Genomic DNA, 55,383 nt, shown 5'->3' with positions numbered 1-55,383 from the left:
GCATCACTTGAGGTTTCGTGATAAGTAACGGTTAATCCTGGTGCTCCTCCTGTAATTTCGGCTGTTGCATCACTTAATGTGAATATTCCAAATCCATCACTATCTGGATCACAATACTCTAAAGCTGTTGGTGTAAAAGCTATTGGTGCTTGTACTACGTCTAACTGTAACGTCGTGGTTGTAAAACATCCTGTAGTCACATCTTCTACTCTTACATAAACTATTTGTGGATTAGCGATGTTTGTATAGGGTATAGCTAATGGGTTAGTCTCTGTTTCAGCATCTAATTGGGTTAAATAATAACTTACCGCATAGTCTGGGTTACCTCCACTAATCTCATTGTTTTTAAGACTTAAATCTATACTTGTAAATCCGTCTGGTGTACCATCATCACAAACTTCTAGTGGTGTTGGTGTTACTGCTGATGGTAATGGATTTACTATAAGATTAAAAGTTGTAGACCCATAACATGTTGGATTAGCATTATCATTTACTCTAACATAAATTGTTTGCTCTGGAGAATCAATATTTTGATATGCTGTTGGATTTAGAATTGGGTTGGTTTCCGCCTCTAAATCTGGTATATTTTCATAAAAAGTAACAGTATAGTTTGCAGGATCTTGACCTCCAAGAATTGTAGTTTCTTGTATTGTTAAATCAAAAATCTCAAATCCATCTTCAGAAGCATCATCACACACTACCATATTAGCAGGTTGTACAGCTGTAGCATTAGGATTAACAATTAATGTAAATCCTCCGTTTGGTAAAGTAGTAGCAGTATAACAGTCTGAATTTATTAAACTTTCAATACGAACAAAGATATATTCGCCATTACTTCCATTATAAGGGCTAGTTAAGGCGTTAACACCTGAATCAGCATCTGCAAATGAGTTATGATAAGTTACTGCATATTCTGAAGCTAATTGTGTACCTAAAACTGTTGCTGTTTGTAATTCTAAATTAAACATTTCAACACCATCATTGGATAAATCATCACATACTTCCATATCTGGCACTTGATTAAGAACAGATATTATTACATCTAAATTGAAAGTATCAACATCTGAACAAGTTCCTGATGCCACATCTTCAATTCTTACGTGTATTACTTCAGGATAAGTCTCATTTCCAACATAGTTAGCTGGATCTGTAATAGGGTTAAGTCCCAATTGCGCGTCTGACAAACTAGTATGATAACTAACACTTACGTCTGAAGCTACTTGACTTCCTATAGCTTCGGAATCATTAATTGTTAAATCAAATATTTCAGTTCCTGAAGGATTATTACACACTATCACATCCAATGTGTTTTCAACCAATGGACTTTCAATAAATTCTATTAAAACAGAATCTGAAGCTTGACAAGTTGCAGAAAACACAATATCAACAGAATAAACACCTGGTTCTGAAACATTAATTACAGAACCCGTTTCGCCTGGTATAACAACTCCGTCTAAATACCAAGTATGAGTTGCTGTTGGCAAGTTAGTATCTAAAGGTATAGTACCTCCAGAACATATTGCTGTACCTGCATCAATCGTGACGTCATCACCCAAGTCTCCACCTAAATCAAAACTACCAGCTCCTAGAAATACTGCAGCATTATATTGTATATCACCATCATCTGCAATAACTAATTTTATTTTGTATGGATTACTAGGTACAACATTAGCGAATGCTGTCATAGATCTAGTGTAACCTCTAAAATCTATAGGGTCGTTAACCAAAGGTAAACCTCCTGTTCCGTAATAAGAATCAAAATAACCTGGATTTACAGATGGACAACTAGCATTATATGCATCATCCCTAACCGTAAAAACAGAAACCACATCTGTAGTTCCCGGAACCACAGCTAAATTAGAAATAACTCCAGTGGTTAAGTCTGTTAATAAAAAAGCAAAAGCATCTGTAAAACCACACTGAAATCCTCCATATTCTTCTGAAGCAAATAAAAAATCAAAACTTACACTGTTAGTTATAGGAACAAAATCAAACTCAATAAAAGTGGCATCGTTAGAATCTCCCGGATTTAGAGCCGGAATAGCATCTTCCAAATCTGTGTCTCCTGGCCATCCTCCACTACTTTGAGTTCCGGTTTCTGGACCTTCAGCCTCCATAGCATCACCAGTATTTAATATAATTCCAGCTTGAAAAGGAAATGCACCTGGAAGTGCTGTAAAATAACCAATCCCATTTTCTTGTCCAAAATTAGTACCAGTACTCCAATTTATGTTAGATACAGTTGCACATGGACTATCAATTAATACATCTTCTACTAATTCTGGAACAGTATAAGTTGCTTGATCTACACTGATATATGGACTTAAAACTTCAACTTCAATAGTTGTTGATGCCGAACACCCTGTAGGATTAGTATCAGTTACTGTAAAGGTAACAGTAAAAGTGCCTAAATTATTAAACGTATGACTTGATGAAGTTCCTGCAGCTGCAGATCCATCTCCAAAATTCCAATTATAAGTTGCTCCTGTTCCGTCTTCTTCAAAAATTGCACTACCATCAAAACTAACAGTACCACCTAAAGGGATTTGAATAACACCTAATCCGTTAGCTATTGGGTCTGTAGTATCTATTGTAGGTGTAATTGTTTGACAAGATTGTAAACAAGAAATATTAGCTGCCCAACCTGAGGCGTTTAACGCTGCATTACTTACAAACTCAATTGTAATGCAACCTGTCGCACTAGTTGTTGATGCAGAAATTGTACCTGGATTATTTGATGCTCCACCACCAGAATAAGTACCTATTACTGCTGCGCTAGTGTCATCACCATCATATATAGTCATTACGTCAGAACCTAATTGCGTACTAAATGCAGTAAATTGTATTTGAATAAATTGATCTGGTCCATCTGGACATAGTGTTAGAACAAAATTCTCGTTATCAGCATAATTAGCCGATGCACCTCCTGAATCATAAAGGACTCCTGAACATTGAGAAAACGTTCCGTTTTGCATCAAAATATCTTGAGAATGAGCAGTGAATAAAGCACCTAGAAAAGTAACAATAAGTAGAAATTTTTTCATTTCTTATTTAGTAAAAGGGTTTAATAATTGGTTAATTTACAATTATACTAAAATACTGCCTAATAATTTGATTAATTTCATCTTAAAAAATGACTAGAATAGATCTTAAACAGATTAATTTACACCTATTTTTTATAATAAAAACAGACATGATTGAATAGTATACATATTAAACAACTGCAACTCAAAAACTCCTACCTAACATTAGAGTTTGTCAATTATATTTATATTTGTTCTAACTTATAAAATCACACAATGGAATTACAAAAATGGATAGACAAAGGGTCTGAAATTATTATTGAGTACACCCCTAAAATGTTAGCTGCAATAGCTATTTGGATTATTGGGGCTTTTGTTATTAAACAAGTTTTAAGAGCTTTAAAAAAGCTAATGCTAGTTAGAAATTATGATGAAAGCTTACAAAAGTTTTTATTAAACCTATTACGTTGGGTTTTAAAAATTGTACTAATAATTGTGGTCTTAGGCACCTTAGGTATTGAAACTACATCTTTTGCTGCTATATTAGCTGCAGCAGGCTTAGCAATTGGTTTAGCTTTACAAGGATCTTTAGCAAATTTTGCTGGAGGTGTTTTAATTATGTTATTTAAACCTTTTAAGATTGGAGACTTGATAGAAGCTCAAGGTCAAGTGGGAGTTGTAAAAGAAATACAGATATTTACAACCAAACTAACAGGTTTATCAAACAGAGAAATTATTATTCCTAATGGCTCATTGTCCAACGGAAATATTATTAATTTTTCTACTGAAGGGACACGACGTGTAGATTTGGTTTTTGGAGTTGGGTATGAATCTGACATAAAAAAAACTAAAGCTGTTTTAATGTCTGTTTTAACCGCTAACCCTAAAGTATTACAAACCCCTGAACCAACTGTAAATGTCCTTGAATTAGCTGATAGCTCGATTAATTTTGCTGTAAGACCTTGGTGTAAAGCTGAAGATTATTGGGCAGTTTACTTTGAAACAACCGAACAAACTAAAGAAGCACTAGATGCTGCAGGTATTGATATACCTTATCCACATAGTGTTGAAATACAAAAACAGGCTTAATTATTTTTTAGACTTTATAGCTACAAAATCTTTTAAATAATAGGGTTCAAAATAAGCGACATCTTCGGTGTCGCTTTTTTTATACTTATCAAAACTTAAGGCACTCATTTGATCTGCTGAAGGCAACTTGTTTTCAATAAAAACTGCATTATTATTATCTATTAATGCTTTAGTTTTACTCACACCATCACCTACAAAGTACACTTTCCCTTTTGATAAGAATGACTCAAATGATTTTTCATCAAGTATTTGCGCTTCGATTGCTCTAACCTCGTTAAATTTAGTATCAAAAATAGCAGAATATACTTCTAAACGTCTAGCATCTAGCATTGGTACAATTACTCCAGAGTCTGCTTTTACTTGATGCGCTAAGGCTTCTAAAGTAGATACTGATATTAATGGTATGTTTAAAGCAAATGCTAAACCCTTAGCTGCAGACACACCTATACGTAATCCTGTATATGATCCTGGTCCTTTACTTACTGCTATTGCATCTAATTGCAAAGTTGAAATCTTTGCTTCTTTTAATACCTGCTCAACGTATACATGAAGTTTTTCTGCATGAGAATAGCCATTTCCGTAATCTTCTTTTAATACCAAAGTCTCTCCTTTAGAAGAAAGAGAGACTGAGCAGTTTGTTGTAGACGTTTCAATATTTAATATATATGCCACTGTTATTCTGTTATTGGTTTGTCTAGATAAAAATCTAACACTTTAGTTTTAAATACATAATTATATTTTGCATTTAAAAATGACGATTGTGCGTTTATTAATCTGTTACGTACCTGTTCTAATTGAAACGACGTACTAACTCCTAAATCATATTTATCTTGTTCATTTTTAAAAGCTAACTCTTGAGACTCTAAGGATATTTTAGACGCTTCATATTGTATTAAAGACGCTTTAGCATCTGCAAAAGCCTGCTCTACGTTAGCTGTTAAGGTTTGCTTTTCTTGCTCTAAAGCTAAAACGATACGCTCCTTACTAATTTCAGCTCTTTTTACGTTAGCATCTGTTCTTAATCCATTAAAAATTGGCACGTTTAAACTAAAACCAACATTGTATCCAAGGTTGTTTTCAATTTGCTCTGCAAATCCATTTTTTTGTAATTCAATGATAGCTTCTCCTGACGTTGCATCAAATCCAGTAACAATTGGTAAAACATCGTCTTGTCCTTGTAAATGTTGGTAAGATGTACTTGCTCCAACACCAAAACTTAAAGAAGGTAAATAGGCACTTCTAGCAATTTGATAGTTTAACTCAGCATTATCAATATTTAATTGTGCACCTTTAATTTCTGGACGATTATCTAACGCGTAGGATAAAATTTCGTTTGAATTGTTGTAAGCTAAGACTGCTTCAGTTAAATCAATATCTACATTTTGAATGTCAAACCCTTGCGATGGTATTTGTAATAACTGTGATAAATTTAATAGTGATAATACCACATTGTTTTCCGCATTAACTAAGCGCTCATTATCTGAAGCTAATTGAGATTTAGAGACTAACAAATCTGCACTTGCTCTGGCTCCTGCATCAACAAGTTCTTGCACTTGCTCTAAACTTTTTTGGCTAATTGCCACTTGCTCTTCAGCTTGCTTTACAGCTTCGCGATTAAACAATATATTTAAATACGCATTTACTACATTTAATGAGATATTATTTTTTAAAATATCTAATTGAATCTTACTACTTTCAATACCTAATTCTGCTTGCTTTTGAAGATTTGTATTTCTAAAACCATTAAATAAGGTAACACCTGCATTTAAACCAAATCCATTACCTCTAGAATCTCTTGAAATCCTACTTCCATTTTGATCTATAAACGAACCAAAATTCCAATTTTGAGAAGCACTTGCATTTACTGTAGGTAAAAAGTTTCCTTTTGCAGATTTTAAATCTTGTTCTGCAATTTGCTGATCTAATTGTGACTGTCTAACAGTTATGTTGTTTTGCAATGCATAATCAACACTCTCTTTTAATGACCACTTTTTTTCTTGAGCAAAAGCTGTAAAACCTACTAAGAATACTAAAGTGAATTGTATTATTTTTTTAGTTTTCATCTTCGTTATCTTCTTTTGATGCTTTATTCCACACTTTAATTTTATCTCCTTCTTTAACACCATCTGTGATTTCGACGTTAATTCCATCAGACAATCCTAATTCAACATCTCTTTTTTCAAATTTTCCTGGAGCAGTTTCAATGTCTACAAATGGTTTTTCAGTAATTCTGTTAAACTGTAATAAAGATTCTTTAATTACTAAAATACTGTCCTTGCTTTCCATTTCAATTTCGGCATTAGCACTATAACCAGCTCTAATTTTTGTTGAAGGCTCTACCGTTACATCTGCTTTAATAGTAAACTGTACTGCTCCATTTTCTTCCATCCCTTTAGGTGCCACAAATGTAAGCTTAGCAGGAAAAACTTTTTCGTTAATCGCACCTAAAATTACTTTAATATCTTTTCCTTCTTCTAGTTTACCAACTTCAGCTTCATCCACTTTTCCTTCAAATATCATTTTGCTCATGTCTGCAATAGTAGCAATTGTAGTTCCAGCATTAAAGTTATTACTTTCAATAACCTGATCACCTTCTCTAACCGGAATTTCTAGAATTGTTCCAGGAATTAAAGCCACAATATTTGTATTTGCAGATCCACCACCAGACAATGATCCTCTTTTAATAATCTGATAATTATTTTGAGCTTGGTTTAAAGTTTCTTGTGCTTGGTTTAAAGACAATTGACTGTTTTCAAAATCTTGTCTAGAAATAACTCCTTTTTCAAATAAAGCTTTATTACGATCGTATAATGTTTTAGCATTGTTAAACGATAGTTTTGCTGTAGATATTTGTCCACTTGCACCAACCAAACTTTGCTCGTTTGGTACGACTCTAATTTTAGCAATCACATCTCCTTTTTTTACGATGTCACCTTCTTCGACTAAGATTTTATCGATAATACCAGAAATTTGAGGTTTTAGCTCTACTTCTTCCTCTGGATTTAATTTACCTGTAGCTACTGTTTTAGTATTTATTGAGGTATAAAAAGGCTCAGCTGTTTTAAACTCTTCCACTGATTTAGAACTTGAGTCTTTAAAGTATTTTAACACCATTAAAAGTGCTATTACCAAAGCAACAATTACAATTATTTTTATTACTTTTTTCATTTTTATATAGTTTACTCGGTTGATTTTAAAAGTTTTTTAGACTTTATTTTAATTATATTTAATTGATAAAATTATTCTTCTCTTAATGCCTCGATAGGCTTAATACTTGTTGCTTTAAAAGCTGGTATTAGCCCTATTAAAGTACCTAATACTACTAAAATTATTAAGGCAATAAACACTACTGCTATAGATACTGATGCGTTAACAATAACAGCTTCTGCACCTTGACCAAAAGCACTATCTAACGCTATAAGTATCCAGCCACCACTAATTATACCTAATAGACCTGCGACTAAGGTTATTGATACAGCTTCCACAACAATTTGTCTTTTAATCTCATAAGGTGTTGCGCCTAAAGCACGTCTTACACCTATTTCTTTAGTTCTTTCTTTAACTGTAATAAGCAATATATTACCAATTGCAAATACACCTGCAATTAAGGTTGCTATTCCAACAAACCAAGTTAAAAATTGCATTCCTGTTAAAAACCCAGTGATTTTTGCAAACTCTTTACCTAAATTAAAACTACCAAATGCACGATTATCTTCTGGATGCACTTTATTTAAGTTTCTTAAAATTAGTTTTGAATCTGCTTCAATTTGCGAAATATCGTATTCTGGTTTACCAGTAATCATCATCCAACCAATATTTTCACCCATGTTATAGATTTGCTGAAAAGTGGTGAAAGGAATATGAATATCACTGGTTGGTCCCATATTAGCTTTACCTGTTTCGAACATACCAATGACTTTAAAATTCATTCCGTTTAATTGAATGTATTCGCCTATCATTTCTTCGTCCTTCTCAAAAATTTGTTTGTAGATTTCTTCTGAAATAACGACAACTTTCCTGTTTTCATCAATATCAGTTTGATTGATAAAACGTCCACGAATCATTTTCTTTTTTTGAACTTGATCTAATAAAGGATAATCTCCATTTACTCCAAAATTACCAGACAGAAAATTACGTACTACCAAAGCAGAACTTTGATTTCTTGGTACGACAAACTCAATACCTTCTACATTTTCTTCAATTTTTTTAGCGTCACTTATTTTAAGTTGTACCTGTCTACCTTCCTGAAACCCTTTAAAAGGCTTGCTTGTACTTTGTGCCCAAACAAACACACTATTTGTAGCAAAGTCACCAAATAATCTATTAAAAGAATTTTCTAATCCTTTTGCTGAGCCAAGTAATCCGATAAGCAATAAAATTCCCCACCAAACACCAACCATAGTTAATGCCGAACGTAGTTTGTTTTTACTTAAACTATCGTAAACTTCTTGCCATGTATCTCTTTCGAATAAAAACATTATAATTTAATCATTTCTAAGTGCGACAATTGGTTTAATCTTGGATGCCTTTTTAGCTGGTAAATAGCCTGCAATACCACCAGCTACAATAAGTGTAATAGTTGCTGCAACAACAACATTTAAACTTACCGATGGGTCTTTTATAAAATATTTTTCTAGCATTGGTCCTGCAAACTCTACAACTGTCATCCCAATGAGCAAGCCTACAAATCCAGCAATAACTGTAACTAAAATAGATTCTAATAATATGATTAAAACTATAGATTTTGGTGAAGCGCCAAGTGCTTTTCTAATTCCAATCTCTTTAGTACGCTCTTTAACAATAAAAATCATCATGTTACTTATACCAACAATTCCTGCTATTAATGTTCCAAATCCAATAACTAATACCATGACACCTAAACCTCCTGTCATTTGGTTAATAGCTTTAGACTCATTAGCCAAGTTTCTAACCCTTATAGCACGTTGGTCATTTTGAGAGACTGAAAAACGATCTTTAAGTTTTCTGGTTAATGCTGTACTAAACCCAATTGCCTGGTCAAAATTCATGCTTGGGTTATAGGTTAAATTGATTTGATCGATATAGTCATTGTTACCATAAATTTGTTGTGCTGTAGATACAGGCATATAGATTAATCGTTCTTCATTATCTCCACCATCATCACTAAACACACCAACCACTTTATATTGGATCCCATTTAAATTGATGTATTTACCTATAGCAGTTGTTTTTAAAAATAAATCCTCTTCTACTAATCGTCCAATAACTACAACTTTAGTTTTATTGTCAACGTCTAATTGATTGATGTATCTACCGTATTCTACTTTAGTGTTTTCAAGATATTGATGGTCAGGATGAACTGCTCTAACACTGTAGCTACTTTTTTCGTTTCTAAACGAAGCATTTACATTTCTGTATATTCTTGCGGTTATGAATTGTACTTTGTCACCAAACTCGTCTTTAATATACTCATAATCCTCATTAGTAAACTGTATTTGTCTACCAGCTTGTAATCCTTTATGTGCCTTAGAGGTTTGTCCAGAATTTATAAAAATAGAATTAGCAGCATCATCCACAAACGCGGTATCAAATGTATTGACTAATCCATTGACTACTCCAAAAAGAATGGCGAATAACGATATGGCAAAAGCTACGGTAAAACCAGATAATACACTTCTGGTTCTATTCATGTTTATACTCTGAAATATTTCGCGCCAAAGGTCTCTATCAAACATGTGCAGAAGCTCTTTCTTGATTAATAAACACATCCTCCATAATAACACCATCTTTTAAACGCACAATACGCTTACACATATTGGCAATATCCTCTTCGTGTGTTACCATTAAAATGGTTTTACCCTCGTCGTTTAGAGATTGGATAAAGTCCATAATCTCATAAGAAGTTTTGGTATCCAATGCACCTGTTGGCTCATCGGCTAATAATAATTTTGGATTTGCAGCTAAAGCACGTGCAATTGCTACACGCTGTTTTTGTCCACCTGACAACTCGTTTGGTAAGTGAGTAGCCCAATTAGCTAAACCCACTTTTTTAAGGTGAAACATTGCTTTTTCAATACGTTCTTTTCGTTTTAAGCCTTGATAATACAATGGTAATGCAACATTTTCTACTGCATTTTTGTAATTTATTAAGTTAAACGATTGGAATATAAATCCTAAAAATTTGTTTCGATAAATCGCTGCTTTCTTTTCGGTAAGATTTTTAATAGGGACACCATCAAGTATATACTCGCCTTCATCAGCTTCATCTAACATTCCAATAATATTAAGTAACGTCGATTTTCCAGAACCTGAAGAACCCATAATAGCAACCATTTCGCCTTCTTCAACAGATAAATCAATACCTTTTAAAACATGAAGACTAGAATCGCCAATTGGATAAGACTTATGTAACTTATTTATTTTGAGCATAATTGATGGTTTTTTTGATTGATGATTAACTCAATAACAATTAGACTACAAAGGATACAATTTGTTACAACATTTATTGAAAAATTTTGTTAAATATTGATTTTAAAGTGCTTCTATTTCTTTTTTACTTTAAAATATTTCCAATAAATAAAGAAGCCTAAACTAAAAACTATGATGTATGGTATGGACATTAGATAGACAATACCATCGTTAATACCTTTTGCTGCAGCTTGACCTTCTTCGTTTTCTAGTACAGCTCTACACATAGCACATTGTGCATTTGTCTGTAAAAACGAAACGATTAAAAATAGAAATAAAAAAACTTTAGTTTTCATAATTTTAAGATGCTTAGCAAAGCTTTAAATAGCTGTTACAAGTAATAAGGCGAAATCATTAAATACACAATCACACCAGTAACCGCAACGTACAACCATAATGGAAACGTAATTCTAGCTATTTTTTTATGACGTTGTATATTATTTGTAATTGCTCTAACATAAGTTATTAATACAAAAGGAATGACTACTATGGATAATGCAATGTGTGTTATTAAAATGAAAAAATAAATAGACCTAATTGCGCCTTCGCCTCCAAATTTAGCAGAATCACTTGTCATGTGATAAGCGACATACATAACTAAGAATATTACTGATAACGAGATTGCAAATTTCATTAAATTTTCATGAAGTTGACGTTTTTTATTTTTAATTGCCCAAACAGCTACCAATAACACAAATGCTGTAATACCATTTATAGTCGCGTAAATAGGTGGTAAAAATGTTAAAGGCTCTACATTAAAACCTAAGTCTTTTAATTTAACTGTAAATAAAGCTGCTACAGCTAAAGGAATAATAATTGAAAGTATAATAATCCACTTATTGTACTTTAGTTCGGCGTTTAGTTTTCTTGTACTCATATTAGTCTTAAATAGATTAGGCTAGATTAGAAAGCGTTTAACTTACTCTTGTAATAGTTTTGCAATGTCTTCTTTTAAAATTGTAATTTCTTGTTCATTACCGTCTTCGTCCATTTTTTCTTGCTCGCTAATTACACCTTTATAAAATATTTTAGGATTACCAAAAGCATCTGTTCTAGATCTTAAATATCCTTCTTTATCCACTAAAGCAAAATCTCCTGAATGTTCAAAGTTTTCAACATTAACAAAAATATTAAATCCAATATTTGATAATTTGTAAATAGCCTCTTTATCTCCTGTCATTAAATGCCAATTTGGACTAGTAACACCATAATCTGCAGCATAAGCCTTTAGGATTTCTGGAGTGTCGTTATCTGGCATGATACTAAATGATGCAATACCAAACTCTGGATTGTCTTTAAATGTATTTTGTATGGATGCTAAGTTAGAGCTCATCCTTGGGCAAATGGTAGGACAGGTTGTAAAAAAGAAATCCACCACATACACTTGACCTAAATAGTCCTTGTTAGTTATTGTTTTACCGTCTTGATTAGTAAAACTAAACTGTGGTACTTTTTTTCGCTCTCCATTAATCACTAAATAGCCTACATCTGATTTATTTGGCGCATCGCTTTTTGGATTAACAATAACGCCTTTACTTCTACTCTCGTCTGTACGATTAATATCCTTATTACTAATTCTATCTATGATTTTAGGAATAAAAATAATCCCGAACAGTAATATAATGAATGAAATACCTACGTAAGAATAATTTGCTTTTTTACTCATGGTAATGCTATTAGTTTGTGTCTCCTTTTAAATCGTCTGCACGTCTGGAGGTCGAGTTAAACTCGCCTTTACGTTTTTGCCTATATTCTGTAAACAAAACACGCAAATCATCTGCTCCCATAACATTTTTAAGCTGTGCAACTTCTGATGCGTTATAAGCAGTAAGCGGATAAGCTTGCTTACCTTGTTCTATTTCTTTTTTGGTTCTATTATCTAAACGTCCACGTTGATTTAATTCTTTATCAACAATATATACTTTGTTAGTTGCCAAATTAAAATCTAAGACTTCACTTGACCTTAAGCTATTAAACATTTTTTTAGTATCAGAGTCATCCAATTCAACAAAATGCCAGTATTTAAGTTCTCCGTATTTAGTTAATTCTTTTTTAAGTCTATCTGTAGCATCTGTTGTAGATTTAGACACCAACATGATAACTTGAAACTTTTTAAAACCTTGAAACTTATCGTAGATTAATTCTTTTAGATTAGAGGTTTCAACAACTTTTGATTCTGGATCTTTTCCTAAAAAACCTAAAACTGTGATATGATTTTCTAATTGTAAGTCTGTTGTTGATGAAGACAAGTTTTGAAAATCAAGAACATTATTTTTTACAACGTCTAAAGGATTGTAATTATTAGTAGAAGGGTATAAAAACAATAAAAAGATTACTGGTAAAAAAAATAAAGCACCTAAGGTAATTCCTTTTTTCAATTTCTTTTTATCCATAATCTCAAAGCTTTTTTATAATTATACAAAAATAAAAAAGGTGGCTTTAATAAACCACCTTTTAACTATATTTTATATCGATTTCTTTACTTAGAAATCTCTTTTGATAAATCCTTTGTCGTATACATCAAAAACGTAACCTCCTTCTTGTAATAATATAAATACTAAGTAACAAATAAGGAATATTCCTGTCCAAACTACAGCACGTCTTAAACCAGGTAACTCATCACGCATGTGCATGAAATCCCAAGTAATATAATATGCTTTAACTATTGTTAAGATGATAAAAATCCAATTTAAAAGTTTCATCCCTAACACAACGTTGGTTCCCCAAGATGGTTTGTAGATACCTAGTACAACCTCTACTGCTGTAATTATAGATAATAAGATTAAAACTCCCCAAATTTTTTGAGTATTAGATTTAAACTTAATTAATCCTCTAAAAATTTCTAATTTATGTGCGTCTGCCATGATATTTCTTTTCTATAAAATTATTAAACTAGGTAGAAGAATGTAAATACAAATACCCAAACTAAATCTACAAAGTGCCAGTAAAGACCAACTTTTTCAACCATTTCGTAATTTTTACGTCTGTCATAGGTCCCTAAAACAACATTAAAGAAAATAATGATGTTAAGGACTACACCTGAAAATACGTGAAATCCGTGAAATCCTGTAATAAAGAAAAAGAAGTCTGCAAATAATGGTGAACCATACTCATTGACCTGTAAGTTAGCACCTTGAACTACTAATTTACCGTTTTCTTTTATTTGTTTTAAAGACTGCTCTCTTGTTAAGATTGTTTTTTCACCTTCTTCGTTAATGATTTGCGTTCTAACTAACACATTAGGATTAGCTTCCATACCTTTAACGATATCGCTTACTTGATAAGCTGGTAAAGTTCCTTCTCCTACAAACCAAAGTCCGTTTTTACGCTCATGCTCTACTCTGTCTGTAGGTGCAGCAGTAGCAAAATCTGCTATAGCCAAACGTTTAAAAGTTTGTTCTCCATCCACAGTTACATTTTCTCCAAACTGAAGGATGTTACCACCTTTTGTTTGTACAGCACCAAAGTCTCCTTTAATAAAAGTATTCCACTCCCAAGCTTGAGACCCTACAAATATTAAACCACCAATAATGGTTAAAAACATGTACCAAGTTACTTTTTTCTTGTTTAAATGGTGACCAGCATCCACTGCTAATACCATTGTCACTGAAGACATGATTAATACAAACGTCATAAACGCTACATAAATCATTGGATAATTACCATGGAAAAATGGTACGTGAGTAAAAACCTCGTCTGCAATTGGCCAAGCATCAATAAATTTGAATCTTGAAAAACCATAGGCTGCTAAAAACCCAGAGAATGTTAATGCATCTGATACGATAAAAAACCACATCATCATCTTACCATAACTTGCTTTTAATGGTTGGTTACCACCTCCCCAAGTCTTTCCTTCTGTATCAGTAGTTGCAACTGTAGTATTCATAGTGTTAAATTAGTTGTTAAAATGTGGCACAAAAATAATCATTTTATTCAGTTAAAAAAATACCAAACTCTAATTTTATAGTATCTAAATAAGGTTTTAGTCTTATTAGATCAATAATTTTTTAGTTTAGAAAAAAGTATAAGAAAAAAAACAGGTAGATCCATAGCAAGTCAACAAAGTGCCAAAAGGTTTCTGCTAATTCAAATCCAACCATATTATCTTGAGAATATTTACCTCTTAAGTGATTGATTAACACTACTAGTACTGGAATTAAACCCACTAGCACGTGTACTATATGCACTACTGCAATTAGGTAAATATAAGTTACTGTAATATTACTAGTTGGTCCTGTAAAGTTAAATCCTAAGTCAATAATTTGATTAAAACCCGCAAATTGATTGTAAATAAAAAATAGCCCTAACACAAATGTTAAAGTTAACATTGCAGTAGTTAATCCATTTTTACCTTGCTTTAATGCTCTTTTAGCTATTATAAAAGTAATACTACTTATTACCATTATTATAATACTAATCCAAAATGGCTGAGGCATTTGAAAATCATTTAGCCAATCTGGTCTAGAACTACTTACAATAAATGCACTAGTCCATCCTGCAAAAGACATAATTAAAGACGCTATACCAAAGTACAACATCATTTTTTTTGCGCGTCCCGTTTTTTCTTCTAAAGTCCCTTGAGTTAAATCCATTTTATCTTATAAATTTATCAATAACGTATACAATCTGTATTAGTGTAATATATAGTACGCTTGACAACATTAATTGTTTTGCTGCTTTTTCAGTCATTTTTTTATACAATTGAATAGCATAATACAGCATGACTAATCCTAAACTTAAAACTATTATTGCTGCAACGATAGATAATTTTAATTGTCCTGTTACACCAAATACTGGCACTATAGATACTAAAATAGTCCAAACCGTGTATAAAATGGTTTGCACTGCTGTACCTTTATCTTGTTTACCTGTAGGCAACATAAAAAAGCCTCCACGTTTATAATCTTCAAATAAAAACCAACCAATTGCCCAAAAATGAGGGAATTGCCAAAAAAATTGTAAAGCAAATAAAGTTCCTGGTTCAATACCAAAATTATCTGTTGCTGCAACCCAACCTAACATAAAAGGAATAGCTCCTGGAATAGCACCAACAAATACAGATAATGGTGTTTTTGTTTTTAAAGGTGTATAAACGCTTGTATATAAAAATATTGAAATGGCTCCAAACATTGCTGTTTGTGCGTTTATTGAATATAAAATACCAATACCTAAAATAGTAAAAACACAAGCTATTAAAAAAGCTGTATTAACCGTCATACGACCAGAAGCAACAGGTCTGTTTTTGGTACGATGCATTAAGGCATCTAAATCTTTTTCGATAATTTGGTTAAACGCGTTACTGGCTCCAACCATAAAATAACCTCCTAAAGCAAGCAATAAAACAATTTTTAGGCTGATAGTATCTGCTCCTAAAAAATAACCAGCAACTGATGAAAATACGACGCTTAAAGACAAGCGCATTTTAGTGATTTCTTTAAAATCTGATAATGCTGTATGTTTAATTGTAGGGGTTACAGTTGTACTCAAACCAACGCTATTTTTTTTGCTGATGCAAAGATACTGCTAAAAAGGAATTTGGCATAAAAAAACCGCAAGGTTTTTAGGCTTGTGGTTTTTTTATATTTTTAAAATTTTGACAAATCAAAACACCAATTAAATAAGTCTGTTCTGATCCCAAAATTAATCCAAACTGTACTGTTATTATAAACCGAAGCTGTTTGTGCTTCTGGATTAAAATTACGATAACTTAAATTTACAAATGCTTTCTATTGTCTTTTTATTATGATTTAAAAATATTATTCTTTAATAAGCCTAAAAGCACAAGAGGTAAGTATAGCAAAATTATAATATAATATTTAAATTTTTCTGTTTCAGAAAATATACAAATCAAAAAGATTAATAAGCTAAACCCTAAAATTAAATATTTATATATTTTTTTTAATGGCATAACCAAAGAAATAAACAAGTAAAAAAATGCTGTTATTACCAAAGATATTATTTTCATGATATTTATTTTTAGCTTAACATACAATAAGCAAATTGACTAAGCTTAAATACAGCTCCAAAACCAGTTACTTACCTGAGTCTTATCATATTTTTCTAATATGAAATAATAAAGTTTATATTAATTTTTCTCTTGGTTGTTTTTGTTGAGAGATTAATATGTTTTCAAAAACAAAAACATATCAGCACATTCATTTTTTCAAAATATAGCTGTGACTATATCCACACTTGACTGATTTTAATTTATAAAGACTAAAAATACTTGCTTTTACAAATCAAAATACCAATTAAATAAGTCTGTTCTAATCCCAAAATTAATCCAAACCGTACTGTTATTATAAACCGAAGCTGTTTGTGCTTCTGGATTAAAATTACGATAACTTAAATTTACAAATGCTTTTAAATTAGAGGCTGGATTAACCAAATAGCCTAATTGTGCACTTGCGTTTACAGATGTTGTTTTTATACCTTGACCTATTGTTACTCCTGTATCAAAAGGTCTATCGTTATAATCTTGATAGACATCGCCACCATAACTAAAATTATCTGTACCATCGTTTACATCAAACCCTCTAATACCTGTTACTAATTTTGCCTCTCCAAACCAACGGTCTTTTTGATAGCGTCCAATTAACACCAACTCTCTAAAATTTGCTCCCCAAAGGTGAGCCATAGGTTGATTGTTGTGCGCATAGTTTAATACAATTGTATTATGAGAATAGGTATATGGTCGTACTTGATTGTATTCTGCTTGAAGCATTAAATTTTTAACTTTAAAGGCATTGTAATATTTTGCACCTAATTGGAAACCAAATTTGTTTTTCCAGCTTTTGTTTCCTCCTGTGACATCGTTTAAAGAAAATTCGTCTAAAATAAATTGACCATATACATTTGCATTATCACTAAGCTTGTATTTACCTGAAGCTCCTAATATAGCATTACCAGCTCCTTGACCAGTTTCAAACTCTATAGCTCTAAAAAATATTAATGGGTTTAGGTAGTTGATATCAAAACCTCTATCATTAGTGTTTTCCCAGATTACAGACTCAAACAAACCTAAATTAAAACGTTTTGATACATTCCAACTTAAATAATGGTTTGCAATATATTTTGTTCTGAATGCTTTATCCACCACTGCTGCATCACGCACATCTTTTAACCAAGTCCACGTGTTGGTGTATTTAATTTTCCAGAAGGTCGTGTTTAATTTTAAAAAAGGATAAGGACTTGCCACATCACTTTGCAATAAACTTCTATAACCATCACCTATAAATTGTTTGCCATGTCCAAACTGGACGTTTAAAAATTTAGCAGGTGTATACGATAAATAGGCTTCTGCTGCAGGATAATCATAAGCATCCTCTTTAAAGCGTTTGGCAATACCACGACCTGGTATAATTGCAGGATCTGGTCCAAATGCTTTTAAACTTTCGGCATATTGATTATAATATTGTGCAAAACGTCCTTGACTTTCAAAAACTGAAGCGGAAAAACTAAGCTTACTTCCTAAACCTCCTTGTATGTACAAGCCTCTAGTATTGTTATACGTTGTACCAAAATCTGCATCTGTATCTTTTCCTAATTGTAAATCAAGAATAGGGTCTACTGTAAACCAATAATCTTCGCCTTGTATTTGTGCCAAATGCTCATTCCAAAGCTTACGACTTAACCATGATTCAGCATCCTTTTGCAGCTTTAAATTTTCAGCAGAAAAATCGTAATAATTTGACACATCTTCATAACGATAAGGTTTTGATGCTGTATGACTGTTAGTTCCTATTCTGTTAATATCCTGATCAAACCTAAAGTAGTTTTCATGAGAAAACGGAATGTTAATTTGACTTGTATAAGCTTTATTGGTATACTTAGTTGTTGCTTTTTGCACACTATCAAACTCTTGCTTTGCTTTTTGTTGCAAATCCGTTAATTGCGCTATTTGATTTAAGTCACTATTATTGTCCATTTTAGCCTCAGTAATACTAGGCAACGCTTGAGGTGTGTTTTTTTGGTTTAATGGAAAATATAAATTAAAACTGTATTGCTTAAACGTTGGATTACCATTGTAAGTGGCTGGTTGGATCGTAGGAAATGCTTCAAAAACGCGTTTAGCCTCTTCTTTTAAATCTTTACTATGTGCATCAATATAAATAGTTTTAAAGTTACCGTCTTTGGTGACTTCAAAAATTATTGCCATTTGTCCAGTATAGTTTTTATCAATACTATCTGGAAGTTTAAATTCTGAATATATTATTTTATATACTTCTTGATTAAAGCAATAGTCTAATTGTTTTACTTCAGTATCTTGACAATTCTCAAAACGAGGTGGGATTTGATAATCAGTTGTATCTTGAGCGTAGATTACAGCTGAAGTACATAATAATAGTCCTAAAATGAACGTCTTCATATTTAGATTGAGGTTTTAATTTAGCCGAAAGATACTGCTTTTTATTAACGCTTTAAAATAGAAAAGTCGCTACCATTAACTAGTAGCGACTTAAAAACTATTATTTATCTATTAATACTTAACCTGAAAAGCAATTGGTAAAGTATATAATACTGAAACCGGTTTACCACCTTGTAATCCAGGCGTCATTTGTGGCACTTTACTAACCACTTTTTCTGCTTCTTTTTCTAATCTTTGGTGTGGAGCTCTTGTTTGCACCAACTCAGCTTCTCCAAGCTTATTAATTCTAAATTGAATATAAATTTTTTGAACACCTTCCTTTAAACCTAATTCTGCTCCTAATCCAGCATCAAATCTTCGTTTTACAATTTTTGTAAGGTTATCAGACATACATTTTCTTCTTTCATCATTGGTGGTTGCGCTTTCACATCCTGGAAAAATAGGCATAACTTCGACCTTCTCAAATGGTAATTCTATATCTGGATCCACTTTTGGAGGATCTAAAGCTCCTAAATCCACTGTAACATTACCTTTTGGTTTTGTCGGTTTTACTATTTCTGTAATCAAATTATCTGTCTCCTTTTTATCAGGCGTATCGTTATCAATAATTTCGGGTTTGATAATATGGACTGGTTTGGTTTTTACAGGCTCAGACGTTTCTATAGCATCAGGCTCTACCACAACGACTGGAGCAAACATTGCATCCTTCTCAGATTCTGCAAACGCAGTTAACGGAATACTAAAGTTACTTGACTCAAAACGCATTTCTAACGCACCATAAGCAGCCAATAGACACATAATTAACCCAATCTGGAAGTACAACGACGAGTTTTTTTGTAAATTCGCATCATGTTTTTGTGATTTTTGCACGTTTTTCTCATTTTGGCGAGTGAGATCACGAGATTCTTTCGAATTTTTCATAATATATATAGTTTAAATGTTAATGTTATGACAAAATCACAATAAGCATACCAAAAACAAAAATCCCGCTACTTAATTGTAACGGGATTTTTAATATATATGGAATATGTATTACTCTACTTTAAAAGTAATTGGTAAACCGTAAGGTACATTTACTGCTTTACCTCTTTGTCTACCTGCTTTCATTTTAGGTAATTTACTAATAACTCTTTTAGCTTCTGCCTCTAATTTAGGGTGTGGTGCTCTTGCTTGAATGTTTACAATGTTACCTGTTTTATCAATTTTAAAACCAACATTGATTCTTTTAATACCACTATCTAAACCTAACTCTTGTGCTAAGTCGTTATTAAAATTCTTTCTTACAAATTTTCCAATTTTCTCAGACATGCATTTTTTCTTTGCATCATTGTTAGGTTCTCCCTCACAACCTGGATATACTGGTACATTTTCAATAATTGAGAAAGGTACATCTACTTCTTCTTCTACAGCTTCAACCTCAACATCTGCAATTTCTATCTCAACTACTTCTTCTTGAGTAGTTTCAGTAGACTCGATGATTGTTTCTTCCACATCCTCTTCATCTTCAACAACCTCAATTACTTCTGGAGCTGCAGGTGGTGGTGGTGGTGGTGGTGGTGTGTTAAGCATTTCTGTAATTGGAACATCATCATCATCTTCGTTATCAAAAACTAATTGTCCTATATCTATATCTGCCTTATCAGTTGTTGTATAATTGATTGCTGAGTAAGATAAAAATAGCATTAATGCTAGTCCTACTGCTACGTATAGAGAACTATTACGTCCTACGTCTGCTTTTGTATTTTTCTTAGATTCCATATCTGTAAATTTAAACTGAACGCTAAAATAACTATTTATTTGTCAAAAAAACAAGGTATTAGTTGTTTTTAACTTTCAATTTTGTAATTAAATTAATAAATAACACTGCTAAAAGTGTTCCTATAATATTTGCTATAACGTCTTTATAGTCTGCTTGTCTTGTTTGTGTTGTAACCTGTTGTAATACTTCAATTATTATGCCAAATACTATGGAATAAATTACTGCAGTCTTAATGGCTTGAGGCTTACTTTTTTTAAATGAATTTAAAAAGGTAAAAAACCATAAGCAGGTAAAAATAAAATAAGCAGTTGCATGAATTACTTTATCTTTATTATTGGGCATTTCTATAACACCTTCTACTGTTATTAAACAAGATACTAGTAAAGCAATGCTATATCCAATGCTAATGACTGGAAGTAATTTATGCACCAATTAAAGCCTTATAATCTTCTGCTGATAATAATTTATCTAATTGAGAGGCATCAGAAACTTTTACTTTAACCATCCAACCGTCACCATAAGGATCTGTATTTACCTTTTCTGGTTCGTCTTCTAGGGTATCATTAAAGGCAACAATCTCTCCTGAAACAGGTAAAAATAAATCTGAAACTGTCTTAACAGCTTCTACTGTACCAAATACTTCATCAGCCTCAAGAGTTTCATCTAAAGTTTCAACCTCAACGTAAACGATGTCTCCTAATTCGCTTTGTGCAAAATCTGTAATTCCAACTGTAATTTGGTCTCCTTCCACTTTAACCCATTCGTGGTCTTTAGTGTATTTTAATTCTGATGGTATATTCATTATATATTTATTATGTGAGTTGCAAATGTATCTAAATGACTATTAATTTCAAACAATGCTTTATTAATTTCCAAAATTATATCTTAGTGTTAATCCAGAACGAATTGTGGTTTGAGGAAATGCTGTTGAAATGGCATATTCTGAGAATGAATAATCAAAGTAAAACACACCTGTTAGATTTTTACTAAAGGCATATTCTGCATTGTATTTAAGACCCCAAATTGTTTGCCCATTTGTTATTTGATTATTTTCTAAATCTAAGTAACGTATTATTGTTTTATTATCTCTTACAGATAAATCTGCAGACATGATTAAATCGGACACAATCGCTTTTTTAGGTCCTGCTAAGTTAGATTTAATTCGTAAATCTTTGATACGATATCCTAATCCAACAACATACTCGTTACCTGCTATTTCAGTCATTAAATTATTGTCAAAACTTAAAGATAACATTCTGTCTTTTCTCATCTCTAATAAAATCCTAACCGAGTTTTTCATTTCCATATCAAAACGGAACAGTGGACTAAACATTTCTGTTAGTGTTACGCTACTATATAGTTTCTCGCTTTTAAAGTTTCCTGCTTGATCTAAATCTTCACTAGGTTGTAAATCATAATCAAGTCCATAGTCTATACCATCATAATCCAAATTTGTTCTAAATTGTCCTATACTATAACTTGACCTGTAACCATGTGTTAAAGAGAAACGTTTGAAACGTTTTTTAAACCAATTCATTTTCATAAAACCAGAATACTTTACGTCCCAGTTTGGTATTGGTACATTTCTTAATGCCCCAAGTTTAGTTTTGCTTGCATTCTGACCTGTATAGGCACTTACAAAAGCAGGTAATAATACTTGTTGACTTGTTTTACCAAAACCTTTAGGGTAACCATCATCATCTACATCATTTGGATCTGCTCCATTTTGTACTGCTAATCGTCTTGCTATAGCTAATCTATTATTTCTAAAATCATCAAAAGCTTGAGAACCTGTCTCGTCACTCTTACCAAAAGCGGTAGGTAACGTAAAGGATGAAATACTAAAGTTACCAAATGTATTAGGTGTTAACGATAAGTACTGTCCGTTTTCTACTCTGTAATTTTCTGTATAATTTTCGGCATACGTCCTAAAACCAACTAAATCTATTTTAAGATCACTAATAGGTTCTAGATTAGCAGACAAGTCTAATTGTTTAGTTTGGTTAGTGGTATATTGCTGATTAAAATCTGGAAAAGCTGTTAACCAACCATTTCGGGCTGCTAAATCTCTAACATCGCTTTGACTACCAAAAGTATAACCTATAGTTGGTTTTGCTGTACCTAAAAACCCAGGTGTTTGTAAATAACCTGGTAAGAAGGTTCCATTAGTCTCACTATATACTGCTTGAATACGCTTAATAGAAGTTAGTATACCAATACCAAAATTGCCTAATTTAGATCCTATACCATCACCAGCTTTTTTGGCAACTGGTTTTTCTTTTTTAGCAACTCCTGGAGGTCCTGCACTTCTAGAAGTTCTGGCAACTTTATTACCTCTTGATTTAGGTTTAGCAGAAATTCCTAAATATTTATACAACTTATTCATGTCTAAAGTTGAATTAATATTATGTGTATTTCCGTTAGAAATAGTATTACCTAAATTATAAGTCAGACCATCATTACCTACTAAGTTACCAAATAAGTCCGACCCTTTTTGCCACTGGAATAATCCTGAGTAAGAATAAGTCGCTTTTAAAAAACTTAGTGTTGGAATTTTGCTTAATGGAATTTCATAATTAATTCCAATTTGCTGTTGCTGTCTGTTTGGATCTCCAAAATCAAAGAAGCCATCCCAAACGTCCAATAATGGATCAGGTTCTCCGTTTATTATATTATCCTTAAAGTAGTTTCTTACAATATTATTGTTAGATGAAGAATAATTTACTTGCAGTGACTTTGTCAAATTCCAGTTAAGATTGTACTGATAGTCAAAATTATAATTACGTCTATACAGTTCTTCTAATCCAATATTATTTCCTGTTAAATCTAGATCTCTAAATTTTTGACGATTAAATTGTCTATTTAAATCTGTATTTATTGTAAAACTAGCAGGTAACACATTAAAGTTTAAATCCTTTAAAAATTGCCAATACTTACCAGTAAATAACGAATCGTTTTTCTTGAAAGGCTCTACTAACTTAGGTTCAAAATTATAAGCGTAGTTTACACCAGCTCTCACCTGCTTATCAACAGATCTTTCAATTTCGAAGTCACGATGTTCCATTTTGTTATAAGAATAGTTTAAAGTCAAATTTTCGACATCATAAAAATTTGGTTTAGCTTCTCCTGTTCTATTCTTTTTAACACCAATAAAGTTTATACTTTTTCGTTTAGTGTAAGCTTCCGATTGTTCTAAAATTAAATCCCGCTCTGCTGCATCTGTTGCTGCATCTAAACGTGTATCAAGCTCTATATCTTCGTATTGTTGATCAAATTTTGGTGTAATGACTTCAACACCTTGACCATAGTTAAATGGTATTTGAATTCCCCATTTTTTTGGTAATAATTGACCAACATTTACATTGGTTACTACGTCATATTGCTTACTGTCCTCAAGACTACGCTCGTTTGGACCTTGGTTTACATTACCAAATCCAGCAGTACTCATTCTACCTGTTGCACTTACACTAGCAAAATCTGCCAATTGTGTATCAACTGTAACAATTGCTGCCCAACCACCTTCGTTTTCTAATTCTGACAAACGCAATTCATTAAACCAAATCTCTCCACATTGTAGGTTGTTTGTACCATTTTTTACACCAACCATCAATGTTCTAACATCTCCAAAATTAGGATTACCTTTTATAGCGACACGTTGTTGACCTAAAACATAACCTCCATATTGATCTACAACAGGTACTAGGTCTCCACCAACTACATCATAGAAATTTGCTGTACCATCTGTTAATGTTTGGTTACTTATTCCTAAAGATTTTATACGTTGTAAGATTTCTAACTCTATATTAATTTCATTCTCTTCAGGCCAATATGCTTCGGCAGATGAACCTCCATTGTATACTTTTAATGGTACTTCAATTTGATAATAATTTTCAGTAAGGTCATTACCCATTCTTATAAAACCTACTAAGTCTGAATCTGTTAATCCTGGAGTTTCTCCATCTCTAGCATGCATAAACATTCTCAGTTTTTTATACTGACGCATATCCACACTAATATTTTTAAATACAGCTCTAGAGTCTTTAGCTTTTAAATCGCAAACATCTACAACTAAAGCTTGTTCGTTTTGTCTTACAATTGTGTTGTTATTGTTAAGTCGTTCTGGCACTACACTTGGTGGTGAAACATAGCTACCATCATTTTCTTGTGTGCTTACTGCTCCTACTGTAAAAGCGGTATCATCAAAATCTAATGGTGTTGCACCACCATCTAATGCTAATTGAAAACGTCTCCAATCACTACGTACTAGCTCTAATGTTCCAAATCTTAGGGTTGTATTTTGCTGAAAATCGTTTAGGTACATTCTAGAAAATCTTATAGAACGTAAATCTGTAATACCATTTACAACAAACTCATCATCGGTACGAATAGGTATTCTAAATTGATACCATCTTGGATAGGCTGTATCTCCATTTGGCAACACCCTAGGATTATTGGTATCTGTAACGTTTTTAGTATCAACAATATATTCGTTATTAATATTTAAAGACGCTGGAGTAATTTCAATCTCATATTCAAAATAACTATCAATAGTATTCATTGTGTTATCCCTATTTACATCCTCAACATCTGGTTGAGTTGTAGATCCTCTATTAGTATCACTAAAAGCGTCAGGTGAGTTACCATCTACTCCATTGTATAATTTATATCTATTAAACAAGTCACCTTCTGCATTTAAATAATAGTCGTAATTATCTTTTGCAGGATCTGCTAATCCTGAAAATCCTGAAGGGAACCTTGTTGCTTCTTCAACATCATCATAACCATCAAAACCAACATCCTGATTGGTTCTTTCTTGTCCTGTTGTATCAAAAGCATAAATTAAAGCTTGGTTTTGTGGTACTACAGATTGAAACACAGTTTCTGGCAATAAGCTAATATTACCATCTTGTGGCAATCCGTTTTCATATTGTTTACGTCCATCCTTTAGGACATCCTCTGATATATTACCTAAATTAATAAATAATTTACCTCCTGGATTACTTGGGTTTTCTTGAAAAGGATCCTGTAACCAGAACTCGATATACTCCACATTTGCTTGTTCAAAATCTGTGGATGTAATCTGTCTTGTTATACCAGCCCAACTACTTTCTGGGTTTGGTATTACTCCACTTTCTGTCCCTGGCTCAAAGTTATAAGGACCACGTTCTTGTGGGTAATACGTTAAATCTAATGTGTTTAAAACTGATGTTTGACCTTGTGCAATGTCTTGTTGCGGAAACAGCTCGTTAACAAATACTCTACTAGTATATAAGCTAGACATATCATCGTCTGATATTCCGGTTGGTCTTTGACTACCATAAAAAATAGGATCAATAGTGTACCAGTTAAGCATAGCTCTACCATAACCGTTTTCGATTCCGTTATTATCTAAAGCAGTTGAATTATTTACATTAAGTGGTCTACTTGACAAACTCCATGACTGAGCAGATTTAAGATCTATTCCGTTTTGTGTACCCTCAAAATCATCAATATATGCAGTTGCTTCACCATTAAAATCTGTTCCTTTTGGTGCTCCTGGTAACAGGTATGCAAAATCACCTCTAACCGAAATATTAGATGGTGCATCTGTGTCAATATTTGGTAATTTGTTAACCAACCTAGATAAAAATGGCAACTCTGAAGAGTAGTTAGCATTAAATCCAAGTATGGTATTATTTATAGGCTCATTAGCATAATTGGCTTTTTGAGTTATTGGACGCTCGTTTAAATTAATATACGTACCACCTATTACAAAGTTGTCATTAAACTTATGCTCTACATTTAATCCTGTATAACGCTTAGTTTGTTGTCCAAAAATAGAATTATTTTCAGTTGACACTTCAATTGGTATGTTAGACGCTTTTAAACCTTCATCTATTATATAAACACGTCCTAACTGGTAATTAACTGTATAATCTTGTCCTTCTACTAAAACACGTCCTCCTGCAGATACACGAACAGATCCTCTTGGCACATTAAATCCACCAATTGGGATTCCGTCACCTCCTGAAGATTTATAACGTCCTTTAATTTGGAATTTATTTTTTTGACTCTCGTCTAACGCAGCTGTTTTTGTTGCTTTATACAGCAAATCGTAAACATACTTTTCTTGATTAGCATTGGCGTAAATATCAGCCTCATAATCCGTACTGTTATTTCCTGTGTTACCATCGTTATCTAAAACATCAAATAAATAACGTCCAAAAGGTTCGACTTTAGTAAATACAATTTTTCCGTTTTGCGGAATTACAGTAATACCTGGCACAAAGTCAAAAAAACCGTCTCCATTAGTTTGCGGATCGTTATTGTAGTTTAGCCTATCAAAATTAAATAAGCGCAATAATGTGGTTTGATCTATAGGCTCACCTTCAAAATCAGTACCAAAAGGTGTTCCTTCTACAGCAGTGATATAGTTTACTGGAGCAGATTCGTTATAAAAAATGTTTAGTTTAAAATCTTCTTGAGTTAATTGAAAAGCGCCTGTATCATAAACATTTTTCATCATTAAGTCCCATATTGGTTGAGAGACACTAGTAATACTACTTTTTAAAAGCTTTAAAATTAAAGCGTTATTAGTCACATTGGTAACTTCTCCATCTGTATTTACTGCAACATCTGTTGCTCCAATACCATCATTAGCAAACTCTCCTACCTGAAACACTTGTCCTCCGACTGTATATTGGTAAGCAACTGCTAAGACTTCGTCGTTATTTAATCTTTGATTTAAAGAAATATAACCCAATTGTGTGTTTAGGGTATATTCTTGACCTTCTATTAATTTTCTAGTATTTTCTTGTTTTGCATAATCAAAACCTTCATTAAATCCTGAAATTGAAATTCCGCTTTGCACTGTTGCAATATCTCTAATTGCACTATTTAATTGAGAACCAGCATTACCAATATTAGTTGGATCTAAACCATTGTTTCCGTTATCCGGAAATGCATTAGGTCCTCCAGTAACTGATACACCTGGATTACCAATGATACCAGTTTCTCCTAAATCTTGAAAAGCTACAAAGTTTCTAACATTCTCTGTTCTATTACTTCTGTTAGTTACCCAAACTTCAATTCTAGTAATCTGTATATTATTGTTAATAAAAGGGTAATTCTCTAAAGCTTTATCATAGTTATTACGGAAATATTGCCCTAAGAAAAAGTGACGATTCTCGTCATAATCTCTGATAAAAAACTCAAACTCGTCTAAGGTTCCTCCTCCTTGTGCAGTTACTGACCTAGCGTCAGAACGTTGGTCAGAGAATACTCCTGTGATTGTAGTTTTTCCAAATTTTAATTGTGTTTTTACACCAAATAGACTTTGTGCTCCAGAAATTAAAGAGCTATTAATTGGCATACTAACGTTACCAACTTCTATTTTTTGAATAATATCATCTTCGGTTGGTGTGTATTCTAACTTAATTAAATTTTGAAAGTCAAAAGTAGATTGTGTATCATAATTAGTAGTTACTTGTAATCTTGATCCTACTTTACCGATCATACTTAGACTGATACGTTGGTCAAAATCAAAAGAAAAATTACGTCTGTTTCTTGGAGAAAACGATGGATTATCTTGCTTTGTAAACAAGACTCCTAAATCCATCTCTACAGTACCTTGTGGTACAATGGATATTGGTCCTTCCCCAAAAATACTTTCAAAAAAACTAGAATTTACATAAAACTCTGGTATTAAGTTTTTTTGAGCAGCTTTTACATCTCCTTTTTTACCATCATAAGCGTCAATTTTGTCTTTATAATAAGATTTTAAATTTTGGCTTGATACTAAATCTAAATACTCATCTGGAGTTAAAATTATTGGATAATTGATATTAAATTGTCCAACGGTCTCTGTATAAATATATCGATCTGTTACAGGGTCATAAGTATATTTAGATTCTATACTTGATGGATTTTGCATTTGTATAGTTCCTAAACTAAAACCTGTTTTGGTACTATCCTGTTCTACTTCATTTTCTTCTTGAGCAAAAGAAAATGCGGACACTAACAACGCAAAAGCGGTTAGCAAAAAATGTTTAAGGGATTTATAAAAGCTAAGTTGACTTGTATTCAAAATAAATTATAAATTTTTTAAGGCTAGTTTGATGATTGTTTCTACGTTAGCTTCTGGTTGATCTTTGACAATTTTATCCAGTACTTTTTCTGCTTGTTTTTTAGCAAAACCTAATACTTCTAAAGCAGATAACGCTTCATCTTTATTAGTATTGCTTTGAGTTACAGAAACTTCGTCTATATCGTAAATTTTTAAGATTTTATCTTTTAAATCTATAATGACACGTTGCGCTGTTTTAACACCAATTCCTTTTATAGATTGAATTAATGCAACATCATCCACAGCTATACCTTCTCTAATTTGTTTTGGAGTTAAAGACGACAGCATGGTTCTAGCAGTATTTGCGCCAATACCACTTACTGAAATTAATAGTCTAAACAACTCCCTTTCTGACGTTGATGCAAAACCGTATAAAGTATGCGCATCTTCCCTTATTTGAAGATGCGTATATAACTTTAAATTTTCTTGATCAGGAATTTGGGAGTATGTGTGTAGCGAAATATTTAGCTTATATCCAACGCCATTACAATCTATAACGACATCTGTTGGATTTTTTTCTACCAACTTTCCTTGTATGTGTGTAATCATTTGATTTTGCTGTTAACCCTTCAAATGTAAGAAAATTATCTTTACATCAAATTAGTTCTTATTTTCTAAGTTTTTTTCCCATTTTTCCTTTTGCTGAGCGTCAATAACTGCAATTGCAGTCATGTTTACAATCTCATCAACACTTGCATGCAATTGTAAGATGTGGACTGGTTTTCGCATTCCCATCATAATTGGTCCTACGGACTCTGCATTATTAAGTTCTTTTAATAACTTATAAGTAATGTTTGCAGACTCTAAGTTAGGAAATATTAGTGTGTTAACTTTTTTACCTGCTAGTTTAGAAAATGGAAAACTATCTGTTAACATTTGACTATTTAAAGCAAAATCTGTTTGTAACTCTCCATCTACTAATAAGTCAGGATGTCTTTTATGTAAATAAGATACTGCCTCTCTAACTTTAGTAGCTGTTTGGTCTTTTGATGAGCCAAAGTTAGAATAAGAAGTCATTGCCATAATTGGTTCCATTCCAAACATTTTAACCACTTTAGCGGTCATTTGCGCAATCTTGGTTAAATCTTGTGCTGATGGATTAATATTTATTGACGTGTCACTTAAAAACATTGGACCACGTTGCGTCATCATAACATTGGTAGTCGCTATTCTTGTTGATCCTGGTGCCAATCCTATAAGTTCTAACATTGGTTTTACAACGGAAGGATAACTACGAGAATACCCAGAAATTAAAGCATCTGCATCACCTTCATTAACCATCATTGCTGCATAGTAGTTACGTTCTCTCATTAACTTTTCAGCTAATAATAACGTTACTCCTTTTCTTCTACGTTGTTCCCAATATATTTTAGCGTACTTGTTTTTTTGTTCTAGTTGCTCGTCAGATTTTGGGTCTATAATTAGCACATCTGCATCAAACTCTAACTCCTCTTTTAAGCGTTCAATTTCTTCTTTTCTACCTAATAAAATTGGTATAGCAACGCCTTCTTCATACACTATTTGAGCTGCTTTTAATACATCTAACGAGTCCGCCTCTGTAAAAACAACACGTTTTGGATCTAGCTTAGCTCTGTTTAATAATAATCTTACAATTTTATTATCATTGCCTAATCTATCCAATAATTGCTCTTCGTATTTTTTCCAATCTTCAATTGGCTCTTGAGCAACACCACTTTCCATTGCTGCTTTTGCTACAGCTGGAGGTACTGTTGCAATTAATCTTGGATCAAATGGTTTAGGTATAATATAGTCTTTACTAAAAGTTAAACGCGTTTCGCCATAGGCAATATTTACCTGTTCAGGTACAGACTCTTTTGCTAAATCAGCTAATGCTTTTACTGCTGCCATTTTCATAGCTTCGTTAATTTTAGTTGCTCTAACATCTAAAGCACCTCTAAAAATAAACGGAAATCCTAGTACATTATTAACCTGATTAGGATGGTCACTTCTACCTGTAGCCATAATAATATCCTTACGTGTTGCAATTGCCAAATCATACCCAATTTCTGGGTCTGGATTAGCCATAGCAAATACTATAGGGTTTTTAGCCATAACTAATAACATAGCAGGCGTCACAATATCTGAAGTTGATAAACCAACAAAAACGTCAGCGTCTATCATTGCTTCATCTAGTGTATCAATTTTACGGTGAGTTGCAAATTCTGCTTTCTGAGATGTTAAATTATCTCTGTCATCTCTAATTACCCCTTTACTGTCTAACATGACAACGTTTTCACGTTTAGCACCAAATGCTAAATATAAACGCGTACAAGAAATTGCTGCTGCACCTGCACCACTTACTACGATTTTAACGTCCTCAATTTTTTTATCAGAAAGCTCTAATGCGTTTAATAATGCTGCTGCAGAAATGATTGCAGTACCATGTTGGTCATCATGCATTACAGGAATATCAAGTTCCTCTTTTAAGCGTCTTTCTATCTCAAAAGCTTCAGGTGCTTTAATATCTTCTAGGTTAATACCTCCAAACGTTGGAGCTATCATTTTTACCGTTTGAATAAATTCTTCAACATTTTCAGTATCCACTTCAATATCAAAAACATCAATATCTGCGAAGATTTTAAATAACAAGCCTTTACCTTCCATTACTGGCTTAGAGGCTTCTGGACCAATATTACCCAATCCTAAAACTGCGGTACCATTAGTTATTACTGCTACAAGGTTACCTTTAGCTGTATATTTATAAACGTTATTAACGTCTTTTTCAATTTCTAAACAAGGTTCTGCCACACCTGGAGAATAAGCTAAGGCTAAATCCCTTTGGGTTGCATATTTTTTTGTTGGAACTACTTTTATTTTACCTGGAGTTGGCTTTGCATGATATACTAAAGCTTCACGACGTCTACTTTGTTTGCTCATAATTTCACTTTAAGTTTTAGTGAATTACAAATGTAAGTTTTTAAGACGTTTGAACATAAAAAAAATGAGAGAGACTTTTAATAATCTTTGATTAATTAAATTTTAATAATGATATGTTTTTGTTTGATTATTTTCTGTTACTTGTATTGTAAACGACAAGTTTTTAAGATCTGCTAAAAGTTGTGCTTGACTGTTTTGGGTTTGCCATGTTATGTCTAATGTGTTTTTATTAGACGTATTTATGTCTACATTTCCAGTAAAGGCATGACATGTATTTCTTATTTTAATTATCTCTAATTGTTTAAGTACAATATCTTTTTTTAGTCCTGCCTCAATATCATCATGACTTAAGGTTGTTCTATTAATTTCTTTATGTCCTCCACTTCCAGCATTATCTGCAGCCTCATAATCGTTTTTTCCCGCAAAAATATCCAAATACCATACTTGAGGTATTCCTGGCACAAACATTTGAATAGCTCGAGCCAATAGTAATTTTTTTTCATCTTCTCCTAAAGCGCTAAAAAAAGTCGCATTTACTTGATAGTAAGATATTTTTGTACCTGATGGACCATAAAGGTTTTTAACACGTCCACCACGACTTATTATGGTCTCCATTATGGCTTCTATTTCTTTATCCTCCAATAAACCTTCATTATAATTACCATTAACCGCTTTTCCTTTTAGATCTAAGACAGGTATTCCATCATGACAGCCTAACATGTTTACGGTTTTATATTTTTTAGTCACTATTTCATTTATCCACTTTAAAAGTGCAGTATTACAACCTGTTTCTAAAGTATGAATGACTAATCCTGGTAGAAAAAAATCATAAATATAATAGCCTTTACTCGCTACTTCATCATGTAATCCTAAACCATATTCGGCATGAATCTCTGGTAACAGCATTAAATTATTTTTTTGAGCTATTTTTTTTATGCGTTCTAAATAATCCCAAGTTCCAGGTTTATTAAAAAAATTGGATTGCCCTACTTCTTTATGCAAATATGCAAAAGCGTCTAATCGCAAAATGTTGCAGCCATAACCATTAACTTTTTCTAAAGTTTCTTCATAAAATTCCCAAATTAATGGCGATTTTGCATTTACATCCATTTGCCCTAAATAGTGTCTTTTACTATTTACAACTTTCAATATTTCTGGTTTAAAACTTGTAAGTTTTCCTAAATCAATTTGCGATACATCTTGATTATTTTGAATTAATTGATTTATTTTTTCGCAAATTAACACAGCATCCTCAGGGATTAGATTGGGTACCTGTTTAAGGTCGTTAATTGAAATTTCTTGATATTTTATATCTTGATAAAAAGTATTCCAATAGGGCTGTTGGCTACCATCCGGAAATGGTACTTTTAATATTGGAAGCCCTGATTTACGCATAAATAATTTATCCAAATATTTTTTTTCTGGAATAACAACACCTTGATTATCCATGCTTCCATTATTACCCCAAAACTGATTCCAGTTTATAAAAAAATCTTTGTATTTTGACTGTTCTCCGTATTTTAATAAGTTTTTAAACTGTGGAGATGCTACTGATAAATGATTTAATACAATGTCAAATTTAAGTTTGATATTTAAATTATCTAAATCACGCAAATCTTGAGTAGTAACTAAATCTTCATTTAAATTGTAATCTATGATAGAAAAACCTCTATCTAAATCACTATTAAAAAATGTAGGAAGGACATAAAACAAAGAAAATGCATCTTTGAATTCTGGTGTTTTTAATAATTTTATGGTATCGCTCCATTTTTCACCAATGCTATCTGGATAAGCATTAAACATGACACCATTTGAGATAGTAATTTCTGACATTTGAATATATATTTTTATTACTAGAAAAAACTTAAAGTAATTTAGAGACAATATTAATGTTTTCAGGTAACCTGCCCACATTTTGAAGTTTTAGCGCTGCTAATTTAAGTGCTACATCCAAGCATTCCTTCATTGTTTTTTTCTGACTATAAGCATACAAAAATCCTGACCAAAAAGCGTCTCCTGCTCCTGTAGCATCCATGATTTTTTCAATTTTAATTGCAGGTAACTGTAAAATTTGTTTGTTTTTTTGAGATAATTTAACGCCTTGACTTCCTAGAGTTAAACATACAGTGTCAACGCCTTCGGCATGGAAAAATGAAAAAATTTCTTCGTCTGGTAATTTTTTTCCAAACAATCTAAGCATATCATCTTCACTTATTTTAACCAAAGGATTAAACTTACAATAAGCTTTAATTATTTTTAAAGCTTCATTTTTACTATTCCATAATTTATCCGCATAATTGATATCTATACTTAATTGACATCCTAAATTAAATGCTTCTTCTGCTTTTTTTAGTATTGTTGCTTGCGCAGGATCTTTACTTAGAGCAAAACAAGTGGTATGAAAAATTTTGGTGTCTTTTAATGTTTTTGTTGTTATTTGATCTTCTGTAATAACACAATCTGCTTCTCTGTAAGGTATAAAATCAGGTGTACCCGATGACCTAGACACAAAAATCACACTAGTTGGTTTTTTTTGAATGATGTTAATATTGGATGCATTAACACCAACTTCGGCCAATTTTTTAAATATATACTCTCCTAAACCGTCATTACCAACTGAGGATACCAATACTGAATTTAGCCCTAATCTTGCTGAATTCATTGCTACATTTGTTGGAGAGCCACCTAAAAATCGGTGATAATCTCTTGTTTCGTTTATTAAGGCTTCAGGCTGATGACCAATAAAATCAATTAACACCTCTCCTACACATAGAATGTCTATGTTTTTCATAATAAAATGTAATTTAAAAAGTTTTAATGCCCAGTAGGCTGAATCTTCACGTTTTTTATATTGTTTTTACTTTTAATGAATAGTGTTAATATTGCACTGATTATTAAAAGTACACCAGCAAAAGAGATTGCCATACGTGGATCATTATTTAAAAAATACTTTAAAATATAACCAAATGATAGAGTTTGAATTATCATTGGTATAACAATCATCATATTAATAATACCCATATATACTCCATAGCGTTCTTTGGGTATGTCTGCAACAATCATTAAATAGGGTATTCCCATCATACTTGCCCAACCAATTCCAAATCCTGTTATAGCAAAAAATAACAAGTTTTTATTTTGAATGTGTGGAAATGCTAAAAATCCTATTGCAGCAATCAACAAACAAAATGCATGTACTTTTTTTGCACTATATTTTTTAGCAAATCCTACTAGTGCAAAAGCGACTAAAAAAGTAACTACATTATACCATCCGTTTACTAATCCTGTCCAACTTACAGCTTCGCTGTATGCTTCTTTATTATCAGGTGTGGCATTCCAGACAGATAAGGCTACACTTTTTGAAGAGTTTTGCCAATAGCAAAACAATGCGTACCATTGAAACAAGTAGACTAAAGCTAATTGCCACATAACCCTAGGCATATCTTTTATAGCTGAAAAAATTTCAATTAATGGCCCAAACACGCTTCTTTTTTCTTTGAGTTTTTCTAATTCTTCTGGTGTTGGCGGAATCTCTTCCGTTTTGCTAATACTCCATATAATTGAAGCTATTGAACAAAATGCACCTAAAAAGAATGACGCATAAACCCAAGTAGGTAAAGATCCTGTTGAGCCAATGAAAATTAAAGGGAATATAAATAAAGATAAGTTAGCTAATACTTGTCCTAATCCTGTAAAAAAACTTTGCATCTGAAAACCTAAAGGTTGTTGGTCATCATCAAGTTTATCTGCTATTAATGCTCTATAAGGTTCCATAGCTGTATTATTTCCTGCATCTAAAATCCAAAGTAATCCTGCAGCCATCCATAATGAACTGCTAAAAGGAAATGCCAGAAGAGCTAAACTGCATACAATTGCACCTATTAAAAAAAAAGGTTTACGTCTTCCAAATTTTGGACTCCATGTTTTATCACTTAATGCTCCAATAATTGGCTGAACTAACAACCCAGTCACTGGACCAGCAAGGTGTAAAATTGGAATTTGATCTGGACTTGCACCTAAAAAATCATAAATTGGTGTTACTGCACTTTGTTGTAGACCAAAACTATATTGAATTCCGAAAAATCCAACATTCATATTCAGTATTTGCCAGAAGCTTAATTTTGGTTTTTTTAACATAATACTATTGTTTTATTTTTTTTAAAAAATCTTCAAAATTAATATCATTAGTAAATATCTCACCATTTTTTTCTATTACCGGAATATTTAAATTGGTGACATCTATTTTTGCTTTATTAAGCTTATTAAGCATTTGTTGTAATGCTTTTTCATTCTTATCTATATCAAAAAAAGTATAGGGTATATTATTTTTTTCTAAATAGGATTTTGTATCTATACAATAATGACAAGTATCACTACCATACACAATTATTGCTTTTTTATTTTGTTTGTCTTTTAAAACTAAGCTGTCATTTTTTTGTGATGAATTACAACTTACAAAAAACAAACAGAGAATTGTTATTAAGGTAAATGGCTTCATGATACAACTTAATTAAAAATGGGTTGGCAGATAGTTAGTCTATCACCAACCCAAATTAAACACTTAAAAAAACTAATTCAACTTTTAATTAAAACTTATATTGAAATGTTAAAGAAGAAGAACGACCAGTAATTGATCTAGCTCTAACATAACGATCTGTACCATTTATTGCTGGACCATCAATTCCGTTAACTTCTGTAATACCTACTGTATCAAAAAGATTATTAACATTAAGCGCTACAGATAGTCCTTTAGTTAAACCAACTTTAGCTAAGACGTTAAAGTAAGCATATCCTGGTTGTACTAAATCATTAGAATCAAAAGCATAAGATTCTGTAGTACCTAATACTGTTACTCCAAATACATGTTGTTTATTATTACCAAAAACGTAAGAAGGTGCTAAATTATAAACAAAATCTGCTTGTCTTTGTGGTTTATTACCATTGTTAGCTCCAGCAGTCACTCTATCTTCAACTATTTCTGCATCAGTATAGGTTACAGATCCTGATATTGAAAAATCGCCTAAATTATAAGCTCCTTCAAATTCTAAACCTGTAGCTCTAAACTCGTTACCAACACTTAAATTTAATGCAGTACCAGCATCTTCATCTGTGTTACTAGTAAATCCTACTAAATTAATATAACCATTTGCTAATTTTCTTTTATAACCTGCTTCCAATTGAGAAACTTTGTCATACTGTGTTGATGCAGTACCATCTATTCCGTATCCATTTCTATCTGAAGCTCTACCAGATGCACCCACACTATATCTTGCAAATACAGCAGATTGATCGTTGATTAGATAATTTAAACCTCCAGAATAAGATACAAAATCATATTCATCTCCAATAAATTGGCTATTAGTTGGCTGTACAACTGGTACTAAAGTTTCAATAGCCTCAATAGTTCCGTTTCCGTCAACATCTACAGGTCCTTGTGTATTACCTGCTGCAATTGTACCATCTACTCTTACTTTTTCAAATCTAACACTACCATCAAAATTTAATTTTTCTGAGATACTTGCGTCAACTCCTACATATGGTGCGCTTACTGTATGTTGTGTATTGTATTTACGTTGGCAGCAATTACCCCAAACTGGAGTACCATATGCATATTGTCCGGCTCTTGAATAACCATCAATGTTAACTAATCTTGCTTCTCCACCTCCTTTAACTTCTTGAAGGAATGCATTCCATTGCCAAGAAATTTTTGTGTTTTGGCTAGCAGTAAAGTAACCTAGGGTTACACCAATATTATCACCAATCTTTTTGCTTAATTTAATATCATTAAAAACATTATTTAAGTCGTCAATAGTTGTATCAAACATGTGAATGTTTTGAATTAATCCATTAGATGGTGTGTAAGGAGATCCATCATCTGCATAAGATAACGTTACTGGTTGCGGTACAGGCAAACCTGCAACAAAACTATTTGTTTCACCAAATCCTGCTGTAAAAGGCGCTATCCAACCACCTTTATTAAAAGAGATTCTACCTTTTTCAGTTATTTTCCAACCTTCACCTAAATCAAAAGAAAACTCTAATCCAATAGCCTGAGAAATTGGATTGTTTCCATCTCTTACATCTCTTACAGATCGACCTCTATCACTACTTGTAGGTCCAGCACTTTCTTGTAAATATTTAGTCTGTAAACCATCCGTAGTAATATCAAAACCTGGTAAGTTTGCATAAGTAGGATTACTGTCTGACCCTTGTAATAACATTGGCATTGGCATATACATTGGTGTTTTATCGTTTAAAAACTTAAAATAAGTACGTACATAACCTGATTTAAATTGCTTAGTAATATTAGCTTTAAATTGACCTCCTTTACTTGCGTTAAAACCTGCTTCTCTTGGTCCTTCTCCTGTTCTCATAAAACCTCCTATATGGTATGAAATACCGTTTGCTAATGGCGTACCGTATTCAAAATCAAGACGGTTTGTGTTATAATCTAAACCTGCACTAGTAGATATTGATCCACCTTCAGTATTTCCGGTTTTACTAATTAGATTAATTATTCCGGCTGGACCATTTGACGTTTGTGTGGATGCTGATCCACCTCTAATAGACTCTACTCTACCAATATTTGCATCTGCTCTTAACCAATTATCTGAATTACCAAATGAAGTATCTCCAAATAGCATAATAGGTAGTCCATCTTCTTGTAGTTGTAGGTATCTAGATCCACCCGAAGATACAGGCACACCACGTACATTAAAGTTTGCATTACCATCTCCACCTGAAGACTCTGATCTTACACCAGGAATGTTTCTGAATATTTCTCCTGTTGTTCTTGGTGCTGACTGCTCTATTAATTTTGCACCAATTGAAGACACAGACACACTAGACTCTAATCTAGATTTAGGATTAACCACTCCTGTAATAATCACTTCGTCTAAAGCTTCAAGATCTTCGGCTAATACAAAGTTTGAAATTACAGAGTCACCATTTACTGTAACAGTTTGTGACAATGTAGCAAACCCAATATAGGATGCATTTATTTGATAGGTACCATTTTCTACATTAGAAATTGTGTAATTACCATCAAAATCTGTTTGAGATCCCTTACTAGTATCTTCTAAAATAACATTAACTCCTACAAGAGGTTGACCACTTGCATCTTTTACAGAGCCAGAAATTGTAGACTGTGCAACAATAAAAGATACGGAAAATAGCATAATTGCTATAAAAATCCATTTTGTTTTGGTTTGATTCATCTTGACTATAATTTAATTAATTAGTAAAAATTTAGTTTAATATGTAACAAATTTATATTTAAAGGCTGTTTAAATTACATAATTCTTACCGAAAACGTTTTCGAAAACAACGAAAACGTTTTCGATAGTTAATTTCTTTTAATTATATTTATAAAAAAAAGTGTGAAACCTATTACATTAAAACAAATTGCCGAAACTTTAGGAATATCTATAACTACAGTTTCTAAAGCTTTAAAAGATTATCCAGATGTTAGTAAAAAGACCAAAGCATTAGTTAAAGACTTAGCTCAAACTTTAAATTACAAGCCTAATTCATTTGCAGTAAATCTTAGAACTAAAGAATCCAAAACTATTGGTTTAATAGTGCCAGAAATAGTCCACCACTTTTTTTCTAGTGTTATTAAGGGAATTATATCTCAAGCAGAAAAAAAAGGCTATTTAGTAATCACGTTACAATCCAATGAGTCCTATGACTTAGAACGCAAACAAATAGAACTATTATTAAATAAAAGGGTTGATGGCATATTGATTTCGTTGGCCAATCAAACTGCGGATTATAATCATTTAAATGCTGTTATGTCTAATAACACTCCGTTAGTTATGTTTGATAAAATAGCAAAACTAGTCAAATGTTCTAAAGTTTTAATAAATGATCGCGAAGCTGCATACAAAGCTACACAACATTTAATAGATACTGGTTGCAAAAAAATAGCACATTTTAGAGGTCCATTACTGCCTCAAAATTCTATTGATCGTTTTTTAGGATATAAAAAAGCTTTAATAGACAATGGTATAACTTACGATTCGTCCTTGGTTTATATTCTTAAAGACATGAGTTATGAAGAAGGGCGTTTTTATGCTAAAAAACTAGTGGATGAGCATGAGGGTGTAGATGGTATTTTTATAAATACTGATTTAGTTGCAATTGGTGCTATTACCGAATTTAATAGCCTTAAAATAAAAGTTCCAGAAGACATCTCTGTAATTGGTTTTAGTAATTGGTTTATGTCTTCTGTAATATCTCCTTCACTAACTACCATAAATCAACCTGGTTTTGAAATAGGTAAAAAAGCCTTTAAACTTTTGTATAAAGAAATAAATAGTAAGAAAAATGATAAGATTATTAACTTTAAAGAAGTGATTTTGGATACTCAATTAGTACTAAGAGAATCGACAAAATCTTAATATTTTATTTTAGAAAATCTATATTACGCTTAAGACCTGAAAATTTAGTACGTTTAACTGCAGATTTTTTAAAGAGGTTTTTAAAAACCTCTTCAGTAATCTCTTCCCAATCTTTTTTTACCATGTCTAACAAATCTGGGTGAGGATTAAAAAGAGGCTCACTATGAGGCTTAGAAAACTTATTCCAAGGACAGACGTCTTGACAAACATCGCAACCAAACATCCAATGGTCAAACTTACCTTTCATTGTGGTCGGTAACTGCTCTTTAAGTTCTATTGTAAAATAACTTATACATTTACTACCATCTACTACATAAGGCTCTGTAATGGCTTGTGTTGGGCAAGCATCAATACACGCTGTGCAAGTACCACAATGGTCCGTAACAATGGAATCGTATTCCAAATCTAAATCAATAATTAACTCTGCTATAAAATAAAAAGAACCAACTTGTTGGGTCAATAAATTACTATGCTTGCCTATCCAACCTAAACCTGATTTAGCAGCCCATGCTTTATCTAAAACTGGTGCAGAATCTACAAATGCACGTCCTGAAACATCACCTATTTCTTGCTGAATAAAATGAGTTAATTCTTTAAGTTTTTCTTTAATTACAAAATGATAGTCTTGACCATAAGCATATTTGGATAATTTTGGTGCTTTTGCGTCTTTTTGAACTTCTGAAGGATAATAATTTAATAAAAGCGATATCACAGATTTAGAATCCTCTACCAATTTTGTTGGATCTAAACGCTTATCAAAATGATTTTGCATGTAACTCATTTGTCCATGCATGTTTTTATTTAGCCAATTTTCTAGTCTTGGTGCTTCTTTTTCTAAAAAACCTGCTTTACTAATACCACAAGATAAAAAACCTAAGCGTTTAGCTTCGGCTTTAATTTGTGTTGTGTATTTAGATTTGTTATCAAGCATTATTATCTTTTCTGAAAACTAAGATGTGCATTTTTAGGTTTTAGTGTAATTAAAGGTGTAATCTTAACGTAGTCGAATTTAGGCTGAATTTTAAATTTTTTGACTAGCGTTGTAACTGCTATAATCATTTCAAACATTGCAAAATTATTACCTATGCATTTTCTTGGACCTGCTCCAAAAGGGAAATATTGACTAGAAAACTGTCGTCCACCATTTGCAAAACGTTCAGGTAAAAAGGATTCTGGATTATCCCATAATTTGGGATGTCTATGGATTTCGTAAACCGAAAACAGTAAATTACTACCTGGTTCAAATTCCATTTCATTAAAAACATCCTTCTCTATATTTACTCTGTCAATAAAATATGCTGGTGGGTACAATCGCATGGACTCTTCAAGGACTTGTTGACATACTTTAGATTGTGATATTCTAGTCATCAAATCAGCATTATCACCACCAAGTTCAATAAATTCATTATAGATTTTATCTTGCCATTCAGGATGTTTTGCTAATAATTGAAATGTAAAAGTTAAAGCATTGGAAGTCGTCTCATGGCCAGCTGTAAAAATTATTAATATCTCGTCAATTAATTGGTCTTCTGTCATACCTAGACCGTTCTCATAGCGTGTTTCTAAAAGCATATCAAGTAAATCGTCATAACGTTTACCGGAAGCTTTACGTTTATCAACTATGCGTTTTAGTATAACTCTAGCTTCTTCTGATAAATCTAAATGTTTTTTTAAAGTGCCACCAATTTTAAACCACCATCCTAAATAAGGTTGCCTTAACTCCTTAACTAGCATGCGTTGATTTGCTTCGGTTATATACTGTAACCGCTCCATATCCTTATTTTTGGCTGCTTGAGTGAACAAAGATTTAACTACTGTTTGAAAGGCTAAATCATTAAGAATTGGAAAAAGATCTATGGTTTTATTACTTTCAACCTTATTAAATTCTGAAATAATTGTCTGCTGCATACCATCTAGCAAATTTTGCAATTGCTTTTTATGAAATGCTGGCTGCATCATCTTACGCTGTTTCTTCCATTTTTCGCCTTCAGACGTTAAAAGACCTTCACCTACATATTTTACTAAATCTTCAGTTTGAATTTTTGATTTCGTGTAGTTTTTTTGATTTTTTTGAAGCACATACTGAGCAAAACCAGCATCTCTACAAAAGTATATCTTAGAATTAAAACCTACATTAAGCTTGAAAATATCACCTAATGCTTCAAAATTTTTATTATGAAAAGGCAAAGGGTTTTTAAGGATTTCTAATGAATGCTTAATAAATTTTAATAGCGAAACTTCTGGAATCTTTTTCATTATCTTAATTAGAAATTAATATTTTCATCCAAACTATTTAATACACGCTATGCCTCTATTAAAATAAACCACCTTGCGTTGGACCTTTAATTTTACCTAAGTGTTTGTAGGCTAATTCTGTAACCTCACGACCTCTAGGTGTACGCATAATAAATCCTTGTTGAATCAAAAAAGGTTCGTAAACTTCTTCAATAGTCTCGGTACTTTCACTTACTGCTGTTGCAATAGTGCTAATACCAACAGGACCACCTTTAAACTTATCAATAATCGTAGATAATATTTTATTATCCATCTCATCCAAACCATAAGCATCAACATTAAGCGCTTCTAAGCTATATTTAGCAATTTGGATGTCAATACTACCATTACCTTTAATTTGGGCGAAATCTCTAACCCTACGCAGCAATGCATTTGCAATTCTAGGTGTACCACGACTACGACCAGCTATCTCTATAGCAGCTTCCATAGATATTGGAACATTTAATATGTCTGAACTACGTTGTATAATAGTTGTTAGTAATTCTGTATTATAATACTGTAATCTACTTTGTATACCAAACCTTGCTCGCATAGGAGCTGTCAATAAACCTGATCTAGTTGTCGCACCAACAAGCGTAAATGGGTTGAGATTAATCTGAACCGTTCTAGCATTTGGTCCAGATTCAATCATAATATCAATTTTATAATCTTCCATTGCAGAATACAAATACTCTTCTACAATTGGACTTAAACGATGTATTTCGTCAATAAAAAGTACATCTCTTTCATCTAGATTTGTTAGCAAACCTGCTAAGTCTCCTGGTTTATCTAATACAGGACCTGAGGTTACTTTAATACCTACACCCAACTCATTAGCTAATATATTTGCTAAAGTAGTTTTACCAAGACCAGGAGGTCCATGAAATAATGTGTGATCTAACGCTTCATCACGACCTACAGCAGCTTGAACAAAAATTTGTAGATTTTCTAATACCTGATCTTGACCTGTAAAATCTTCAAAAGATAGTGGTCTTAATTGTTTTTCGACATCAAACTCCTCAGGAGTAAAATTATCACTGGTTGGGTCAAGGTTATTGTTCATGTTAATGTTCCGCAAAAGCGGTAAACTAATAATTAATATAACTTAAAATAAAGTTGGAGAATAATATAAGCAAATATAAAGAAAAAGCCTTTCTGTTTTTGCAGAAAGGCTTTTCAATATGCTATTAGAATAAATCTAGTGTTGTAATTCTTCTTCTCCTTCTTTTAAAGGAATAATTTGAGAGACAAAATCTTCATCGTGTCCAGGTTTGCTATAATCATAAGCCCATCTGTGAACTTCTGGGATAGCTCCTGGCCAGTTACCATGAACGTGCTCTACTGGAGTTGTCCATTCAAGGGTATTAGATCTCCATGGGTTTTGTACAGCTTTCTTACCGTAAAAAATACTTGAAAAGAAATTGTATATAAACACAATTTGGAAAATACTACCAACAATAGCAAACAACGTAATAACAACGTTTACACTAGCTAAATCATCAAATAATGGGAAGTTAGTATTAGTGTAGTAACGTCTTGGTAAACCTGCCATACCAATAAAGTGCATTGGGAAAAATACTCCATAAGCACAAACAGCTGTTATCCAAAAGTGAACATATCCTAAGTTTTTGTTTAACATGCGTCCAAACATTTTTGGAAACCAATGATAAACTCCAGCAAAGAAACCATATAATGCTGAGATACCCATTACTAAGTGAAAGTGAGCTACAACAAAGTAAGTATCGTGAACGTTAATATCTAAAGCACTATCTCCTAAAATAATACCTGTTAAACCACCTGTAATGAAAGTAGAAACTAATCCAATAGAAAACAGCATAGCTGGATTCATTTGAAGGTTACCTTTCCATAAAGTTGTAATATAATTAAATGCTTTTACCGCTGATGGTATCGCAATTAAAAGCGTTGTAAATGTAAATACAGAACCTAAGAATGGATTCATTCCTGAGATAAACATGTGGTGACCCCAAACAATTGTGGATAAAAATGCAATTGCTAAAATTGAAGCTACCATTGCACGATAACCAAAAATAGGCTTACGTGAGTTGGTTGCAATAATCTCTGAGGTTATACCTAATGCAGGTAATAATACTATATAAACTTCAGGGTGACCTAAGAACCAAAATAAGTGCTCAAATAAAACCGGAGAACCACCTTGGTAATGTAATACTTCACCTTGAATAAATATATCAGATAAGAAGAATGAAGTACCAAAACTTCTATCCATTATTAATAATAATGCTGCAGATAGTAATACTGGGAATGAAATAACACCAATTATTGCTGTTACAAAAAACGCCCATATTGTTAAAGGTAATCTAGTCATAGACATCCCTTTAGTACGTAAGTTAATTACCGTAACTACATAATTTAAAGATCCTAATAAAGAAGAAGCGATAAATATAGCCATAGAAACTAACCACATTGTCATACCTAATCCAGAACCTCCTTGAGCCATTGGCAACGCACTTAATGGTGGATAAATTGTCCATCCTGCTGCAGCTGGTCCAGCTTCAACAAAGAAAGAACATACCATAATAACACTTGAAGTAAAGAATAACCAATATGAAACCATGTTTAAAAAACCTGATGCCATATCTCTAGCTCCAATTTGCAATGGAATAAGTAAGTTACTAAACGTACCACTAAGTCCTGCTGTAAGTACAAAGAAAACCATTATAGTACCATGGATAGTTACTAATGCAAGATAAATATCTGCACTCATTACACCATCTGGAGCCCACTTACCTAATAAAGCTTTAAATAATGGGTTTGATTCTTCTGGCCAAGCAATTTGCATACGCATCATGATTGACATTACTACTGCTATGATTCCCATAATAAGACCAGTAATAAGATACTGCTTGGCAATCATTTTATGATCTTGACTAAATATATACTTAGTTATGAATGTTTCTTTATGATGATGACCATGATCGTCATGTCCATGTTCTTCTACGTGTGCTGACATAATCTAAAATCTTTAAATTTAATTTCTTGTTATTTAATTTTTTACTAATGAATCTACAAAAAGCTTTTGCTCTTTCATCCACTCATCATACTCCTCTTGTGTTTCAACTATAATTTTCATTTGCATGTTATAGTGAGATGTACCACAAATCTTGTTACATAATAGTAAATAATCAAACTCATAAGGCTCTAAAGCTTCTTTACCCTCAGCAATTAAAGATTGACTCTTTTCTGTTCTGATTTTGTTGATATTAGCTACTTTATCTTGAATTTCTTGCGTTTCACGCATTTCAGCAGTTGTTTTTGTTGGTGTAAAACCAAACTGCGTTATCATACCTGGAACACAGTTCATCTGAGCTCTGAAGTGAGGCATATAAGCTGAGTGTAATACATCTTGAGAACGCATTTTAAATAATACAGGCTTACCGACTACTAAATGTAATTCTTTAACAATTACGTCATCCTGAGCATTAGGATCTGATTCGTCAACACCTAACTCATTAGCTCTGTTAATATCAATTAATCTAACGTTTGCTTTACCTAAAGCATTATCAGGACCAGAATATCTTGCTTTCCAGTTAAATTGTTGAGCATAAAGTTCAATAACCATAGGATCAGCTTCTTCATCAATATTCATAATGCTAGTCCAAGTAAATAAACCTTGAATGATTAAACCTGCTAATACTATTACAGGTATAATAGTCCAAATAGCTTCTAGCTTATTGTTATCGGCATAGAACAAAGCTTTTCTGCCTTTTTCACCTTTATATTTAAAAGCAAAATAGTGTAATAAAAACTGAGTAATTGTTTGAACAAAGAAGATAACAATCATAGAAATGATCATTAAGTTGTCAATACCAGGTCCATGTTCTGAAGCAGAATTAGACATTAATGGTAAATCTCCCCATTTAACAAAACATACAATGGTAATAAGATAAATGAAGATTAAAAAACCTATCATTAAGTAACCGTTAATACGGTTATCGTTATCGTTTGCTACTTGGTTATTATCGTTTGTTTTTCCAGCTTGAGTTAAATCAAAGATTTTAACCATTTGCCAAATTGCAACGAAAATAAATACTAAAACTAAAATTGATAAGAAAGTCGTCATTGGTATCGTTCTTCTTTATTTTATTTTTTATTAATAATGGAAATGTTCACTCTCCTTGATAAAAGGATTTCCTTTAGCTATAAGTGGTTGCTTAGATATTGCATAGAATACAATAAACATGAATAAACCAGCGAACAATAAAATTGCTCCTATTTCAGGCATACCGATAAACCATCTATCACCTACAGTAGCTGGCATAATCATATTAAAAATATCGATATAGTGTCCTGCTAATATGACAACTCCTGCCATAACTACAAACCAAGGAATACGTTTGTAATCACTATTCATTAATAGTAAAAGAGGAAATAAGAAATTCATTGCAATCATTCCAAAGAAAGGAAGGTTGTAATCTTCTATTCTAGTTACAAAATAAGTTACTTCTTCAGGTATGTTTGAGTACCAAATTAACATGAACTGAGAAAACCATAGGTAAGTCCAGAAAATACTAAATCCGAACATAAACTTAGCTAAATCATGAATATGACTATCATTAACTTGTTGTAATAAACCTTTAGATTTCAAATAGATAGTAATCATAGCCATAACTGTTACAGCACATACCATCATACCTGCAAATACATACCATCCAAATAATGTAGAAAACCAGTGAGGATCAACACTCATTATCCAGTCCCAAGACATCATAGACTCAGTATAAATAAAGAAGACTAAAAAAGCTGCTGCAATACGGAAAGACTTTTTAAAGTTACTTCTGTCACCTTCAGGTGCTTGATCTTGAGCTAAAGAAAATTTACGAGCAAAGTATCTATATAAAGACCATCCTCCAATAAAAATTAATGCTCTAATAACAAACCCAGTTGTATTTAACCATGCTGATTTACCTGCAACTAATTTGTCAAACTTATCACTTTCGGGATTAACCATATCTGGATTCATCCAAACAAATATATGATCTCCAGCCCAAACAGCTATTGCCAATACTATTAATGCTCCTGGCAGCACGTAATAGGTGATACCCTCCATTACTCTAAATAAAAGAGGTGACCATCCTGCTTGTGCAGCAAATTGAATAGCGTAAAATGCTAAAGCACCTAAAGCAATCATCATAAAGAAAAATGCAGCAATATATAATGCTGAATAAGGTCTATTGTGAATTTGGTGCATTACGTGTTCTGCATGCTCATCACCATGATGTGCATCAGCATCAGCATGTGAAGCATTATCACTATGAGAATCTTTTGAAGCATGTGTATCTTCAGTTACAGTTGCGTGACTATCACCATGACCACCATGACTTGCTTCTTCAGCTAACATCGTTTTAACGTTATCTAAAGTAACGTGGTGAGATGAATAATAACCTGTTCCCCATAATCCAGCTCCTACTATGATTAGGATTAGTGAAACTAATTTTAGTCTATTTGAAAGTGTGTACATATCTATATATAAACTTTATCTAAATCTTATTTTTCTAAGTCTGCCTTTAATTTCTCAACATAGGCAACTACTTGCCAACGTTCTTCCTCGCTTAAAAAGTTAGCGTAAGATCCCATTGAGTTTTTACCATAATACATTACATGATAAATGCTACCTGTGTTAATGGCTCTTCCTGCATCGTCGTAACTAGGTACACCAAGGATTTTTTCTCTTTTAACAAGATTACCTTTACCGTCTCCTTTATTACCATGACAAATACCACAATAAATGTTATATAACTCTTTAGCTCTAGGCTCATCAAACTGAGTGGAATCTAAAGGAGATTTTAATTCAGCTTTAGCTAAATCATAACCTGTTATATCGTTTGAATACTCAAAAGGTGTATAACCTCTAGGTATAGTCCCATCAGCTGGTAATTGTGCTTCTACTCCATTTGCAAATGCATCAGACTCTTGATAAGCATCGTATGCAACAGACTCATACATGTTAGGCATGTACTGATAGTTTGGACGAGAACTCTTATTACAAGAAGTAAACGATATTGCAATTAAGGCTATTATTGATATTTTAATTAAATGTTTCATTCTATCTAATTAATGTGCTTTATCTACTACGTTAATTTCAACTGCTCCAGTTTCTGATAATAAACTTTGTAATTCAAGTTCATTATTATGAATTGGAAGTTCCATTAAAAAATGGTCATCAGTTGTTCTAGGATCTGGGTTTTCAGCTTTTTTAAAAGGCCACATCTTACTTCTTAAGTAAAATGTTATTACCATTAAATGGGCTGCAAAAAACACAGTAAGCTCAAACATAATTGGTACAAATGCTGGCATATTTTCTAGGTAACTAAAACTAGGTTTACCACCAATATCTTGAGGCCAATCTTCAATCATAATGAAATTCATCATTAAAACTGCTACTGTTAAACCAACACAACCGTACAAAAATGCACAAATAGCTAAACGTGTTGGAGCTAATCCCATCGCCTTATCTAGTCCGTGAACTGGAAAAGGTGTATATATCTCTTCGATTTGATGTTTTGCAGCTTTAACTTTCTTAACTGCATTCATTAACACATCGTCATCGTTATAAATAGCGTGAATTACTTTTGAAGCTTCCATATGCTACTTTATGTTTTTTGATTCATTATTATTAACTACAGAAGTTCTGGCATCTGATCCAGTACCTACTAAACTATCTCCTCTTTCTCTGATGGTTTTGTAACGATCTCCAGAAGATTTTAAAATGGTTTTAACCTCTGCTTGTGCTATTACAGGGAAAGTTCTAGAGTATAATAAGAAAAGTACAAAGAAGAAACCAATTGTTCCAATAAATATACCAATATCAACAAATGTTGGTGAGAACATAGTCCATGATGATGGTAAATAATCTCTGTGTAAAGATGTAACGATAATTACAAAACGTTCAAACCACATTCCTATGTTTACTACAATCGAAATAAAGAATGAGAACATTATGCTTGTACGTAATTTTTTAAACCACATAAATTGCGGAGAAAATACGTTACAGCTCATCATCATCCAATAAGCCCAAGCGTAAGGACCTGTTGCTCTGTTTAAGAACGCATATTGCTCATACTCTACACCAGAATACCAAGCTACAAATAACTCTGTTATGTAAGCCACACCAACTATAGAACCTGTAAGCATGATAACAATATTCATTAACTCTATATGTTGTACTGTAATATAGTCTTCTAGGTTACATACTTTTCTCATGATGATAAGTAATGTATTTACCATAGCAAATCCTGAGAAAATCGCACCTGCCACAAAGTATGGAGGGAAGATTGTTGTATGCCATCCAGGTATAACTGAAGTTGCAAAGTCAAAAGATACAATGGTATGTACTGAAAGTACTAACGGAGTAGCTAAACCTGCAAGCACAAGAGAAACCTCTTCAAAACGTTGCCAATCTTTAGCACGACCTGTCCAACCAAAACTTAATAAGCTATAAATTTTCTTTTGGAAAGGTTTAATAGCTCTATCACGTAACATTGCAAAGTCAGGTAATAAACCAGTCCACCAGAAAACTAATGATACTGATAAATACGTTGAGATTGCAAATACGTCCCATAGTAAAGGTGAATTAAAGTTTACCCATAATGAACCAAACTGATTAGGTATTGGTAAAACCCAATATGCTAACCATGGACGACCCATGTGAATAATTGGGAATAAACCTGCTTGTACTACTGAGAAAATAGTCATTGCTTCAGCAGAACGGTTAATTGCCATTCTCCATTTTTGACGGAATAATAATAGTACTGCAGAAATTAATGTTCCTGCGTGACCAATACCAACCCACCAAACGAAGTTAGTAATATCCCAAGCCCAGTTTACTGTTCTGTTTAGACCCCAAGTTCCGATTCCTGTAGAAACGGTGTATATAATACAACCTATTCCCCAAAGAAAAGCAACAAGTGCAATAGAAAATACAATCCACCACTGTTTGTTAGCTTTACCTTCAACAGGTGCTGCGATATCTACAGTTACATCGTGGTAAGATTTCTCACCTGTAACCAAAGGTCTTCTAATAGGTGCTTCGTAATGAGACGCCATAATCCTTTATAATTGTTTATTAATTAATCTTTTTATGCTTCTTTCGTGTTTCTCACTTTAGTATGATACTGAACATTAGGTTTAGTACCAACACTTTCTAATAAGTGATACATACGATCGTCTTTTAAAAGTTTTGCAACTTTACTTTCCTTATCGTTAATATCTCCAAATACCATTGCTCCACTACTACATGCAGCTGAACAAGCTGTTTGGAATTCTCCGTCCTTAATCTCACGTCCATCACGCTTAGCATCAAGAATCGTTTTTTGTGTCTTTTGAATACACATAGAACATTTTTCCATTACACCACGAGAACGTACAGTAACATCAGGATTAATTACCATACGACCTAAGTCATTATTCATGTGGTAATCAAACTCATCATTTCCATTATATAAGAACCAGTTGAAACGTCTTACTTTATATGGACAGTTGTTAGCACAATATCTTGTACCCACACATCTGTTGTATGCCATATGGTTTTGACCTTGTCTACCGTGTGCTGTAGCAGCTACAGGACATACAGTCTCACAAGGTGCGTGGTTACAATGTTGACACATTACTGGTTGGAACGCTACTTGAGGATTATCTGCAGGATCTTCTAATTCTCCAAAACCTCCTAAAGAACCATTATCTCCAAATAACCCAGAGAAACCTTCTTTTTTTGCATCATCTTCTGCAAAAGTATCTTCAGAAGAATAATATCTATCAATACGTAACCAATGCATATCACGACTACGTCTAATTTCTTCTTTACCAACTACTGGCACGTTGTTTTCAGCATGACAAGCGATAACACATGCTCCACAACCTGTACAAGCGTTTAAGTCTATTGATAAGTTAAAGTGATGACCTATAGAACGATCAAATTCATCCCATAAATCAACTTCAGGAGAAGTAACTGGAGTTTCTTGGTGATTTAAAGATACCATAGGAACTTCATTCCAATAGTGCTTATCTTTGGTATTAAATATTTCTAAAGTCGTTTCTTTAATAATATCACCACGACCCATTAAGGTATTCTGTAATTGTACACATGCAAATTCATGCATTCCAGTTGCAGGCTCAATAGATACGCTTTGAACAGTATTAAAATCTTTATAAAGTGTAAAAGCATTTACACCTGTTTTCATTTCATCTTTAAGTCCAGCTGATCTACCATATCCAAATGCTAAACCTACAGATCCTTTTGCTTGACCAGGCTGAATGATAACTGGTACATTAGCTAATGTAGTATTACCTAATTTAAGGTTAACATAACTACCATTTAAAGCACCTGTTGAGTCATTTTCGTTAACTATATTCCAAGCTTCGGCATCAGATTTAGAAACCGTTAAATAGTTATCCCATGATGTTCTAGTAATTGGATCTGGAAACTCTTGTAACCAAGGGTTATTAGCCTGTTGACCATCACCCATTCCAACTTTAGAATATAATGTTAATTCTGTACCATTTGTTTTTGCAGAAGATGCTAACGCTCTAGCTGCATTGCTAGCTGGTAATTCATCTTCAGAAATTTCTTCTGCTACCTCTTCTATAATTGGAGCTGAGCTAACAAATGATCCGTCATGAAGTGCTTGATTGTAAGAACTTCCATTAAGAATACTTTCTTTCCAAGTTGCTTTGATATACTCATTAAATGAAGTGCTATTCTCATTCCACTTTAATAAAACATCTTGAAACTGTTTTGTATCAAATAAAGGTCTTATAGTTGGTTGCATTAACGCAAAGTGACCCTTCTTTAATTCTACATCACCCCAAGATTCTAAATAATGAGGAGCTGCTGCAATATATTGTACTAGTGAAGCTGTTTCATCTTCCTTAGAAGTGAAAGCCACAGACAATGTTGTATTTTTTATACCCTCAGCAAATTCAGAAGCATTAGCTAATGTATACATTGGGTTAACTCCGCTCATAATAACTGCACCTACTTTACCTGCTTTCATGTCAGATATTAAAGTTTGTACTGATTTATTATTTCCTTGACGAGTTTTTATAGGCGTCTTAGGATCAAAAGCCTTACTACCTAGTTTTTTATTAATTTCTAAAGCAACAGTTTGCGCATTCACATCTTGAATACCTGTTACTAAAACACCATTACTACCAGCTTTAATTAATTCTGAAGCTGCTTTTTGTACTGCTTCTTTAATCTTAGCAGGTAACGCGTTAGCATTTACAGATCCACCAACAATTAAACTATGTAATTGTGCCAAAGCAAGTTTTTGTTGAGAAGGTGTCAAAGGTACACGCTTATCTGCATTAGCACCAGAAAGAGACATATTTGACTCAAACTGAATATGACGAGACATTTTACCATCTACTGGTATACGTCCTTTAGCATAAGCAGAGTCAAAACCTCCACCTTGCCAATCACCAAGAAAATCTGCTCCTACTGAAACAATTGTCATTGCTTTAGAAAAGTCATAATTAGCTAAACCACGCTCACCATACATAGCCTGATAAGCATCCAAAGCAGCTGACTCTGAAATAGCATCATAAACCACGTGGTTTACATTACCATACTTTTCAGTAAATTCCGCAACTAATTTTGATGTTGAAGGACTTGCATAAGTTTGAGTTAACAAAACAATTTGCTTTCCAGAATTCTTTATATTATTTAATGCTGTTGTCGTTTCAGATTCGAAATCTGACCAAGAAATAGAGGCACCACCTTTTTTAGGTCCTTGCACTCTAGTACTATCATATAAGTCTAAAACCGAAGCATTAACTCTAGCATTGGCACTACCATTAGTAGCAGCTAAAGTATTATTTTCAATCTTAATTGGACGACCTTCTCGAGTCTTAACTAAAACACTTGCAAAATCAAAACCATTAGCAATAGTTGTTGCATAATAATTTGCAACACCAGGAACAATTCTGTCTGGCTGTACTACGTAAGGTATTGACTTAACTACTGGTCCTTCACACGCTGCTAAAGAAGCAGCTGCTGTACTAAAACCAACATACTTTAAGAAATCACGACGTGTTGTTGAAGAAGCCTCTAACGTTTCCTTATCACCTAAGAACTCATCAGTAGGAATTTCTTGAACAAATTCGTTTTGTTTTAGCGTCTCAACAATAGAGCTATCTTTTAGCTCCTCAACACTTTTCCAGTATTTCTTGTTTGATGACATATTATATAATTGAATTTATTTCTTTATTAATTATTTTAAGGTTTTCCATTTTAAAGGAAAAGAAAAATCTTGTTTTTAGTAATGACACTTACCACATTCTAAACCTCCCATTTGAGCTGCAGTAAAGTTATCCTTACCATACTTTTTGTAAAGTTGCTCATGGATTTTAGTGTAATATGCGTTGTCTTTAACTTTCACATCTGTCTCTCTGTGACAGTTTATACACCAGCCCATTGTTAATGGCGCATGTTGGTACATAATTTCCATTTCTTCAACAGGACCATGACAAGTTTGACACTCTACACCTCCAACCACTACGTGTTGCGAGTGATTAAAATATGCAAAGTCTGGTAATTTATGAATTTGAATCCATTTAACTGGAGCTGTTTTTCCTGTATACTTTTGTTCTGCATCATCCCAACCAACTGCATTATAAAGTTTTTTGATTTCAGCATTGTAATCTACTCCATATTCTGATAATCCTTCAGCTTGCGTTTCGGCAGCAACTTCATAAATAGATTTATGACAATTCATACAAACATTTAATGAAGGTATACCTGAATGCTTACTAACTCTAGCAGAAGAGTGACAGTATTTACAATCAATACCATTTTCACCTGCATGAATTCTATGTGAATAATGTATAGGCTGAATAGGCTCGTAACCTTGATTAACACCTACCTGCATAAAGAAACCATATACAAAATAAGCACTAGACAACAACAACACCACAACTGATACCAAAACTAAAAATTGATTTTGAACAAATGCTTTCCATATTGGTGTACGCTTTGTAGTCTCAGACAACTCAACACCTTTTGCTTCAGCAAAATTACGAAGTGTCTTGTTAACTAAAAATAAGGCTCCCGCTAACAATGCAAATAAAACACCTAATGCTCCTAAAATTATTTTATTAGAAATACCTCCTTCAGAAGATGCATTAGACGAACTAGTAACAGTAGGATCACCTGCAGCCACAGGAGCAGCAGTTGGCTCTGTAGCAGTATATGCTAAGATGTTATCAATATCTGCATTAGTAAGAGTAGGAAACGCACTCATTGCAGCACCATTGTACTCATTATAAATCTTGTTTGCATATGCATCTCCAGATTTAATAAGTCCTGCACTATTTTTTATCCATTTGTACAACCATTCTCTATCTAAATCTTCGGTATCAGCCAAACGAGACTCTACTTTACGTAAAGCAGGACCTGTCATTTTTTTGTCCAACTTGTGACAAGCTATACAATTGGCGTTAAATAAAGATTTACCTACAACTGCATCGCCTTCTTGAGCGAACATTGAGGTTGAGAATGCTAGTAAAAAAATTAAGCTTAAACGAAGATAGTTGCTACTTAACTTACGGTGAATCACCTGTTTCATATTATATATTGAATTTACTTCTAAACTTTGGTATGATTTTTTCATAACTATATATTAAATACAGTTGGAAAAACGTTACGCAAAAGTAATACTTAAAGTCGATTTTTAAAATCTTAAAGAAGTCTTAATTGCTAATTTAGATAAATTCTAAATAATAAATTGTAGCACTTTTTAGTTTAATACATTTACATTTGCATTAAATACCATTAAAAATGAAAATAATACAAATAAAAGCCTTTTGCTTAACCTCCTTAATTACAATATGTTTTTCTACATTTAGCATGGCTCAAAGTGGAACGGTAATATTAAATGAAGATCCTGCTATCGCTAAATTATTAGAGATAAAAAAGGATATGAATAAAGACGATAAAAATAGTGACCGATATAAAATTCAAATATATTCAGGGAATCTAGGTAGCG

The 55,383-nt window shown here is 32.7% G+C and carries 42 protein-coding genes (1 of these 42 only partly in view); 3 read left to right on the top strand and 39 right to left on the bottom strand.

Going from position 1 to position 55,383, the window contains the following annotated elements; genetic code table 11:
• A partial coding sequence (locus M890_RS0110070) for an FIDD domain-containing protein (RefSeq protein ID WP_028283419.1) occupies positions 1 to 3,044 on the bottom strand: 3,044 nt, incomplete at its 3' end.
• A gap of 255 nt (positions 3,045 to 3,299) precedes the next feature.
• Between M890_RS0110070 and M890_RS0110065 the strand changes: the two genes are divergently transcribed.
• A complete protein-coding gene (locus M890_RS0110065; RefSeq protein WP_028283418.1) occupies positions 3,300 to 4,112 on the top strand; it encodes a mechanosensitive ion channel family protein in 813 nt (270 codons plus the stop codon).
• Here M890_RS0110065 and tsaB read toward each other — a convergent pair whose 3' ends face one another.
• The 27 genes from tsaB to M890_RS0109925 form a co-directional block, all read right to left on the bottom strand.
• Entirely contained in the window at positions 4,113 to 4,784 is a 672-nt protein-coding gene (tsaB, locus tag M890_RS0110060) for a tRNA (adenosine(37)-N6)-threonylcarbamoyltransferase complex dimerization subunit type 1 TsaB (protein ID WP_028283417.1), read from the bottom strand. It lies immediately after the preceding gene.
• A gap of 2 nt (positions 4,785 to 4,786) precedes the next feature.
• Positions 4,787 to 6,175, bottom strand: a complete 1,389-nt coding sequence (locus M890_RS0110055; protein WP_036597400.1) for a TolC family protein — start codon at positions 6,173 to 6,175, stop codon at positions 4,787 to 4,789.
• The gene (locus tag M890_RS0110050; protein WP_028283415.1) at positions 6,165 to 7,280 is read right to left on the bottom strand and encodes an efflux RND transporter periplasmic adaptor subunit; all 1,116 of its coding nucleotides are present in this window, start codon (positions 7,278 to 7,280) and stop codon (positions 6,165 to 6,167) included. Before M890_RS0110050 ends, M890_RS0110055 begins: the two co-directional genes overlap by 11 nt.
• 71 nt (positions 7,281 to 7,351) lie before the next feature.
• Positions 7,352 to 8,593: an ABC transporter permease gene (locus M890_RS0110045; RefSeq protein WP_028283414.1), complete on the bottom strand. Its 1,242-nt coding sequence runs from the start codon at positions 8,591 to 8,593 to the stop codon at positions 7,352 to 7,354.
• A gap of 3 nt (positions 8,594 to 8,596) precedes the next feature.
• Positions 8,597 to 9,826, bottom strand: coding sequence for an ABC transporter permease (locus M890_RS0110040; RefSeq protein WP_028283413.1), 1,230 nt, complete (start codon positions 9,824 to 9,826; stop codon positions 8,597 to 8,599).
• Positions 9,819 to 10,520 carry an ABC transporter ATP-binding protein gene (locus M890_RS0110035; RefSeq protein ID WP_028283412.1) on the bottom strand — a complete coding sequence of 234 codons (702 nt, stop codon included), beginning with the start codon at positions 10,518 to 10,520 and terminating at the stop codon, positions 9,819 to 9,821. Before M890_RS0110035 ends, M890_RS0110040 begins: the two co-directional genes overlap by 8 nt.
• A 113-nt stretch (positions 10,521 to 10,633) precedes the next feature.
• The gene (locus tag M890_RS0110030; RefSeq protein WP_028283411.1) at positions 10,634 to 10,855 is read right to left on the bottom strand and encodes a CAMCR motif-containing small membrane protein; all 222 of its coding nucleotides are present in this window, start codon (positions 10,853 to 10,855) and stop codon (positions 10,634 to 10,636) included.
• A 35-nt stretch (positions 10,856 to 10,890) separates the two neighbouring features.
• The gene (locus M890_RS0110025) at positions 10,891 to 11,436 is read right to left on the bottom strand and encodes a DUF420 domain-containing protein (RefSeq protein WP_028283410.1); all 546 of its coding nucleotides are present in this window, start codon (positions 11,434 to 11,436) and stop codon (positions 10,891 to 10,893) included.
• A gap of 42 nt (positions 11,437 to 11,478) precedes the next feature.
• A complete protein-coding gene (locus M890_RS0110020; protein WP_028283409.1) occupies positions 11,479 to 12,225 on the bottom strand; it encodes an SCO family protein in 747 nt (248 codons plus the stop codon).
• A 10-nt stretch (positions 12,226 to 12,235) separates the two neighbouring features.
• Complete coding sequence (locus M890_RS0110015) at positions 12,236 to 12,952, bottom strand: hypothetical protein (protein WP_028283408.1); 717 nt, start codon at positions 12,950 to 12,952, stop codon at positions 12,236 to 12,238.
• A gap of 90 nt (positions 12,953 to 13,042) precedes the next feature.
• The gene (locus tag M890_RS0110010) at positions 13,043 to 13,423 is read right to left on the bottom strand and encodes a cytochrome C oxidase subunit IV family protein (RefSeq protein WP_028283407.1); all 381 of its coding nucleotides are present in this window, start codon (positions 13,421 to 13,423) and stop codon (positions 13,043 to 13,045) included.
• Positions 13,424 to 13,446: 23 nt separating this feature from the next.
• Positions 13,447 to 14,445, bottom strand: coding sequence for a cytochrome c oxidase subunit 3 (locus tag M890_RS0110005; RefSeq protein WP_028283406.1), 999 nt, complete (start codon positions 14,443 to 14,445; stop codon positions 13,447 to 13,449).
• A 121-nt stretch (positions 14,446 to 14,566) separates the two neighbouring features.
• Entirely contained in the window at positions 14,567 to 15,151 is a 585-nt protein-coding gene (locus M890_RS0110000; RefSeq protein ID WP_028283405.1) for a cytochrome c oxidase subunit 3, read from the bottom strand.
• 1 nt (position 15,152) lies between these two features.
• Complete coding sequence (gene cyoE / locus M890_RS0109995) at positions 15,153 to 16,046, bottom strand: heme o synthase (protein WP_028283404.1); 894 nt, start codon at positions 16,044 to 16,046, stop codon at positions 15,153 to 15,155.
• Positions 16,047 to 16,791: 745 nt separating this feature from the next.
• Positions 16,792 to 18,927, bottom strand: coding sequence for a gliding motility outer membrane protein RemB (locus M890_RS0109985; protein WP_028283402.1), 2,136 nt, complete (start codon positions 18,925 to 18,927; stop codon positions 16,792 to 16,794).
• Positions 18,928 to 19,038: 111 nt separating this feature from the next.
• Positions 19,039 to 19,848: an energy transducer TonB gene (locus M890_RS16030; RefSeq protein WP_084553645.1), complete on the bottom strand. Its 810-nt coding sequence runs from the start codon at positions 19,846 to 19,848 to the stop codon at positions 19,039 to 19,041.
• 111 nt (positions 19,849 to 19,959) lie between these two features.
• Entirely contained in the window at positions 19,960 to 20,685 is a 726-nt protein-coding gene (locus M890_RS0109975; RefSeq protein ID WP_028283400.1) for an energy transducer TonB, read from the bottom strand.
• A 58-nt stretch (positions 20,686 to 20,743) separates the two neighbouring features.
• Positions 20,744 to 21,115: a VanZ family protein gene (locus M890_RS0109970; RefSeq protein ID WP_051437502.1), complete on the bottom strand. Its 372-nt coding sequence runs from the start codon at positions 21,113 to 21,115 to the stop codon at positions 20,744 to 20,746.
• The gene (gene gcvH, locus M890_RS0109965) at positions 21,108 to 21,488 is read right to left on the bottom strand and encodes a glycine cleavage system protein GcvH (RefSeq protein WP_028283398.1); all 381 of its coding nucleotides are present in this window, start codon (positions 21,486 to 21,488) and stop codon (positions 21,108 to 21,110) included. The genes M890_RS0109970 and gcvH overlap by 8 nt, the downstream gene beginning before the upstream one ends.
• 63 nt (positions 21,489 to 21,551) lie before the next feature.
• Positions 21,552 to 28,751: a T9SS outer membrane translocon Sov/SprA gene (gene sov / locus M890_RS0109960; RefSeq protein WP_028283397.1), complete on the bottom strand. Its 7,200-nt coding sequence runs from the start codon at positions 28,749 to 28,751 to the stop codon at positions 21,552 to 21,554.
• A 6-nt stretch (positions 28,752 to 28,757) separates the two neighbouring features.
• Entirely contained in the window at positions 28,758 to 29,339 is a 582-nt protein-coding gene (ruvA, locus tag M890_RS0109955; protein ID WP_028283396.1) for a Holliday junction branch migration protein RuvA, read from the bottom strand.
• Positions 29,340 to 29,390: 51 nt separating this feature from the next.
• Positions 29,391 to 31,688, bottom strand: a complete 2,298-nt coding sequence (locus tag M890_RS0109950; RefSeq protein ID WP_028283395.1) for an NADP-dependent malic enzyme — start codon at positions 31,686 to 31,688, stop codon at positions 29,391 to 29,393.
• A 102-nt stretch (positions 31,689 to 31,790) separates the two neighbouring features.
• Positions 31,791 to 33,521, bottom strand: a complete 1,731-nt coding sequence (locus M890_RS0109945) for an alpha-amylase family protein (protein ID WP_028283394.1) — start codon at positions 33,519 to 33,521, stop codon at positions 31,791 to 31,793.
• A 31-nt stretch (positions 33,522 to 33,552) separates the two neighbouring features.
• Complete coding sequence (locus tag M890_RS0109940) at positions 33,553 to 34,479, bottom strand: carbohydrate kinase family protein (protein WP_036597397.1); 927 nt, start codon at positions 34,477 to 34,479, stop codon at positions 33,553 to 33,555.
• A gap of 23 nt (positions 34,480 to 34,502) precedes the next feature.
• Positions 34,503 to 35,825, bottom strand: coding sequence for an MFS transporter (locus tag M890_RS0109935; RefSeq protein WP_028283392.1), 1,323 nt, complete (start codon positions 35,823 to 35,825; stop codon positions 34,503 to 34,505).
• A 4-nt stretch (positions 35,826 to 35,829) separates the two neighbouring features.
• The gene (locus tag M890_RS16025) at positions 35,830 to 36,186 is read right to left on the bottom strand and encodes a glutaredoxin family protein (protein ID WP_084553644.1); all 357 of its coding nucleotides are present in this window, start codon (positions 36,184 to 36,186) and stop codon (positions 35,830 to 35,832) included.
• Between the two features lie 88 nt (positions 36,187 to 36,274).
• The gene (locus M890_RS0109925) at positions 36,275 to 38,905 is read right to left on the bottom strand and encodes a TonB-dependent receptor (protein ID WP_051437501.1); all 2,631 of its coding nucleotides are present in this window, start codon (positions 38,903 to 38,905) and stop codon (positions 36,275 to 36,277) included.
• A gap of 162 nt (positions 38,906 to 39,067) precedes the next feature.
• Between M890_RS0109925 and M890_RS0109920 the strand changes: the two genes are divergently transcribed.
• On the top strand, positions 39,068 to 40,090 hold the full coding sequence (locus tag M890_RS0109920; protein WP_028283390.1) for a LacI family DNA-binding transcriptional regulator: 1,023 nt from the start codon (positions 39,068 to 39,070) through the stop codon (positions 40,088 to 40,090).
• A 4-nt stretch (positions 40,091 to 40,094) separates the two neighbouring features.
• Here the strand turns inward: M890_RS0109920 and queG are convergent, their stop codons facing one another.
• The 11 genes from queG to M890_RS0109865 form a co-directional block, all read right to left on the bottom strand.
• A complete protein-coding gene (gene queG / locus M890_RS0109915) occupies positions 40,095 to 41,021 on the bottom strand; it encodes a tRNA epoxyqueuosine(34) reductase QueG (protein WP_028283389.1) in 927 nt (308 codons plus the stop codon).
• A 2-nt stretch (positions 41,022 to 41,023) separates the two neighbouring features.
• Positions 41,024 to 42,346, bottom strand: coding sequence for a cytochrome P450 (locus M890_RS0109910; protein WP_036597393.1), 1,323 nt, complete (start codon positions 42,344 to 42,346; stop codon positions 41,024 to 41,026).
• A gap of 58 nt (positions 42,347 to 42,404) precedes the next feature.
• The gene (gene ruvB, locus M890_RS0109905; protein WP_028283387.1) at positions 42,405 to 43,427 is read right to left on the bottom strand and encodes a Holliday junction branch migration DNA helicase RuvB; all 1,023 of its coding nucleotides are present in this window, start codon (positions 43,425 to 43,427) and stop codon (positions 42,405 to 42,407) included.
• A gap of 135 nt (positions 43,428 to 43,562) precedes the next feature.
• A complete protein-coding gene (locus M890_RS0109900) occupies positions 43,563 to 45,353 on the bottom strand; it encodes a cytochrome c oxidase subunit I (protein WP_028283386.1) in 1,791 nt (596 codons plus the stop codon).
• A 33-nt stretch (positions 45,354 to 45,386) separates the two neighbouring features.
• On the bottom strand, positions 45,387 to 46,463 hold the full coding sequence (locus tag M890_RS0109895) for a cytochrome c oxidase subunit II (protein ID WP_028283385.1): 1,077 nt from the start codon (positions 46,461 to 46,463) through the stop codon (positions 45,387 to 45,389).
• 30 nt (positions 46,464 to 46,493) lie between these two features.
• A complete protein-coding gene (locus M890_RS0109890) occupies positions 46,494 to 47,861 on the bottom strand; it encodes a hypothetical protein (RefSeq protein ID WP_028283384.1) in 1,368 nt (455 codons plus the stop codon).
• Positions 47,862 to 47,887: 26 nt separating this feature from the next.
• The gene (locus tag M890_RS0109885; protein ID WP_028283383.1) at positions 47,888 to 48,445 is read right to left on the bottom strand and encodes a c-type cytochrome; all 558 of its coding nucleotides are present in this window, start codon (positions 48,443 to 48,445) and stop codon (positions 47,888 to 47,890) included.
• A gap of 9 nt (positions 48,446 to 48,454) precedes the next feature.
• A complete protein-coding gene (locus tag M890_RS0109880) occupies positions 48,455 to 48,985 on the bottom strand; it encodes a DUF3341 domain-containing protein (protein ID WP_028283382.1) in 531 nt (176 codons plus the stop codon).
• 3 nt (positions 48,986 to 48,988) lie between these two features.
• Positions 48,989 to 50,446, bottom strand: a complete 1,458-nt coding sequence (gene nrfD, locus M890_RS0109875; RefSeq protein WP_028283381.1) for an NrfD/PsrC family molybdoenzyme membrane anchor subunit — start codon at positions 50,444 to 50,446, stop codon at positions 48,989 to 48,991.
• A gap of 32 nt (positions 50,447 to 50,478) precedes the next feature.
• Complete coding sequence (locus M890_RS0109870) at positions 50,479 to 53,580, bottom strand: TAT-variant-translocated molybdopterin oxidoreductase (RefSeq protein WP_028283380.1); 3,102 nt, start codon at positions 53,578 to 53,580, stop codon at positions 50,479 to 50,481.
• A gap of 75 nt (positions 53,581 to 53,655) precedes the next feature.
• Positions 53,656 to 54,963 carry a c-type cytochrome gene (locus M890_RS0109865; protein WP_028283379.1) on the bottom strand — a complete coding sequence of 436 codons (1,308 nt, stop codon included), beginning with the start codon at positions 54,961 to 54,963 and terminating at the stop codon, positions 53,656 to 53,658.
• Positions 54,964 to 55,175: 212 nt separating this feature from the next.
• Here M890_RS0109865 and M890_RS0109860 point away from each other — a divergent pair, with 212 nt between their 5' ends.
• A protein-coding gene (locus M890_RS0109860) for an SPOR domain-containing protein (protein ID WP_028283378.1) crosses the window boundary here: on the top strand, positions 55,176 to 55,383 show its 5' portion. 191 nt of this gene lie beyond the right edge of the window; 208 of the gene's 399 nt are visible here — the first part of the coding sequence; it begins with the start codon at positions 55,176 to 55,178; the stop codon falls past the right edge of the window.

Origin of the sequence: Olleya marilimosa CAM030, from assembly GCF_000518485.1 — a bacterium.
Taxonomy (GTDB): domain Bacteria; phylum Bacteroidota; class Bacteroidia; order Flavobacteriales; family Flavobacteriaceae; genus Olleya; species Olleya marilimosa.
This window is presented reverse-complemented; position numbering and strand designations above follow the sequence as displayed.

Bases quoted from the DNA above. Each gene is read 5' to 3' on its own strand.
- M890_RS0110040 (WP_028283413.1), bottom strand. From the start codon at position 9,826: ATGTTTGATAGAGACCTTTGGCGCGAAATATTTCAGAGTATAAACATG.
- ruvA (WP_028283396.1), bottom strand. From the start codon at position 29,339: ATGATTACACACATACAAGGAAAGTTGGTAGAAAAAAATCCAACAGAT.
- nrfD (WP_028283381.1), bottom strand. From the start codon at position 50,446: ATGGCGTCTCATTACGAAGCACCTATTAGAAGACCTTTGGTTACAGGT.
- M890_RS0110055 (WP_036597400.1), bottom strand. From the start codon at position 6,175: ATGAAAACTAAAAAAATAATACAATTCACTTTAGTATTCTTAGTAGGT.
- M890_RS0109895 (WP_028283385.1), bottom strand. From the start codon at position 46,463: ATGACGACTTTCTTATCAATTTTAGTTTTAGTATTTATTTTCGTTGCA.
- M890_RS16030 (WP_084553645.1), bottom strand. From the start codon at position 19,848: ATGAAAAATTCGAAAGAATCTCGTGATCTCACTCGCCAAAATGAGAAA.
- M890_RS0110020 (WP_028283409.1), bottom strand. From the start codon at position 12,225: ATGAGTAAAAAAGCAAATTATTCTTACGTAGGTATTTCATTCATTATA.
- M890_RS0109975 (WP_028283400.1), bottom strand. From the start codon at position 20,685: ATGGAATCTAAGAAAAATACAAAAGCAGACGTAGGACGTAATAGTTCT.
- M890_RS0110030 (WP_028283411.1), bottom strand. From the start codon at position 10,855: ATGAAAACTAAAGTTTTTTTATTTCTATTTTTAATCGTTTCGTTTTTA.
- queG (WP_028283389.1), bottom strand. From the start codon at position 41,021: ATGCTTGATAACAAATCTAAATACACAACACAAATTAAAGCCGAAGCT.
- M890_RS0109910 (WP_036597393.1), bottom strand. From the start codon at position 42,346: ATGAAAAAGATTCCAGAAGTTTCGCTATTAAAATTTATTAAGCATTCA.
- M890_RS0109925 (WP_051437501.1), bottom strand. From the start codon at position 38,905: ATGAATCAAACCAAAACAAAATGGATTTTTATAGCAATTATGCTATTT.
- M890_RS0110050 (WP_028283415.1), bottom strand. From the start codon at position 7,280: ATGAAAAAAGTAATAAAAATAATTGTAATTGTTGCTTTGGTAATAGCA.
- gcvH (WP_028283398.1), bottom strand. From the start codon at position 21,488: ATGAATATACCATCAGAATTAAAATACACTAAAGACCACGAATGGGTT.
- M890_RS0109935 (WP_028283392.1), bottom strand. From the start codon at position 35,825: ATGTTAAAAAAACCAAAATTAAGCTTCTGGCAAATACTGAATATGAAT.
- M890_RS0109865 (WP_028283379.1), bottom strand. From the start codon at position 54,963: ATGAAACAGGTGATTCACCGTAAGTTAAGTAGCAACTATCTTCGTTTA.
- M890_RS16025 (WP_084553644.1), bottom strand. From the start codon at position 36,186: ATGAAGCCATTTACCTTAATAACAATTCTCTGTTTGTTTTTTGTAAGT.
- M890_RS0110010 (WP_028283407.1), bottom strand. From the start codon at position 13,423: ATGGCAGACGCACATAAATTAGAAATTTTTAGAGGATTAATTAAGTTT.
- M890_RS0110000 (WP_028283405.1), bottom strand. From the start codon at position 15,151: ATGGATTTAACTCAAGGGACTTTAGAAGAAAAAACGGGACGCGCAAAA.
- ruvB (WP_028283387.1), bottom strand. From the start codon at position 43,427: ATGAACAATAACCTTGACCCAACCAGTGATAATTTTACTCCTGAGGAG.
- M890_RS0110025 (WP_028283410.1), bottom strand. From the start codon at position 11,436: ATGAGTACAAGAAAACTAAACGCCGAACTAAAGTACAATAAGTGGATT.
- M890_RS0109880 (WP_028283382.1), bottom strand. From the start codon at position 48,985: ATGGAAGCTTCAAAAGTAATTCACGCTATTTATAACGATGACGATGTG.
- M890_RS0109950 (WP_028283395.1), bottom strand. From the start codon at position 31,688: ATGAGCAAACAAAGTAGACGTCGTGAAGCTTTAGTATATCATGCAAAG.
- M890_RS0109900 (WP_028283386.1), bottom strand. From the start codon at position 45,353: ATGTCAGCACACGTAGAAGAACATGGACATGACGATCATGGTCATCAT.
- M890_RS0110065 (WP_028283418.1), top strand. From the start codon at position 3,300: ATGGAATTACAAAAATGGATAGACAAAGGGTCTGAAATTATTATTGAG.
- M890_RS0110005 (WP_028283406.1), bottom strand. From the start codon at position 14,445: ATGAATACTACAGTTGCAACTACTGATACAGAAGGAAAGACTTGGGGA.
- M890_RS0110015 (WP_028283408.1), bottom strand. From the start codon at position 12,952: ATGGATAAAAAGAAATTGAAAAAAGGAATTACCTTAGGTGCTTTATTT.
- M890_RS0109945 (WP_028283394.1), bottom strand. From the start codon at position 33,521: ATGTCAGAAATTACTATCTCAAATGGTGTCATGTTTAATGCTTATCCA.
- M890_RS0110035 (WP_028283412.1), bottom strand. From the start codon at position 10,520: ATGCTCAAAATAAATAAGTTACATAAGTCTTATCCAATTGGCGATTCT.
- M890_RS0109940 (WP_036597397.1), bottom strand. From the start codon at position 34,479: ATGAAAAACATAGACATTCTATGTGTAGGAGAGGTGTTAATTGATTTT.
- M890_RS0109870 (WP_028283380.1), bottom strand. From the start codon at position 53,580: ATGTCATCAAACAAGAAATACTGGAAAAGTGTTGAGGAGCTAAAAGAT.
- M890_RS0109890 (WP_028283384.1), bottom strand. From the start codon at position 47,861: ATGTACACACTTTCAAATAGACTAAAATTAGTTTCACTAATCCTAATC.
- M890_RS0109985 (WP_028283402.1), bottom strand. From the start codon at position 18,927: ATGAAGACGTTCATTTTAGGACTATTATTATGTACTTCAGCTGTAATC.
- M890_RS0109885 (WP_028283383.1), bottom strand. From the start codon at position 48,445: ATGAAACATTTAATTAAAATATCAATAATAGCCTTAATTGCAATATCG.